Genomic DNA, 57,671 nt, shown 5'->3' with positions numbered 1-57,671 from the left:
CCTTCATCTGCTTCACGCGCGACTGCACCGCCAGGTATTCCAGGATGCGGTCCTTGACCTTGTCCAGGCCGAAGTGATCGGCATCCAGCGTGTCCTGTGCGGCCTTGAGGTCCTTGCGGACCTTGCTGCGCTTCTTCCACGGCACGCCCAGCAGCCAATCCAGGTAGTTGCGCACCACCGCGGCTTCGGCCGACATCGGCGACATCTGCTTGAGCTTGTTGAGCTCGGCCTTGGCCTTGGTCTCCACCGGCTTGGGCATGCCCGCCTCGGCGATCTTGCGGGCCAGCTCGTCCATCTCGCCGGGCGCGTCGTCCAGGTCACCCAGTTCTTTCTGGATGGCCTTCATCTGCTCGTTGAGGTAGTACTCGCGCTGGCTCTTTTCCATCTGCGACTTCACGCGGCCACGGATGCGCTTTTCCATCTGCTGCACGTCGATCTCGCCATCGACCAGGCCGACCAGCATTTCCAGGCGGTCGCCGATCTGCAGCGTTTCCAGCAGGCGCTGCTTGTCGGCCAGGCGCACGCTGATGTGCGCGGCGATGGTGTCGGCCAGGCGCGCGGGCTCATCAATGCCGGCCAGGGTCTGCAGCAGCTCCGGCGGCAGCTTGCGGTTGGTTTTGACGTACTGCTCGAACAGCGACATCAGCGAACGGGCGATCGCCTCGATCTCGCGCGGCTCGCGCGACTCGTCCGATTCGATTTCCATGCCCACGCCGTGCAGCGCGCCGTCGCGCTCGGTCACGTCGGTGACGTTGACGCGCGACAGGCCTTCGACCAGCACCTTGATCGTGCCATCGGGCAGCTTCAGCAGCTGCAGGACCTGGGCGAGCGTGCCGACCTGGTACAGATCGGCGGCGGACGGATCATCCGTCTCGGCGGACTTCTGCGCGAGCAGCAGGATGCGCTTGTCCGCTTCCATCGCCTGCTCCAGCGCATGCATGGACTTGTCACGGCCGACGAACAGCGGAATGACCATGTGCGGGAACACCACCACGTCACGCAGCGGCAGTACCGGCAGGTCGAGAGTCTCAGTTGGGGAACGGGCCATGTGGGCTCCAGTGGAACAGTGGGGATGGCCTCCGGGCGCCTCGCCCGGATACAAAAAAAGCCGATGGCCTCGTTATGGGGCCATCGGCTTCTAGATGCAAGCTGTTCTGAAAAAATTCTTTCAATTCAATTACTTGAACTGATTATTCAGCACCAGCCGCCTTCTGTTCAGGCGCCGGTGGCGTCTGGTAGATCAGGTACGGTTCGGACTTGTGTTCGATCACCGATTCGTCCACCACCACCTTGCTGACGTTCTCTGCCGAGGGCAGGTCATACATGGTGTCCAGCAGGACCGATTCGACGATCGTACGCAGGCCGCGGGCACCGGTCTTGCGCTTGAGCGCCTTGCGGGCAATGGCGGCCAGTGCGTCCGGACGGAACTCCAGCTCGACGTGCTCCATCTCGAACAGCTTCTTGAACTGCTTGGTGATGGCGTTCTTCGGCTCGGTCAGGATGCGCACCAGGGCGGCCTCGTCCAGCTCTTCCAGGGTCGCCACGACCGGCAGGCGGCCGACGAACTCCGGAATCAGGCCGAACTTGATCAGATCTTCCGGCTCGACTTCGGCCAGGATCTTGCCCACTTCCTGCTTGCGCTCGGAACTCTTCACCTTGGCACCGAAGCCGATGCCGCCCGAATCGTTGGAACGCTGCTGGATCACCTTGTCCAGGCCGGCAAACGCGCCGCCACAGATGAACAGGATGTTCTTGGTGTCCACCTGCAGGAATTCCTGCTGCGGGTGCTTGCGACCGCCCTGCGGCGGCACGCTGGCCACGGTGCCTTCGATCAGCTTCAACAGGGCCTGCTGGACGCCTTCGCCGGACACATCGCGGGTGATCGACGGGTTCTCGCTCTTGCGCGAGATCTTGTCGATTTCATCGATGTAGACGATGCCCTGCTGTGCCTTCTCGACGTCGTAGTCGCACTTCTGCAGCAGCTTCTGGATGATGTTCTCCACGTCCTCGCCCACGTAACCGGCTTCGGTCAGCGTGGTGGCGTCGGCCATGGTGAACGGCACGTTGAGCAGGCGGGCCAGGGTTTCGGCCAGCAGCGTCTTGCCCGAACCGGTCGGACCGACCAGCAGGATGTTCGACTTCGCCAGTTCGACTTCGTCGTTCTTCTGGCGGCTCTCGATGCGCTTGTAGTGGTTGTATACGGCCACGGCCAGGGTCCGCTTGGCGCGGTTCTGCCCGATCACGTACTGGTCCAGGACCTCGAGGATCTCGCGCGGCTTGGGCAGCGAACTGCGGGCCGACTGCGCCTTCTCCTCCAGCTCCTCACGGATGATGTCGTTGCACAGCTCGACGCATTCATCGCAGATGAACACGCTCGGACCCGCAATCAGCTTGCGCACCTCATGCTGGCTCTTTCCACAGAAAGAGCAGTAGAGGATCTTGCCGGTGTCCGTGGAACGACCTTGGCGGTCTTCGCTCATGCTTCGCTTACCCAGTTACCCCACCCGACTGAACGGGGGTTCGATTCGAGAATAGCACAGGGTCAGGAGGACGCCAGTCCTGCCCGACCCGGTGGAAACAAGCCGGTTTCCCGGCTTGGCACAACCTTACGCCGGCTGGATCGACTCTTCCGGACGACGCTCCAGGACCTGATCGACCAGGCCGTAGGCCACCGCATCGACCGCGCTCTTGAAGTTGTCACGCTCGGTATCCCGGGCGATGGTCTCCAGCGACTGGCCGGTGTGCTTGGCCAGCACTTCGTTCAGGCGCGAACGCAGGGTCAGGATTTCACGGGCATGGATGTCGATGTCCGTGGCCTGGCCCTGGAAGCCGCCCAGCGGCTGGTGGATCATCACGCGCGAATTCGGCAGCGCATAGCGCTTGCCGGCTGCGCCGGACGCCAACAGCAGGGCGCCCATCGAGGCGGCCTGGCCGACGCAGATGGTGCTCACGTCCGGCTTGATGTACTGCATGGTGTCGTAGATCGCCATGCCGGCGGTGACCACGCCACCGGGCGAGTTGATGTAGATGCTGATGTCCTTTTCCGGGTTGTCCGCTTCCAGGAACAGCAGCTGCGCCACCACCACGTTGGCCATGTGATCGTCGATCGGGCCCACGAGGAAGATCAGACGCTCTTTCAACAAGCGCGAATAGATGTCATAGGCGCGCTCGCCGCGGCTGGTCTGTTCGACCACCATCGGAACCATGTTCAGGGCTGTGGTTCGGTTGTCCATTAGTGAGGCACCTATTTTGGGGGGAACGACCCCGCGCCGGGGCGCGGGGCGTAAAACGCGGGCCGCTTACTGGCGGATCGCGTCCTGGAACGACAGCTTCTCTTCGGTGTGCTGGGCGCGCTCGGCGATCCAGTCGATCACCTGCTCTTCCATCACACGATTCTGCAGCCCACTCATCAGCTGGGGGTCGTTGCGGTACATCTCAATGACCTGCTCCGGCTCTTCATAGGTCGACGCGATCAGGCGCATGGTTTCATTCAGGCGCTTGGGGTCCAGGCGCAGGTCGTTCTTGCGGGCTACTTCACCAACCAGCAGGCCGACCAGCACGCGCTTGGCGGCCGCTTCCTTGAAGCCTTCATGGGCATCGGCCGGGACGTCGCCCGGGTTGCGGCCGCTGCGGCGGATCTGCTCGAGCTGCTGATCCAGCATGGCGCGGGCTTCGTTCTCGACCAGGCGCGGCGGCATTTCCACCGAGGCGTAGGCGGCGATCAGCTGCTCGCCGACTTCGCGGCGCAGGCGGTTCATCAGGGCACCCTTGAGCTCACGCTCCAGGTTGGCGCGGATGTCCTTGCGGAACTGCTCCACGTCGCCGCCCTTCACGCCGAAGCTCTTGATGAACTCGGCATCGACCTCCGGCAGCACCGGCGCGGACACGTCCACCGCCTTGACGGTGACCTTGACCTGCTTGCCGGCCAGCGCGGGCACGCGCCAATCGGCCGGGAACTCGACGTCCAGGGTCTTTTCTTCACCGGCGGTCAGACCGACCAGGCCCTGTTCGATCTGCTCGAACATCATGCCCTGGCCGACGATCACGCTGCCCTTTTCGGTGCCTTCGGCCGGCAGGCGCTCATCGCCGGCCTGCGACCAGGTTTCCAGGGCGACCAGATCGCCGTCCTGGGCGCCACGGGTGACCGGGCTCCAGCTGCGGCGCTGTTCGCGCAGGTTGGTGATCATCTGATCGATGTCGGCGTCGTTGATCTCGGCGGTGTGGCGGACCACGGTCAGCTTGCTGACGTCCACGTCGCCGAAGTCCGGCACCAGCTCGACGGTGGCCACGAAGGACAGCTCGCCCTCGCCCTTGTCGATGCGCGGGGTGCCGGCGATGCGCAGCTCGTGCTCGCGCAGGGCGGCATCGAAGGTCTCACGCAGCAGGCCGTCGACGGCTTCGCTGCGGACCTGCTGGCCGAAACGCTGCTCGATCACCTTGGCCGGCACCTTGCCCGGGCGGAAGCCCTTGATGCGCGTGGTGCGGGCGATTTCGCCCAGACGGCCGCTGATGTGCGTCTGCAGACGGTCTTCCGGCAGCGAGAAGGTCAGGCGGCGTTCCAGATTGCCAGTGGATTCGATCGAAGCTTGCATGTTGACTCCTGCCACCGGCGGCATGGGCCCCGGCACGATGTGATGGATGAAACGGGTTTTGGACGCGGGGTCGTGGACGCGCATGCCCGCCGCAGCCCTGTAGTTTCGCCGATAAACGCCAGCGCCGCCAGCGCGGGCCGAGAACGCCCGGGGGCCGCCAGGGCCCAGCATGTGGCCGTCTCCCCGATCGGGGACGTGCCCATGGTCATGGTGCGGGCGAAAATGCCCTGCATTGGTGCGAAAGGGGGGACTCGAACCCCCACGCCTTGCGGCACTGGAACCTAAATCCAGGGCGTCTACCAATTCCGCCACTTTCGCGAGTCTGAACACTCAGGCGCGCATTGTTGCAGGCCCGCGCCCAAAGCTGAAGCGCTTTGACAAGAAAAAAGCCGCCTGGCGGACCAGGCGGCTTTCGTCTTGGTGGGCTGTCAAGGATTCGAACCTTGGACCTATTGATTAAGAGTCAACTGCTCTACCAACTGAGCTAACAGCCCGAAAATCGGGAGGCGAATTATGCAGGGTTTCCTGCGCGCGACGCAAGCGTTTTATTTAAATGGATGGCGAATGGCGTCCGTAGACGCTCAACTACTACACCGTTCAACGCGATGTCTCAAACAAGAAAAAAGCCACCGGGCGGACCCGATGGCTTCTGTCTTGGTGGGCTGTCAAGGATTCGAACCTTGGACCTATTGATTAAGAGTCAACTGCTCTACCAACTGAGCTAACAGCCCTGAAAACTCAGGCGCACATTGTAGCGTGTGTGCTGCCTTTTGCAACCCTGATTCACTTTCGGTGAACCAGTCTGAATCAGTGGGGTGGCTGAGGGGACTCGAACCCCCGACCACCGGAATCACAATCCGGAACTCTAACCAACTGAGCTACAGCCACCACTGAAAACCTTGTTCCTACCGCTTGCACCGAATGGCGCGCCCGACAGGAATCGAACCTGTAACCGCCGGCTTAGAAGGCCGGTGCTCTATCCAGTTGAGCTACGGGCGCTCGATCCGGATTGTCGCATTCCAATCCCGATTTGAGCAGCGGGCTTGGTCGGGGTAGAGGGATTCGAACCCCCGACATCCTGCTCCCAAAGCAGGCGCGCTACCAGACTGCGCTATACCCCGGCGGTTTGTTTCCCTCCGGGGTTCCCCCCGAAAGAGCCGCCTATTGTGGGAATCGACAAGGCATCTGTCAACGGTTTTCACACATCAATTCACATGTCGTCATTGCCGATGGCGGCTTCGGCTATGCTCGGGGCAGCGGCCGGAGGGCCGAACCCCTACCCCATCAAGGAGATTGGCAATGCGCAGCGGCAATCCCGCACTTTCCGAGTCCACCTTCCTCGACCTGGCCAGCGGCTCGGTCGTGGCCCGCCCCGACCAGGCGATGACCATCAACGGCACCGTCAACAAGACCGGCGTCCTGTTGCTGCTCACTGTGCTGACGGCCGCGTTCGCGTGGAGCCAGTCGATCGATGCGAACGGCCTGCCCACCTCCAGCGCAATGCTCTACACGCTCGTTGGCGCGATCGGCGGCCTGGTGCTGGCCCTGGTGACCGTGTTCAAGAAGGAATGGTCACCGGTCACCGCACCGATGTATGCGCTGGTCGAAGGCCTGTTCCTGGGTGCGATATCGGCGATGTTCAACGCCAAGTTCCCCGGCATCGTGATGCAGGCCGTGATGCTGACCTTCGGCACGATGTTCGTGATGCTGGCGGTGTACCGCAGCGGCCTGATCAAGGTCACCGAGAACTTCAAGCTGGGTGTGGTGGCGGCAACCGGCGGCATCGCGCTGCTGTACCTGGCCTCGTTCGTGCTGAGCTTCTTCAACATCAACATCCCGATGATCCACGAGGGCGGCTGGATGGGGATCGCTTTCAGCCTGTTCGTGGTCGTGGTGGCGGCATTGAACCTGGTGCTGGATTTCGACTTCATCGAAACCGGTGCCGAGGCGCGCGCACCGAAGTTCATGGAGTGGTACGGCGCGTTCGGCTTGATGGTCACGCTGGTGTGGCTGTACGTGGAATTCCTGCGCCTGCTGTCCAAGATCCAGCAGCGCTGAGCCACACGCTCACTGCACGATGACGAAGGCGCCGCAAGGCGCCTTTTTCATGTCCCCACCCCCTGCCGAATGAGGCGCCAGGCAACAAAAAAGCGGGACGCCGAAGCGCCCCGCTTTCTGGACAACCGACCCGCGCGCTTACAGGCGGCTGGCGATGGCCTGGGCGAAGCCCATGGTGTTGCCGGTGCCGCCCAGATCGCCGGTCAGCGAATCCTTGGCTTCCAGCGTGGCCACGATGGCCTTGCGCAGGCGCTCGGCGTTCTCGACCTGGCCGACGTGGTCCAGCATCTGTGCGGCGGCCAGCAGCAGCGCGCACGGATTGGCCTTGCCCTGCCCGGCGATGTCCGGCGCGGTGCCGTGCACGGCTTCGAAGATCGCCGCGTTCTCACCGATGTTGGCACCCGGGGCCAGGCCCAGGCCGCCGACCAGACCGGCGCACAGGTCGGAGATGATGTCGCCGAACAGGTTGGTGGTCACGATCACGTCGAACTGTTCCGGACGCATCACCAGCTGCATGCAGCAGTTGTCGACGATCATTTCCTGGAACTCGATGTCCGGGTACTTGGCCGCCACTTCACGCGCCACGGCCAGGAACAGGCCCGAGGTCGATTTGATGATGTTGGCCTTGTGCACGGCGGTAACCTTCTTGCGGCCGGTGCTGCGGGCCAGCTCGAAGGCGTAGCGCACGATGCGCTCGGAACCCTTGCGGGTGATGCGGGTGCCGGAGAAGGCGGTCTCGCCATCGGCCGACACTTCCTGGCCTTCGGCCAGGTAGGCGCCTTCGGTGTTCTCACGGACGGTGATCAGGTCCACGCCGTCGCCGAAACGCGACTTGGTGTTCGGGAAGGACACCGCCGGACGCACATTGGCGTACAGGTCGAAGTGGCGACGCAGGCTGACGTTGATCGAGGTGAAGCCACCACCGACCGGCGTGGTCAGCGGGCTCTTCAGCGCGATCTTGTTGCGTGCGATCGACTCCAGCGTGGAGGCCGGCATCAGATCGCCGTGCTTTTCCAGCGCGACCAGGCCCGCGTCGGCGTCTTCGTATTCAAAGCCGGTGTCCAGCTTGCCGAGCACGAACAGGGTAGCGTCCATGATCTCCGGGCCGATGCCGTCACCGCGGATGACCGTGATTTTCTGCGTCATTGATGTGTATTCCGAACCGAGGGGGAGCGCCATCCGTGAGGTGCGCAAAGCGCGGGCGCAAGGGAAGTTTCATCGGCAATTATGCCTTACCCGCCCAATGGACCCCAAATAGGCCATTGGTCCAAGGCGGGCAAGGCAGAATTGCCCGCGCATGCCTCCTCTACCCCGCGCCGTTGGCGCGCCCCTGCAAACCGCGAAGCGGTTTGCCCGCGCATTCCTCCTCTACCCCGCGCCTGTCGGCGCGCCCCTTCAACAGAAGGGGCTTTCCTCCAGAGGCATTGCTATCCGGGTTGCTGAACGGGGTCTCGCACCTGAACGGTGCGCCACCGGGGGGCGACGCCATTGCCGGGGTGCCGGAGCAGCCGACCAACGGTCGGCTCTACCGCGGCGGGGCCATCACGGCCCCGGTCTCAATGCTCGTGAACGGCCGGCGCATCGGCGCCGCCTTCGAGCTGGTCCAGGAAGTCCACCGCGCGGCGCAGGTGCGGGATCACGATCGAGCCGCCGACCACCAGGCCGACCGAGAAGGTCTCGAAGAACTCCTCGCGGGTCACGCCGGCGTCCTTGCACTGGGCCACGTGGTAGCTGATGCAGTCATCGCAGCGCAGTACCATCGAGGCGACCAGGCCCAGCAGTTCCTTGGTCTTCACATCCAGCGCACCGGCCTGGTAGGTCTGGGTGTCCAGCGCGAAGAAGCGACGCACGACCTGGTTGGGTTCACCCAGGATGCGCTGGTTCATGCGCTGGCGGAACTCGGTGAATTCGGCGATGCGGTCCTTGCTGCCGTCGTCGGCCGCGCTCATGCCGGGTCCTGCCCGGCCAGCAGCGGCTCCAGCTTGCCTGCACGGTGCAGCGCCATCATGTCGTCGTAGCCACCCACATGGACCTCGCCCACGAAGATCTGCGGCACGCTGGTGCGGCGGGTCTTGGCCATCATTTTATCGCGCTCGACCGGGTCCAGATCGATCCGGACCTCGGTCCAGTCGCGGCCCTTGCTCTTCAGGAAGTTCTTGGCGGCCACGCAGTACGGGCACACCGCGGTCGAGTAGATGGTGATGGCGGGTGCGCCACCGGGGGTGGAAACAGCATCTTGGCTCACGGGAAACTCCACAGCGGAACGTTGGTCTGTATATGGTAGCGGTCCGCTGGATTTTCCACGTCACCACCGCAACACTGTGGTTTAACTGCAGGTTGTACTGGCCCTGTCACGCTGTCGTCCGTCTTCCCCCCAGGAGCTCCGTTTGCGCCCCTTGCTGCTCTCTGCCGCGTTGACCCTGGCCTTGGCCGTGCCGCTGGCCGGGGCCCAGGAAAGCAAGCTGCCAGACATCGGCTCCTCGGCCGGCGAGCTGCTGACCCCGGCCCGGCAGGCCGAGTACGGCGGGATGATGCTGCGCGAACTGCGCAATTACGGCTATCTGCTCGATGACCCGCTGGTCGATGACTGGCTGCAGACCATGGGCGCCCGGCTGGGCTCCAACAGTGCCCAGCCGCGCCAGTCCTACACGTTCTTCATGCTCAAGGACCGGCAGATCAACGCCTTTGCCACCCTCGGCGGCTATATCGGGGTCAACGCGGGCCTGGTGCTGACCGCCGAGCGCGAGGACGAAGTGGCCGCGGTGCTGTCCCACGAAATCGCCCACGTCACCCAGCAGCACGTGCTGCGCGGTGTCGAACGTGCCCAGCGCGACCAGATCCCGATCCTGCTCGGCATGCTCGCCGCGATCGTGGCCGCGCAGCAGGCCGGCGGCAATTCCTCCGGTGATGCCACCATGGCCGCGATCACCTCGGGCATGGGCCTGATGCAGCAGCGCCAGATCAATTACACCCGCTCCAACGAATCCGAGGCCGACCGCCTGGGCATCCGCACCCTGGCCCGCAGCGGCTACGACGTGGATGCCATGGCCGGCTTCTTCGAGCGCATGTCGGCCTCGATGCGGGGCAACCAGGGCGGTTACAGCGTCCCGGATTTCCTGCAGACCCATCCGGTCACCACCACCCGCATCAGCGAGGCCAAGGCCCGCGCCGAGCAGATGAAGAAGGACACGGTGCTGCTCACCACCGAGGTGCCCGGCGGGGTTCGCCAGGAGCGGGTAAACCCGTCCGACCCGGCGTTGTCCGATCCGCTGGTGCGACGGAGCAACCCCTTGCTGCCGGCCTCGATGCAGATTTCGGTCAACGCGCTCAGCCGCGGCAGCACCGGCCAGTTCGAGTGGGCGCGTGAGCGCCTGCGCGTGCTCAGTGCCGATACCCCTGGCGATGTCATCCGGGAATACGAAAGCCTGCAACGCGCGCAGAAGAACGGGTTGACCGAGCCGCAACGCTACGGGCTGGCCCTGGGCCGGCTGCGCAACAGTGCGGCCGCGCAGGCCACCCGCGATCTCGCCGAGATGCTGCGCGACCACCCGGACAACGTCTGGGTGGCGCTGGCTTTGGGCGAGGCGGAGTCGCGCAGCGGCCAGCCGGTGCAGGCCAACGCCCGGTTCGAAACCCTGATGCGCCAGCACCCCGGCAGCCGCCCGGTCGCGTTGACCTATGCGGCCATCCTCAATGAACAGGGCGGGCGCGAGGCCGGCCAGCGCGCGCAGGCGATGCTGCGCCCGATGCTGTCGCAAAGCGGCAATGATCCGGTCTTCCAGCAGCGCTTCGCCCGCGCCAGTGAACTGGCTGGCGACACCACCCGGGCCAGCGAGGCCTATGCCGAAGCCGCGTACCTCAGTGGCCGCCCGGAGCAGGCGCTGATCCAGCTGCAGGCCTTGAAGCGGCAGCCGAACCTGGATTATGTCGGCCGTGCCCGGGTCGATGCCCGGATCGAGAGCATCACCCCCACGGTGCTGGAAATGCGCCGGCAGGGAATCGACGACCCCGAGCTGGACCGCCGCTGAGGGGCGACCGGATGACGGTGGGATGGCGGCCCACGACGGTAACGGCCACCTCGTCACAAACCTGTCATGAAACCGTAGTCTACTGAGCTCAATCCCGATCTGATGAGCAATACGGTGGGCACGTGCAGAAACGCATCCTGATCGTCGATGACGAACCCGCGATCCGCGAGATGGTCGCCTTTGCCCTGCGCAAGGGCGACTACGACCCGATCCATGCCGGCGACGCGCGCGAGGCGCAGACCGCCATCGCCGATCGCGTCCCGGACCTGATCCTGCTGGACTGGATGCTCCCGGGCACCAGCGGCCTGGAGCTGGCCCGGCGCTGGCGCAAAGAAGCCCTCACCCGCGAGGTGCCGATCATCATGCTGACTGCACGCGGGGAAGAGAACGACCGTGTCGGTGGCCTGGAAGCCGGTGTCGACGACTACGTGGTCAAGCCGTTCTCGGCGCGCGAACTGTTGGCCCGCATCCGTGCGGTCATGCGCCGCGCCCGCGACGATGACGAAGATGGCAGCGTCGCGGTCGGTACGATCCGCATCGATGGCGCCGCACACCGCGTCTTCGCCGGCGACCAGCCGGTGCCGATCGGCCCGACCGAGTACCGCCTGCTGCATTTCTTCATGACCCACCCTGAGCGCGTGTACACCCGTGCCCAGCTGCTGGATCACGTGTGGGGCGGCAGCGTGTATGTGGAGGAGCGCACCATCGATGTGCACATCCGCCGCCTGCGCAAGACGCTGGAGCCGTTCGCCGCGGAGAACATGGTGCAGACCGTGCGCGGCGCCGGTTACCGGTTCTCCACCTCCACCTGAGTCTCGTCGGGCCGGTCCCGGGCGCGCATGCCCGGTTCCGGTCACTCCTGCTATAACCTTGGATCGAGTCCGAGGACCGCACTTTCTGCGAGACCGCAATGCCCCGCCACATCCGTTCTGCCTGGTTGAAAACGCTGGCCACCCTCGCCGCCCTGCTGCTCGCGGCCGGCTTGCTGGGCCTGGCAGCCGGCCATGTGTGGATGTGCATCGCACTGGCCTCGATCGGTGCACTGGCCTGGCATTACTGGCGGCTGCGCCGGGTGCTGCGTGGCCTCACCGCACGCCATCGCTGGGACATGGGTGACGGTACCGGTGTATGGAACGAGCTGGACCGCCTGCTCTACCGCAACCAGTGGGAAATGCGCACGCGCAAGCGGCGCCTGCTGGACATGCTGCGCAGTTATCGCGCCGCGGCCGCCGCCCTGCCCGATGCCGTGGTCGTGGTCGACCGCAACAGCCAGCGCGTGCAGTGGTTCAACGAAGCGGCGACCTCGCTGCTCGGGCTGCACCACCCGGGCGACCTGGGCGAAGCGCTGGTTGAACGCCTGCAGCCGATGCCGCTGGCGCACTGGCTGGCCGGGGGCCGCAATGCCGAACCGATCCTGGATGTACCCTCCCCGGTCGATCCGGCGATCCGCCTCAACCTGCGCCTGATTCCCTACTCGCCCGACTACTGGCTGCTGATCGCGCGTGACGTCAGCAAGCTGCTGCGACTGGAACAGGTGCGCCGCGACTTCGTCGCCAACGTCTCGCATGAACTGCGCACGCCGCTGACCGTGGTGCACGGCTACCTGGACATGATGGATCCGGAGGATTTCCCCGGCACTGGCCCGATGCTGGAGGAGATGCGCAAGCAATCCCAGCGCATGGCGCAGCTGGTCGAAGACCTGCTCACCCTGTCGCGGCTGGAATCGCAGGAGCACACCGAAGCCGAAGCCGTGGCGATGACGCCGATGCTGGCCACGCTGCGCCGCGAGGCCGAAGCGCACAGCCAGGGCCGTCACCAGATCAGCATCATCGATACCGCCGGTGTGGATCTGCAGGGCTCCAACAAGGAACTGCACAGTGCGTTCTCCAACCTGGTCACCAACGCGGTGCGCTACACCCCGGCCGGTGGCCGCGTGGAAGTGGCGTTCGCGCGCGAAGGCGATGGCGTGGTGCTGTCGGTACGCGATACCGGTTACGGCATTCCGGCCAACCATCTGCCGCGCCTGACCGAACGGTTCTACCGCGTCTCCAGCAGCCGCTCGCGCGAAAGCGGCGGCACCGGGCTGGGGCTGTCGATCGTCAAACACATTCTCGGCCTGCACCATGCCCGCCTGGAGATCCAGAGCGAGGTCGGTAAAGGCAGCACGTTCTCGTGCCATTTCGATGCCGACCAGGTGCGTGCGCGCAACGAGGTCGTCTCCCTTCCTTCTTCTGAAGACTTTTCCGCATGAGCACTCCTGTTCCCGTCGCCGTGCCTGTGGACGGCGATCCGCTGCGCGATCCGGCGCTGTACATCAACCGCGAGCTGTCGCAGCTGGATTTCAACTTCCGCGTACTGGCCCAGGCCATGGACCCGCAGGTGCCGCTGCTGGAGCGCCTGCGCTTCATGTGCATCTCCTGCACCAACCTGGATGAATTCTTCGAGATCCGCGCGGCTGCGGTGCGCCATGCGCAGGAATTCGGCCTGCCGCCCGCGCCGGACGGCATGACCCCGCAGGCGATCCTCAATGCCATCCATGACCGTGCCGCGCAGTTGGTCGACCAGCAGTACCGCTGCTGGAACGAGACCCTGCGCCCGGCACTGCATGACGCCGGCATCGACGTGCTCGGCCGGCACTCCTGGAACCATCGCCAGAAGCGCTGGCTGCGGGCGTATTTCCGCAACGAGATCATGCCGGTGCTGTCCCCGCTTGGCCTGGATCCGTCGCACCCGTTCCCGAAGATCCTCAACAAATCGCTGAACATCGTGGTGGTGCTCAAGGGCACCGATGCGTTCGGTCGCGCGGGGCATCTGGCGATCGTGCGTGCACCGCGTTCACTGCCGCGCATCATCCAGCTGCCGGAAAAACTCGGCGGCCCGCAGACCTTCGTGTTCCTGTCCTCGGTGCTGTCCACCTTCGTCGATGAGATGTTCCCGGGCATGGAAGTCCAGGGCGCGTATCAGTTCCGCGTGACCCGCAATTCCGAGCTGGTGGTGGACGAGGAAGAAGTCGAGAACCTTGCGCTTGCCCTGCGCGATGAGCTGGTCGACCGTGGCTACCGCCCAGCCGTACGGCTGGAGATCGCGCAGGATTGCCCGCGCGACATCGTCCGCACCCTGCTGCAGAACTTCGGGCTGACCGAGAACGCGGTCTACCGCATCGACGGCCCGGTCAACCTCAACCGCGTGGTCCAGCTGTATGACGTGATCCAGCGGCCGGACCTGAAGTACCCATCGCTGAGCCCGCGCGTCCTGCGCGACAGCGATGGCATCTTCGAGATCGTCGCGCGCCGGGACGTGCTGCTGCACCATCCCTTCGATGCGTTCACCGCCGTGCTGGATGTGATCAAGCAGGCGGCGGTCGACCCGAATGTGCTGGCGATCAAACAGACCCTGTACCGCACCGGCAAGGATTCGCTGATCGTCGATGCGCTGATCCAGGCCGCACGCAACGGCAAGGACGTGACCGTCGTGGTCGAGCTGCGCGCGCGCTTCGATGAGGAAGCCAACCTCGGCCTGGCCGACCGCCTGCAGGAAGCCGGCGTGCAGGTCGTCTACGGTGTGGTCGGTTTCAAGACCCACGCCAAGATGCTGCTGATCGTGCGCCGCGAGGGCCGCAAGCTGCGCCGCTACGTGCACCTGGGCACCGGCAACTATCACAGCGGTACCGCGCGGGCCTACACCGACCTGAGCCTGATCACCGCCGATGCGGACATCGGCAACGATGTGCACCTGCTGTTCCAGCAGCTGTCCGGGCTGGCCCCGCGGATGAAGCTCAAGCGCCTGCTGCAGTCGCCCTTCACCCTGCACCCGGGGCTGCTGCAACGGATCGAGCGCGAAACGCGCCTGGCCGCCAGTGGCCGCCCCGGGCGGATCATCGCCAAGATGAACGCCCTCAACGAACCCCAGATGATCCGGGCCCTGTACGCGGCCTCACAGGCGGGCGTACAGATCGACCTGATCGTACGCGGCGCCTGCACGCTGCGACCCGGCGTGCCCGGCGTGTCGGACACCATCCGGGTGCGCTCGATCGTGGGCCGCTTCCTGGAACACAGCCGGGTCTACTGGTTCGGCAATGACGGGGCCTCGGAGCTATTCTGCGCCAGCGCGGACTGGCTGGAGCGCAACCTGCTGCGCCGGGTCGAGACCTGTTTCCCGATCCTGGACCCGGAACTGGCGCGCAAGGTCTACCGCGACGTGCTGCAGAACTACCTGGACGACAACCTCAACGCCTGGGAACTGCAGGCCGACGGCAGCTACATCAAGTGCACGCCCGGCCACGACGAGCCGCCGCACGCGGCGCAGATGGCCCTGCTGCAGGGTCTGTAGCCTGCGACCCCGCGTCGCATCCCCTGTGAAGGCGGTGCGGTGACGCGGGGCCCCTGCCTTCGGCTAACATTCGCCCATGCCGCATACCTCCACGACTCCGCCCGCTTTGCAGGATGGCGACCTGCTCGCCGCCATCGACCTGGGATCCAACAGTTTCCATATGGTCATCGCGCGATACACCCTCGGGCAGTTGCGGGTGGTCGACCGCCTGCGCGAGACCGTGCGCATGGCCGATGGCCTGGATGGCAAGGGCGGCCTGTCCGCCGAGGCCCGCCAGCGCGCGCTGGAGTGCCTGGCCCGGTTCGGCCAGCGCATCCGTGCGATCCCCTCGGTGCGCGTCCGCGCGCTGGCCACCAACACGGTGCGCCAGCTGCGCTCGCCGCAGGCCTTCCTGATGCCGGCCGAAACCGCGCTCGGGCATGCGATCGAAGTGGTCAGCGGCCGCGAAGAAGCGCGCCTGATCTACCTCGGCGTGGCCCATGCGCAGCCCCCCAAGGCGGACCAGCGCCGGCTGGTGATCGACATCGGCGGTGGCTCCACGGAATTCATCATCGGCCAGGGCATGCAGACCCTGGAGCGCGAAAGCCTGCAGGCCGGCTGCATCGCCAGCACGCGCCGCTTCTTCCCCGGCGGCAAGCTGAGCAAGAAGCGCTGGAAGGACGCACTGACCGAAATCGGCGCGGAGTTCCAGCAGTTCGCCAACAAGTACCGCGCACTGGGCTGGCACGAAGCACTGGGGTCCTCTGGCACGCACAAGGCGATCAGCGAAATCTGCGCCACCATGAAACTGAGCAAGGGCGCGATCACCGCTGAGGCATTGCCGCAGCTGCGCGATGAACTGCTCAAGGCCAAGCGCATCGAGGACATCGATCTGCCGGGCCTGTCCGCGGATCGTCGCCCGATCATCGCCGGTGGCATCCTGGTGCTCGAAGCCGCCTTCCAGGCGCTCGGGCTGCAGAAGCTGCTGGTCAGCAAGGCCGCGATGCGCGAGGGCATTCTCTACGACATCCTCGGCCGCGCCAGCGAGAACGACCTGCGCGACGAATCGGTCGCGGCACTGACCCAGCGTTACGGCATCGATACCGTGCAGGCCGATCGTGTGGAACGCACGGCCATGAACCTGCTGGCCCAGGTCGAAGAAAGCTGGCAGCTGGATCCGGACGATGCGCGCATGCTCGGCTGGTCCGCGCGCCTGCACGAGCTCGGCCTGATGATCGCGCACAGCGGCTACCACGTGCATGGCAGCTACGTGCTGGAGAACTCGGACATCGCCGGTTTCTCGCGGCAGGAACAGCAGCTGCTGGCCGCGCTGGTGCGCAGCCATCGCCGCAACATTTCCAAGTCCGCCTTCGAGGCGCTGCCCGAACGTCTGCTGCAGCCGGCACGGCGCATGACCGCGCTGCTGCGCCTGGCGGTCCTGCTCAACCGCGCGCACGAAGACACCCCGATGCCGGCGCTGGAACTGACCGCCGATGACGCGCGACTGTCACTGATCCTGCCACAGGCGTACATCGATGCGCGTCCGCTGCTGCGCGCGGATCTGATCGGGGAAACCGAGGGTATGGCCGGGCTGGGTGTGCAGTTCCGACCCTTCGTTGCATGACGCTTTTCAACCGTTTCTAAACGTGCATCTGCAGCAATTCATGGGCTGAATTCGCAGATCGCTGCACCCATGAACTCATAGTGAGAACGGCCTCACATGTGCTTCATGGCTTCTTAACCAATCGATCTACTCTCGGGACACCGGTCTTCACACGGCCGGACTTTTGAAGCAGGCGGCACTTGGGTCCGCCGACTTCTTGGACGTCGTTCCGATAAGAGAGAGAGAGTCGATCATGTCTTCATCCACCACCCCGTTGTGGCAGGCGATCCGCCTTGCCCTCGTGGCCGGCACCGCTGGCCTGGCCTCCACCGCCGTCCTCGCCCAGGACGCCACCCCGACCACCCTGGACCGCATCGAGATCACCGGATCGCGCATCCGCCAGGTTGATGTCGAATCCGCGCAGCCGGTGCTCGCGATCAGCCGCGCCGACATCGAACGCCAGGGCTTCAGCTCGGTCGCCGACATCCTGCAGAACCTGACCGCGGTAGGCAGCCCGTCCATCAGCCGCTCCAACGTCCTGGCCGCTGGCGAGAACGCCGGTGGCACCTACATCGACATGCGCAACCTGGGCGCACAGCGCACCTTGGTGCTGATCAACGGCAAGCGCCTGGGCATCAACACCGGCGGCTACCAGGACATCTCCAGTGTGCCGGTCTCGGCGATCGAACGCATGGAAGTGCTGAAGGACGGCGCCTCGGCGATCTATGGTTCGGACGCCATGGCCGGCGTGATCAACATCATCACCCGCCACAACGTCAATGGCGTCACTGCCAACGTCTACCACGGCCAGTACAGCCAGGGCGATGGCGCGCGCAACAGCGTCGACGTGGTGGCCGGCTGGTCCAACGACCGCGCTTCGCTGACCTTCTCGGCCGAGCACACCGAAGAGAAGGGGGTGTGGGCACGCGATCGCTGGTTCAGCCAATTCCCGAACACCACGCGCCACCCCGGCGACAACTGGACCCAGGTCAGTCAGTGGGGTCAGATCAACGGCCTGAAGGGCCCGGGCTGTACCGCCGCGGCAGGCTGCAACTACTCACTGGACCGCGGCGCCGACCCGACCAACCCGGGCAACTACCATCTCAGTGACTTGACCCCCGTCACCGGCGACGTCAGCAACGCGCAGGAACAGATGCACCTGATCTCGCCGCTCAAGCGCGATTCGCTGTTCCTGGATGGCCGGTTGGAGTTGACCGATGACATCCGCCTGACCACTCAGCTGGGCTACAACAAGCGCACGTCCACCCGCCAGATCGCCGGCTATCCGCTGCAGTCCTCCACCGCCGGCATCGGGCGGATGTCGGCCGACAGCTGGTTCAATCCGTTCGGCAATCACCATGGGTACGAGAACCCCACTGACATCGCCTGGAATCGCCGCACCTGGGAGGTCCCGCGGGTCAGCACCAGCGAGCTGACCACCTGGCGTGCGGTAGCGGCACTGGAAGGCAGCTTCGAGGTGGGCGAGCGCTACTTCGATTGGGAAGTGGGCTACCAGTACAACCGCAGCGAACTGCTGCAGCGCGCCACCGGCAACCTCAACAAGGAACGCGTCAAGAACGCGGTCGGCCCGTCGTACTACAACGAGGTTACCGGCAAGGTGGAATGCGGCGTTCCTGGCGCGCCGATTGCCGGCTGCATGCCCTGGAATCCACTGGTGCCTTACGGCAGCAATGACCCCAATGGCCTGACCGGCAACCAGGCGCTGATCGACTATCTGTTCCCGCCGGAAGTCTCCCGCGGCAAGACCACCACCCGCAACGCGTTCGCCAGCATCGCCGGTACGATCATGACGCTGCCAGCCGGCGGTCTTGGCTTCGCCTTCGGCGTGGAAACCCGCAAGGAGGCCGGTGAGTTCATTCCCGATCCGCTGGCCCAGAGCGGCGCCACCACCAATCTGGCCGCCGGCCCGACCGGCGGCGACTACAAGGTCAACGAGGCCTACCTGGAGCTGAGCGTGCCGATCCTGGCCGACCTGCCGGGTGCGCGCGAGCTGAGCCTGAACGCCGCCACCCGTCACTCGGACTACAGCACCTTCGGCACCACCCTCAACAGCAAATTCGGCTTCAAGTGGAAGCCGATCGAGCAGCTGCTGGTGCGTGGCACGTGGGCGCAAGGCTTCCGTGCACCCACCATCTCCGATCTGTACGGCGGTGGCTCGGAGACCTTCACCACCGGCTACCGCGCCCCCTGCGATACCGTCTACGGCGCCTCGGCCAGCAGTGCCGAGGTCCGCGCGCGCTGTGCCGCTGACATCGCCAATGCGGACAGCTACCGTCAGCTGCGCCAGGGCGGCGTGCCGATCACCAGCAGCAGCGACCAGACCCCGGTGCCGTTCACCAATGGCTCCAATCCGGACCTGCAGCCGGAAACCTCGACCAGCCGCACGCTGGGCCTGGTCTGGAGCCCGACCTTCGTGCCCAACCTCAACGTGGCACTGGACTGGTGGAAGATCCGCATCGACAACACCATCGTCAACGACCACCCCAACGACATGCTGCGCGACTGCTATGAGCAGGGCATCGCGTCTCGCTGCAGCGGCTTCACCCGCGATCCGGTCACCGGCATCGTCGACCAGTTGAAGTACGGCAAGCGCAACTCCGGCTTCGTGGAAACCGAAGGCTACGACCTGGAGCTCAGCCACCATCTGGATACCGCTTACGGCAAGCTGAGCACGGGATGGTCGACCACCTATGTCAGCTCGTACCTGTCACGTTCGACCAACGACACCGACGTCGTGCCGACCCCAAGCAACGGCATCGGCAGCGGCTTCCGCGTGCGCTCCAACCTGACCCTGGGCTGGGACGTGGGCGACTTCGGGGTGAGCTGGACCGCGCGCTACTACTCCGGGGTGAAGGAACGCTGCATCGACGTCAAGACCCGGCCGGACGAGTGCTCCGACCCGGGCATGCAGGCGCCCTGGTTTGCCGGCTCGCGCGACTACAACCGGCGCGGCTCTGTCACCTTCCACGACGTGCAGTTCCGTTACAACCTGCCCTGGGATGCCACTGTCTCGGTCGGCGCCAACAACGTGTTCCAGAAGTATGGCCCCATCATGTACAGCCAGCCGAACTCGGCGTTCTCCTATTACGGCGGCTACGACATCGGCCGTTTCATGTACATGAAGTACCAGCAGCGTTTCTGATCGCCGCCGGATAGCACCAAGTCACTGCCACGGCCCTTCGGGGCCGTGGCTTTTTGTGGCGGCGCGTGCGTCATCCAAGCGTCATACAGCGGTCATGTCGGCTACATCGCCCGGCCCCAGCATGCGTGGCATACCGGAGGCCCGCCATGCGCTATGCCATCGTCACCGAAACCTACCCCCCTGAAGTCAACGGCGTTGCCTTGACCGTGCAGGGCCTGGAACTGGGTTTGCGTGCCGCGGGCCATCAGGTCGATCTGGTCCGGCCGCGGCAACCGTCCGACAGCGAGGCGGTGGACAGCACCGTGCTGGTCACCGGTGCCGGCCTGCCACGCTATCCCGGCCTGCGCTTCGGCCTGCCCGCCCCCACCCGCCTGGCCCGCCAGTGGCAACACCAGCGGCCGGACGCGATCTACATCGCCACCGAAGGCCCGCTGGGCTGGTCGGCACTGCGCACCGCGCGGCGCCTCGGGATCCCGGTCGCGACCGGCTTCCATACCCGCTTCGATGAGTACCTGCCCGACTACGGCGTGGCCTGGCTGCAGGCGGCCGCCCTGCGCTGGATGCGGCGCTTCCACAACCAGGCCGATGCGACGCTGGTGCCGACCCAGGAGCTGCAGCACTTCCTCGGCGAACAGGGCTTTGATCGGGTGCGTCTGCTGGCGCGCGCGGTGGACAGCAGCCAGTTCGAGCCCGAGCGGCGCGATCCGGCACTGCGCGAGGAATGGGGCATCGATGGCAACGGCTTCGCGGCGATCTATGTCGGCCGCATCGCACCGGAAAAAAACCTCGGTCTGGCGGTCAAAGCATTCCGCCGCCTGCAGCAGGTGCGACCGAAGGCGCGGTTCGTGTTTGTCGGTGATGGACCGTCACGCGCCAAGCTGTCGCATGACAACCCGGACTTCATCTTCTGCGGCGTGCAGCGCGGCGATGCGCTGGCGCGGCACTTCGCCAGCGGCGATCTGTTCCTCTTCCCCAGCCGCAGCGAGACCTTCGGCAACGTGACCCTTGAAGCGATGGCCAGCGGTCTGGCCACGGTCGCCTTCGATTACGGCGCTGCCCGCGAGTACCTGCGCACCGATGAAAACGGCATTGCCGTGAATGACGACAGCGAGTTTGTGACCGCCGCCGTGCAGTTGGCCGGCGACGACGCCCTGCGCCACCGGCTCGGCCGCACGGCCGCCGTTGCGATGAAGCGGCTGCATCCGCAGCACGTGGTGGCCGAGTTCGATGCGCTGCTGGCCGAACTGGCCCAGGCCCGGAGGCCGCATGCCGACCACGCCGCTTGATGCCCTGCGCGGGCGCGAAACCCGTTGGTGCCGCCGCGCCAACCACTACTGCCGGCACCGCCGGATCCGCCATGCCTTCGCGGTGATCAGCCGCTTGGGCGATGGCGCGTTCTGGTACGCGCTGATGGGCGCGCTGGTGCTGCTGGACGGCTTCGATGGCCTGCGTGCTTCGTTGCACATGGCTGCCACCGGCTTGATGGCACTACTGCTGTACAAGGGCCTCAAGCGCTGGACGCGCCGCCCGCGGCCATTTGCCGCCGACCTGCGCATCCGTGCCTGGGTGGCGCCGCTGGACGAGTTCAGTTTCCCGTCAGGGCACACCCTGCATGCGGTGTCCTTCACGATCGTGGCACTGGCCTACTACCCGTGGCTGGCCCCGCTGCTGGTGCCCTTCACCGTGCTGATCGGGCTGTCGCGGGTGGTGCTGGGCCTGCACTACCCGAGCGATGTGCTGGCCGCGACCGGCATCGCCGCACTGCTCGCTGCCGCCAGCCTGCAATGGCTGCCGTTGCCGGTGTGAGCAACAGGCACGCGCGCATCGCGCACCTGCGTTTTACAATCGGTCCATGACCACGCTGTTCATCTCCGATCTGCACCTGGACCCGAGTCGTCCAGCCATCACCGACCTGTTCCTGGCCTTCCTGCGCGATGAAGCGATGCAGGCCGAGGCGCTGTACATCCTGGGCGACCTGTTCGAAGCCTGGATCGGCGATGACACGCCCTCCCCGGCCGCCGATGCGGTGGCGATCGCGCTGCATGCCGTGGCCGATGCCGGGGTGCCGGTGTACTTCATCCGCGGCAACCGTGATTTCCTGGTCGGCGAGGACTACGCGCGCCGCGCAGGGTTCACGATTCTCCCCGACCCGAGCGTCATCGACCTGTATGGCCGTCCGGTACTGCTGCAGCACGGCGATCTGCTGTGCACGGATGATGTCGCCTACCAGCAGTTCCGCACGCAGACCCGCGACCCGGTCTTCCAGGCGCAGTTCCTGTCGCAGCCGCTGGCCGCACGCATCGCGTTCGCACAGAAGGCGCGCGATGCGAGCCAAGCGCGTCAGTCGGAAATGAAACAGGGCGATCGCGCCCAGTTCGAAACCGTCACCGATGTCGCGCCGACAGAGGTCGACGCCACGTTCGGCCGCTATGGCGTGGACACGATGATCCATGGCCATACCCACCGCCCCGCCATCCACGCGCTGCAGGCCGGCGGGCGAGACTGCACCCGCATCGTGCTGGGTGACTGGTACGAACAGGGTTCGGTGCTGCGCGTCACGCCCGAAGGCTGGACGCTGGACGCCCTGGCGAACTGAACCGCCCCCGCGACGGCCCAGTGGCCGCCGCGGGAAATCCAGATCAGCGGAATGCGGCCACAGCCGCCTTGGTGTTGACCAGCACGCGCTGGTTGTCGGCACTGCTGGCGATGCCCATCGGGATCCCGTTGTAGCTGACGTTCGGGTTGGACCAGTAGTTCAACCGCGGGCAGCTGCGTGTGCAGTTGTACGCCATGATCGTGCGCCAGCCGGTGCCGCTCGCCGGCTCGTAACGGTAGCCATGGCCGTAGGCATACGGCGAAGCGCTCCCGTCGGTGGCGATGTCGTGCCGTGCGCTCTGCAGGTGGCCGATTTCGTGCGCGAAGGAGTAGTACCCGGCCGCGCAGTCCCAATGCACCGCTGCAAACGCCGTCGCCGCCGTGGAGCCGATCCCCGAGGCCAAGCCACAGGAACTGGCGTTGTTGATCACCAGCACCGCTACATCGGCCCGGGTGGTGTTGCGGCTGGTATGGATGCTGTCCATCACCCCATCGCTGGTGTTGCGGAAGCGCGACAGATCCGTGGAAAAACTGCTCGACTCGGCGTAGCTGGTGGTCTCGTACCCGGCCAGCTCCAGGGTGATGCCGACATTGCTGTTGCTGTAGCCCTGGTTGGATTCGGCCACCGCCAGCTGCACCAGCGATTGCATGTTGCCGCCATAGGCCGCCACCGCACCATTGGTGGCTACCACCAGCACGCGGATGGTGGCCGGCGTACCCGACGAGGCGGCCGCGATCCCGAGCCGGTCATTGGCCGGCATCGCCACGGTGGGCAGGGTGTTGTACTCGGCGGGATGATCGGCCGGCATGCGCGCCTCATCCACTTCCACCAGCACATGGCGACCATCGCTCAGCGGACGCAGCCGGTACAGCTGGCCGTCCTTCCGGATCGAGCCAGTGATCGTGTCGCCCGAACGCACCAGGATCACCGCGTTCATCGGGTCCGGCGCGCCGGCCTTGATCAGGCGAGCGCCGGCACGCGTGCCGATCTGGCCGTACCAGATGCTGCCGCCGTCGGCGAGCGTCTCGACCTTGCTCTGCAGGGCCTGCACCGGCTGTCCCAGCAGTTCGAACTCCAGGTGTTTCTGTGCCGGCGCGACCGCCCTCGCATCCACCCGTACCTCCTGCACCGCGCTGGTCGACGGCGAGCCCATCAGGGCCTGCAGGGCCGGTTGATGAGCGTTGCCGGCCCGGCTCAACACAGTGACCGGCTCGAACAACGGCGCCGCGGCAGCGCCACCGGCCCCCAACAGACACAACGCCATCACACCTGCGGCCTTGCTCATCGAACTGGACATCATGTCGCCTCTCTTTGAGTGAAAAACGGGAGCGGAGTCGGTGCTGCGGTCAGCCGGTAGGGCCGGCATGCCCATCTGGCGCGACATGACCGCGTGAATTCAATAGAAATTGAGGACGAAACTTCCGAACTGTGATCGACCGCATCTTGGTTCAGGCTGGCCCAACATCCCGGAGCGCCGGCTGCAGCCCGGCTGGCCACACGCGCTGCAACCGGACCGCCGCCAGGGCTTTGAGGGTCAGGGCGCGGAAAGCGCCCCACCACCAGTCCGCATCGAACGTGGCGGTAAGCGCTCCGTCCAGATGCTGTGCCAGAGCGTGCCGGGGGAGGCTGAGCGCGGTGCTTCCCAGCGCCGCCAGACCGAGAAAACGACGCCGGTTCAGGACCGGTGGGCGAAGCATCATGGGAAGGCCCGTTGTGCGGAAACGGCCTGCAGAATAGGCACCGCTCGACACGGCCACGTAAACCTTGCGTTATATCGGCCTTGGTATCAAAACAAAATGCCGATAGCGACATCTCGATCATCGCCGCGTATTGAATTATCGTCCTACCGTGCGTCCCCGTTGCTGCTCAACGCCGCGGGTCGATCATGGCCGGACACAGGTGGATATGCATGCAGACCCGAACCAGGCGCTGGATATGAGCCCACCCGATCGCACCCGCCTCGACAGTACGCTGCACATCGGTCTGTTCTTCGATGGCACCCGCAACAACGCTGACAATCTGCAGCGCGCCTCACGCCCGGCAGGCGCCACGACGCCAACACCGCGCCCACCCGCCGTGGTCGCCGATGATGCCTCCCCGTACCAGAGCCGCTTGACCAGCAGCTACAGCAACGGCCTGACCAACATTGCGCGGCTGCATGCGCTGTATCCGGACCATCGGCAGATGCCGCCCGCAGGTAGCATGCTCGCGTTGTCGATCTATATCGAGGGTGTGGGCACGCGCACCGGTGAAGAAGACGACCTGCTGGGGCTGGCGTTCGGCATCGGCCGCACCGGTGTCCGCGCAAAGCGACGCCGGGCCCTGGAGCAGCTGCTACCCGACGCGCTGCGCCAGCTCGCCCGCGCACACCCTGACCGCGTACTCGGCAGCGCGCGGGTGGATCTGTTTGGCTATTCGCGTGGCGCGGCCAGCGCGCGCGACGCGGTGAACGTGCTCAACACACCCGGTGCCGCCGCGTGGCTGCGCGAGCAACTGGTGCGCTCGGGCTGGTCGTTGGCGCCGGGATTTCCAGCCGCGGTGCGGCCGGTGCGCTTCGTCGGGCTGCTCGATACGGTGGTGGCGATCGGCCGCCAGCACCCCGGTGAGATGCCGGCGGTGGCACTGCCCGCCGGCTGTGCGGACAAGGTGGTGCAGCTGGTCGCGCGCGATGAGCACCGCGAACATTTCGCGCTGACCAGCGTGGCGCCCGAACATGAAGAGATCGCGTTGCCAGGCGTGCACGCCAACATCGGCGGCGGCTACGACCAGCGCATCGAAGGACCCAAGCTGCTGAGCCGCCCACAGGGACAGCTGCTGCGTGGCACCGGACTGGCGGCAGGCGATGTACCGCCGCTGGCGCTGCTGCGCGCGAGCACTGTCTACCGCGCCGCACAGGCGACGTGCCGGCGCTGGCAGCGCGCACTGGGGCTGGGAGATGACGCGATCTGGGTGGACGTCTGGCACCACTGGCAACAGCAGCGTGTCGCCGGCAGCCGCAGCGTCCTGCCGCAATTTACCCTGCGTGCCTACGCGGCGGTGGTGCTGCGCCGCGAGATCGACGCACGTTACCAGTTCATCGCCTTGCGGTTGCTGCACCAGCATGCCGCAGCGGCGGGCGTGGCCTGGACAACCTCGCCTGACCAGCTGCCGGCATTGGCGTTGCCCACTGAACTGCAGCCCATCGCGGCCCGGTTGCTGGCCGGCCATCCGCTCGATGCCGCGCAGGAGCGCACGCTTGGCCAGCATTACCTGATGCAGTCCGCGCACTGGAACTTCGATGCACTGGGCGACACTGCGCTGCTCTATGCCGCCGATGAAGGCACGCGGGAACTGCCGTACCGGCCGGGGCCGGGCCTGTTCTATGTCAACCGGCCGACCGAAAACGGTCAGCGCGTGGTGCTGGCCAACACCTGACCGCGCAGTTCGGTCTGTTCGATCAGCTCGGCCAGTTCTTCTTCGTCGAATCCGGCAAGCAGCCTGGCTTCCAGGTTGAACGGGCCATAGAGGAAGCCGCCGGCGTACTCGCGCAGCAGTGCCATGAACCGCGGGCGCGGCTCGACGTTCTCGCGCGTGCAGTACCAGCGGTACCACCGCGAACCCGCGGCCACATGCGCGACCTCTTCGCGCAGGATGATCTCCAGCACATCGGCGGTGGCATGGTCGCCACCGGCACGCAGCTTCACGATCATGCCCGGCGTGACATCCAGCCCGCGCGCTTCGAGAACACGCGGCACCAGTGCCATGCGCGCGAGCCCGTCATGCGCGGTTTTCTCGCACATTTCCCATAGCCCGTTATGCGCGTCGAAATCGCCGTAGGCATAGCCGTTGGCCTGCAGCCGATCGTGCAGCAGCATGAAGTGGCGCGATTCGTCATCAGCCACGCTGACCCAGTCGGCATGGAAGGAGCTCGGCAGGCCGCGGAAGCGGTACACCGCATCCCAGGCCAGATCGATCGCATTGAGTTCGATATGCGCGATGGCGTGCACGAACGCGGCGCGCCCCTCCACGCTGCCCAGGCCACGCCGCGGCAGATCGCGCGGGTGGACCAGGGTCGGCCTGGCCGGGCGCCCGGGCATCCGGATCGGCTCCGGCGCCGGCGCATCGGCCGGTGCCTTCAGGCGACCGGCGCGGAACTGCACCGCGTAGTGCTGGGTCAGCGCGACCTTGCGCAGCGGATCCGGCTCGCCCAGGCACTGCTGCGCGGCCTGCAGCAGATCGCCGGCCGCGCTGTCCAACACGTCACTCATGCCCTGCCCTCAGGCGCGACGCTTGTGCTTGGCATCGTCCGAACGCAGCTGCTGGATGCGCTCGAAATACCCCGGCTCGATGCCGGTCGGGTAGACGCCGTTGAAGCACGAGGAATCGAACGACTTCAGCTCCGGATTGCCTTCGCTCACCGCCGCTTCCATGTCCTCGATGTCCTGGTAGATCAGCCAGTCGCAGCCCAGGTGCTTCTCGATTTCTTCGATGCTGCGGTTGTGCGCGACCAGTTCTTCGGCGGCCGGCATGTCGATGCCGTAGATGTTCGGGTAGCGCACCGGCGGCGCGGCACTGGCCAGGTAGACCTTGCGCGCGCCGGCGTCACGCGCCATCTGCACGATCTGCTGGCTGGTGGTGCCGCGCACGATCGAATCATCGACCAGCAGCACCACGCGGTTGCGGAACTCCAGGTGGATCGGGTTGAGCTTGCGGCGCACCGATTTCACCCGCTCACCCTGGCCCGGCATGATGAAGGTGCGGCCGATGTAGCGGTTCTTGATGAAGCCTTCGCGGTACTTCACCCCGAGCGTGTTGGAAATCTCCAGCGCGGCATCGCGCGAGGTATCCGGGATCGGGATGATGGTGTCGATGTCGTGATCCGGACGCAGGCGCAGGATCTTCTCGCCCAGCTTGATGCCCATGCGCATGCGCGCCTTGTGCACCGAGACGTTGTCGATCATCGAATCCGGGCGTGCGAAGTACACGTATTCGAAGATGCACGGGCTGTGCTCGACCGGCTCGGCGCAGACTTCGGAGAACAGCTCACCGCGCGCGGTGATCACCAGGGCTTCGCCCGGGCGCACATCACGCACGCGCTGGAAGCCGAGCACGTCCAGTGCGGCCGATTCGGAGGCCACGATGTATTCGTCGCCTTCGGCGTGCGCGCGCTTGCCCAGCACCAGCGGGCGGATGCCGTGCGGATCGCGGAAGGCCACCAAGCCCAGGCCCAGCACCACGCTGATCACCGCATAGCCACCCTTGACGCGGCGGTGCACGGCGGCCACGGCGCGGATCGCCGCTTCCGGGGTCAGCTGGCGCTGCGCATCCAGTTCGAAGGCGAACACATTCAGCAGCACTTCGCTGTCCGAATCGGTGTTGACGTTGCGGCGGTCCTGCTCGAACACCTGCTGGCGCAGCGCTTCGGTATTGATCAGGTTGCCGTTGTGGGCCAGCGCAATGCCGTACGGCGAGTTCACGTAGAACGGCTGCGCCTCGTCCATGCCTTCCGAACCGGCGGTGGGATAGCGCACATGCGCGATGCCGACGCGGCCTTCCAGCGTGGACATCCGCTTGGCATCGAACACATCGCGGACCAGGCCATTGGCCTTCTGCACGCGCAGGCGGGTGCCGTCGGCGGTGGCGATGCCGGCCGCGTCCTGGCCACGATGCTGGAGGACGGTCAGGCCGTCATACAACTGCCCGGCGACGTTCTGGTTGCCGACGATTCCGACGATGCCACACATGGTGCGAATTCTCCGCTGGGCTGCGCCCATCTACAGTGAAGGTGGCCGTGCCTGGCCGGGGGTACCGTTCCGTGCCGGAGCGGTGTCGTCCGGACGCGGGTGCGCCGGCTCGATATTGACTGGCAGTGTGGAAGCCGGCCCGCGCGCCGCAGCGTCGGCAGGTGCCGTCTCCCTCCCCTCGTCAACGGGACGCGGCCATCCGCGCCCTGCCACTACTTCGCCAAGGACGCCATTATCGCCTGTCGCGAGCGGCTTGCCCAAATCCATTGTCGGCAGTTGCGGCAGATTCACCTCCGGTAGCGCCATCTCGGGCAGCTGCGCCTGCATCCAGCGCACGCCAGGCTGCAGCAGCGGCCGCACCTGCGAGGTCTGCCAGGCCGGCTCCTGCGGCAGCGGCGTGAAGGCAGCCAGCATCAGCAGCACGCAGCCTAGGAAGGCGCCGCGGACCAGGCCCAGTGCCCCGCCCAGCAGGCGGTCGGCGCCGGTCAGGCAGGTGACCTTCACGGCCGCCTTGATCAGCATGCCGATCAGGCCAACGGCGATCATGACGATCAGGAACACCCCCAGGTAGCCGGCAACGTAATGGCCGGTGCCCGGTTCCAGCGGCGCCGCCCACCAGTGGGCCGCGTCATTGCCGAACAGGAACGCAGCCCAGCCGGCCAGCAGCCAGGACAGCGTGCTGACCACGATGCCGACAAAGCCGCGCATCAGGCCAAGCAGGACGGAGGCCCCGATCAGGACCAGCAGGACGATGTCGATCATGCCGGCAGGCCGCGCGGTTGGCGCCGTCCAGCGGGTGCGGGGCGGCGCAGAACAGGCATCAGGGGTGCGGGCGGACCATGCCGGCCACGCCGACCTTGGCGGCCACCTGGGCCTTGAGGTTCTCGGCATCGGCGCGGTTGGCGACCGGCCCGACGCGGACCCGGTTGAGGGTGCCCTTGTCGGTCCGGACCTGCTCAACGAAGGCGCTGAAGCCGGCGGCGCGGACTTTGTCGCGCAGCGCATTGGCCTCGGCCGCCTGGCCGAAGGCACCGAGCTGCACGGCGAAACCAACGCTGCTGGCGGCCGGGGCAGCCGGTGCCGCCGGTGCCGCCGGTGCCGCGACAGCAGTTTCGGGCTTGGGCGCCGGGGCCGGCTTGGGTTCGGGCTTGGGCGCGGCCGGCTTCGGTTCCGGCTTGGCGGCCGCGACCGGCTCGGCCGGCAGGGATTCGGTTTTCACGGTAGTGCCCGCCGGCGCGGCGGCAGCGCTGGAGGCAGACGGAGCCGCCGCCGGGGCCGGTGTGGTGGCGGCCGGCGTGGCGGCAACCGCGGTATCGGCGCGGGCATCCAGGGTGATGACCTCGGCCTTGACGTCATTGCGCACCTTCACCGCCTGCAGGCGGCCGGCTTCAGCCAGCGCGCGATCGGCGTAGGGGCCCACGCGCACGCGCCAGGCCTGGCGGCCATTGATCGTGGCCGGCTCGCGGAAGCCGGCCAGCTGGGCGCTCTTCAGCGAGGCGATGACGCGGTCGGCATCGGCTTCGGTGGCGTAGGCGCCAAAGCTCACCGCGTAGTTGCCGGCGGCCACGGCCGGCGAGGTGTCCGCCGGCGCCGGAGCGGGGGCGACCGCAGCGCTGTCGGCCAGCGGCTGGGTGGTGGATGCCCCGCTCTGCAGGCCGGTGGCGCCACCGGTGGGTGCGACCAGCGGCAGCTCGCGGGTTTCGAACTGGCCATCCGACGGCGCGGCCGGTGCACTGATCGGCACGTTGGCGACACCACTGTCAGGTGCGGGACCCTTGACCAGCATGGGCAGGAAAATCACGGCCAACGCCACCAGGACGATGGCACCAATCAGTCGCTGTTTCAGAGGAGTATCCACGTGAAGGCAGGCAGGCGGCGCGGCGGAATGCCACGGCGATTATACGGGTGCGCGCGTGTGCGGCGGCTGATGCGGCTGAACGGCGCTGCAAAGCAGCCTCAGGCGCCGGGATCGAGGGTCTGCAGCGCCTGCGCGGCGGTGTGGAAGGAACCGAACACCAGCACGCGATCGCCGGCCTTGGCCTGCGTCACGGCATGCTGCAGGGCGTCCACGACGGTGGCGTGCGGCGTAGCACCGGCCGCAGCCGTGCCGGCCAGGCGCTCCCGCAGTTCCTCGGCGCTCTGCGCACGTGCCCCCTCCAGCCCGGCCAGATGCCACTGCTGGACCTGATCGGCCAAGGCCTCGACCACCCCGGCGGCATCTTTGTCCTGCAGGGCGGCAAACACCGCGATGGTGTCGCCGGTGACGCGACTGGCCTTCAGTGCGGTGGCCAGTTCGCGTGCGGCCTGCGGGTTGTGGCCGACATCGACCAGCACCTCCACGCCGTCACGATCGAAGGCCTGCAGACGGCCACGGATACGCGCGGCGGCGACGCCTTCGATGAAGGCGGTGCGCGGCAGCGGACGATCCAGCGCACGCAGCGCGGCGATCGCCGTCGCGGCATTGGCCCGCTGGATGGGCCCGCGCAGCGTCGGGTGCGGCAGTTCGATACGGAAGCCGACATCGCGCCAGCGCCAGCGCTCGCCATCGATGGCATCGGCGAAGAAATCACTGCCGCCACGGATGGCGTTGGCACCCACCAGATAGGCACGCGCGAGCACACTCGAGGGCGGATCGATTTCACCGAGGATGACCGGCTTCCACCCACGGATGATGCCGGCCTTCTCGGTCCCGATCGCTTCGCGGTCCTCGCCCAGCCAGTCGCTGTGGTCGATATCGACGGTGGTGATCACCGCCACGTCGCCATCGACGATGTTGACCGCATCCAGACGGCCACCAAGGCCGACCTCAAGCACGGCCAGATCCAGGCCCGCCTGCGCGAACAGCTGCAGGGCGGCCAACGTGCCGTATTCGAAGTAGGTCAGCGTGGTGTCTCCACGCGCGTCCTCGATCGCGTTGAAGGCCGCCATCAGGGCGTCATCGGTGGCGTCCCGGCCATCGATGCGCACGCGCTCGTTGTAGCGCAGCAGGTGCGGCGAGGTGTATGCACCGACCTTCCAGCCGGCGGCACGTGCGATGGCCTCGATGAAGGCGACGGTGGAGCCTTTGCCATTGGTGCCACCGACCACGATGCTGCGCTCGGCCGGCGCCCCCAGCCCCATCGCCTGCGCCACGGTACGCACCCGGTCCAGCCCCATGTCGATGGTGGCGGGGTGCTGCTGCTCGATGTAGCTGAGCCAATCGGAGAGGGTCTGCGGGCGGGCGATGGTGGTCATGGTCGTTGGATCGGAATCGTTGGGGCGGACGGCAGGATGGGACGCAGTACGTTACAGCGCGCGGTGTTTGGCTTCGCCGAAGAACGGGGTGTGGTGCGCACAGTCGTTGAGGCGGACCACTTCCAGCTGATCGAGGTCGGGGCCTTCGAGCAGGTTGAGGGTGGTCGGTGCCTGGCGGAAGGTCCACAGGCGCGAGATCGGCAGGCCGAGGATGCGGCACAGGATCACGCGATTGACGGCGTCATGGGCGACCACCAGCAGGGTGTCGTGCTCGCCCAGGCCTTCCGCGGCACGGGCCAGGCCACGCCAGCTGCGTTCGAGCACCAGGCGCAGCGATTCGCCGCCGGGCATCAGCACGGTGTCCGGTTCTTCGCGCCAGGCGCGCAGGCGGGAGGGATCCTTGTCGTGGATTTCGCTGGCCAGCAGGCCTTCCCATTCGCCGTGGGCGATTTCCTGCAGGTCCGGCTCGGTCTGCAGCATCGGGGCGCGTTCGGCACCGAGGGCGAGCTGGGCGGTGAGCTGGGCACGCGAGAGCGGTGAGGCAACGGCGCGGGTGATGTCGACGGACTTCAGACGTTCCCCCAGTGCCTTGGCCTGGGCTTCGCCGATCGGCGACAACGGGATATCGATCTGGCCTTGGTAGCGGCCTTCGGCATTCCACGGCGTTTCGCCGTGACGGGCAAGCAGGATGCGCATGCGGACAAGGGGTCCTTGGGGGAGGAGGTTCCGGCGCTTCGTTCACATCCTGTGAAAGCACGCGGAACAGGGATGATACCCGGTCGCGGCGGTGAAGCTGTGTGGCTGTTTGGTGTACGTGATCTGCTTGCTCGGCGGCTTGCTGGCGGATGGCTCGTAGAGCGTGGCGCCTGACTGGCCCGCGCAGGCTGAGGCCGGGTAGCCTCTGGCAGGACGCGCCGTGTCTCGCCCAGCCCTGCCCGACGCGCTCCCGCAGGGGAAAGCAAGACGCCACGCGTTTGACTGTCATTCGCACATGAAAAAACCCCGCAGATGTCGCTGCGGGGTTCTGGAAACCGACGGGTCGGCTTACTTGCTGAGGTTCAGTTCTTTGAGCAGCTGCGGCGCCGGCGCCACTTCCTGCATGATCCACTGCATGTAACGGCTGTCGACCGCGATCATGCGGGTCATCACCGGATCGAACACCCAGTTCGAGCTCACCGACTCCCAGTTGCCATCGAAGGCCAGGCCGACCAGCTTGCCGTTGGCATCCAGCACCGGCGAACCGGAATTGCCGCCGGTGATGTCCAGGTTGGACAGGAAGTTCACCGGCACCGAGCCGATGCGCTTGTCTTCCAGGCCGCCGTAACGCTTGGCCTTGACCGCCTCCAGCAGCGCCTTGGGCGAATCGAACGGGTCTTCGCCGGTTTCCTTCGCGGCCACGCCTTCCAGGGTGGTGAACGGGGTGTAGTTCACGCCGTCCTTGCCGTAGCCCATGACGTTGCCGAAGGTGATGCGCAGCGACAGGTTGGCGTCCGGATAGACGAACTCGCCCTTGCTCTTCTTGTAGTCGGCCACGGCCTGCAGATACAGCGGGCGCGACACCAGCGACTCGCCTTCGCGGGTCTTCTTCTGCTCTTCCTGCTTCAGCAGCGCCGGCATCACCGCCACCGCGTACTGGATCGCCGGATCGGTGCTGGCCTCGAAGGCGGCGCGGTCGGCCTTGAACCACGTCAGGCGCTCATCCAGGCTGCCCAGCTTGGTGGCCGAGAGCTTGCCGACCAGACCCTGCACGGCCGCCGCATCGCTGCCTGCCAGCCACTGGTTGAGCACCTCGTTGGTGCGCTGCGCGGCCGGCAGGGCCACGTACTGGCTCAGCCAGTAGGTCTGCAGCTGCTGGTCCATGCGCGGCACGTAACGGCGGTCCATCTGCTTCAGGCCGCCTTCGATGGAGGGCAGATCGCGCTCCTGATAGCCGACCTCACGCTCGGCATCGGCCTTGCTGCGCTCGATCGAGAGGCGGTACAGGGTGATTGCCGAGCCCACTGCGGACGTACTGTTGAACTGGCTGACGAACAGGTCGCGCTCACGCGTGGCCTTGCTGGTGTCCAGGTGCTGGATCAGCTGCGCATGCGCAGCCAGGGCCGGTTTGCCGGCGGCGCCACGCTTCTTCAGCCAGGCCAGCACGGCGGCTTCTTCGGCCTGCTTCTGGCCAGCCGCGTCGATGCGCTTGAAGCCTTCCAGCTGGCCGGCGTAGTTCTTGGCCACGTTGTTCATGCTGGCCGCGGTCGCCGCGTACTTCACCTTGACGTCCGGGTCGGCCTTGCCGGCCTCGTCGATCATCTTCAGCACCGCGTTGTAGTGGCGCGCGATGGTCGGGTAGGTCCAGCTGGCGGTTTCATTGAACTCGCCGGCCAGCGCGTAGCGGTTGGTGCGGCCCGGGTAACCGGCCACCATCACGAAGTCGTCGGCGCCCAGCGGCTGGTCGGCGAACTTCAGGAAGTGCTTGGGCTGGTAAGGCACGTTGTCGGCCGAGAAGGCGGCCGGCTTGCCGTCCTTGCCCACGTAGGCGCGGTAGAACGAGAAATCACCGGTGTGGCGCGGCCACATCCAGTTGTCGATGTCGCCGCCGAACTTGCCGACGCTGCCCGGAGGCGCGTAGACCAGGCGCACATCCTTGATTTCCATGTTGCGGAACAGGCGGTAGGTGTTGCCGCCGGAGAAGCTGTACAGGCGGCAGCGGAAGCCGGTATCGGCTTCACAGGCGGCAGTCTGGGCCTTGTCGAAGGCGTCCAGCGCGCGGGTACGGGCCAGCGGGTTCTTGCCGGCGGCGGCGATCGCGGCCTTGGCCTGGTCGGTGACGTCGGTGATCTGGTCCAGCACGAACACGCGGGCGTTCGGGCCGGCGCTCAACTCGTCCTTCAGGGTCGGCGCGTTGAAGCCGTCCTTGATCAGGTTCTTTTCAGCCGTCGAATTCAGCTGGATCGCACCGTAGGCACAGTGATGGTTGGTGACCACCAGGCCCTGCGGGGAGACGAAGCTGGCGGTGCAGCCGCCCAGCGCCACCACCGCGCCCATCGGGTCGCCGGTCAGGTTGGAGATCTGCTCCGGGGACAGCTTCAGGCCGGCCTGCTTGAGCGGGCCGGCGATCTCCGGCAGCTGCTGCGGCACCCACATGCCTTCAGCGGCATGGGCGACCTGGACCAGCCCAAGGCTGGCGACGACGGAGAAGGCAAGCAGGTTCGAGCGCATTGAGCAGCCCCTGGTGAAAGAACCGCCGAGTGTAGCCCAGCCCCTGCCACGGCCCGATCCCCGGAAGTCATGGGCCAGGCCAGGCCGCCGTCCGCCGGGCATGGCCCGGCGAGCGCAGCGGCGCCGTTCGAAACGCCCATGCACCCCCGCCTTTCGTTCCGCCAACGCACCCGCAGCGCAACATGGGAATTCCGCGCAGCCCTCTATAATCCGCGTTTTCCCCCAGACGAGTTCCACCCCGATGGCGCAGCAAACAATGAAGGCCCTGGTCAAACGCGAAGCCGCCAAGGGCATCTGGCTGGAAGAAGTTCCGGTCCCCACCCCCGGCCCGAACCAGGTCCTGATCAAGCTGGAAAAAACCGCCATCTGCGGTACCGACCTGCACATCTACCTGTGGGACGAGTGGAGCCAGCGTACGATCAAGCCGGGCCTGACCATCGGCCACGAGTTCGTCGGCCGCATCGCCGAGATCGGCCCGGGCGTGACCGGCTATGAGATCGGCCAGCGCGTCTCGGCCGAAGGCCATATCGTCTGCGGCCATTGCCGCAATTGCCGCGGTGGCCGCCAGCACCTGTGCCCGAACACCGTGGGCATCGGCGTCAACGTCAACGGCGCCTTCGCCGAATACATGGTGATGCCGGCCAGCAACCTGTGGCCGATCCCCGATCAGATCCCGTCCGAGCTGGCCGCCTTCTTCGATCCGTACGGCAACGCCGCGCACTGCGCGCTGGAGTTCAACGTGATCGGCGAGGACGTGCTGATCACCGGTGCCGGCCCGATCGGCATCATCGCCGCCGGCATCTGCAAGCACATCGGTGCGCGCAACGTGGTGGTCACCGACGTCAATGATTTCCGCCTGAAGCTGGCCGCCGACATGGGCGCCACCCGCGTGGTGAACGTCTCCAACACCTCGCTCAAGGACGTGATGAAGGAGCTGCACATGGAGGGCTTCGACGTGGGCCTGGAAATGAGCGGCAACCCGCGCGCGTTCAACGACATGCTCGACTGCATGTACCACGGCGGCAAGATCGCCATGCTCGGCATCATGCCCAAGGGTGCCGGCTGCGACTGGGACAAGATCATCTTCAAGGGCCTGACCGTGCAGGGCATCTACGGCCGCAAGATGTACGAGACCTGGTACAAGATGACCCAGCTGGTGCTGTCCGGCTTCCCGCTGGGGAAGGTGATGACCCACCAGCTGCCGATCGATGAGTTCCAGAAGGGCTTCGACCTGATGGAACAGGGCAAGGCTGGCAAGGTGGTCTTGAGCTGGAATTGATCACCTGTGCCTTCGGCACAGATGATCCATTGTCCATTCCACCTTGATTCCCGCGCCGTTGGCGCGCCCCCTTGAACAACAAGGGGGCTGTTCTCCAGCAAGGGTTCCGGTGTGAGGCCAACATTGAAAAGGCGCCCATCCGGGCGCCTTTTCTGGTTCGCGAGGTTGCCGGCGGTGTCGGGCGCCGGCCAGTGGCGGGCTACTTGCCAACGGCGACCGTGAACACCACGCGGTTGTCAGCCAGCTTGCCGTTGTTGTCGCGACCGGCGCCATCGGTGCCGTGGTACCCCAGGCCCAGGTTGAACAGGCCGAACTGGCGGCTCACGCCGACGTTGAAGTCGGTGTAGTCCTTGCCAAAATCGGTCTCGAGCGAGGTGCGGCCCACGTTCGCGCTCAGGGTGAAATCATTGGGCAGACCCCACTCGCCGCCCACCGCGTAGTACCAGCTCTTGGTATCGGACCCGGACAGATCATCGGTGTAGGCCACCGTCAGCTTGTACTGCTCGGCGAAGGTGGTGGTGGTGATCAACTCGTTGTAGTTCAGCTCGCTGGCGCCCGGATAGGTGTAGCGGTTGAGCAGCACGTCGAAATTGACGCCGTCGGTGACATCCACCCCGTAGCCGATCAGGTAGTCGATCTCGGTGCTTGGGTCGCCCGGCCCGAAGTCCACGCCCGAGCCCCACACGCCCGCATACAGGCCTACCGGCGAGGTATAGGTGAAGCCGGCCTGCAGTGTCGGATCCTCATCGGTCTGGGACACACCACGGAACACGTAGTCCGACACCGCGGTGACGTTCCAGCTGAACGGCGATTCGGCCTCGTCCTGGGCGCTGGCGGCAAACGGGGCAAGCAGGGCGGCGCAGAGCACAACGGCGGCGGTACAGCGCGTGGCGTGGTTCATGCGGGGTCTCTCCAGACGTGGGTGGGGTGGGCGGAACGGCGCGGTTTACAGTTTTTTAACCTGATTGATATTGCGATGCAACAATCACGTCTGCAACCGTCCCCCGGCCTGCCCCGCCCTTCCACCGCCGGCGGCAACCCCGCCGTCGCCCCCGACAGGTAAAATCCCGGGTTTCCCGTGCCGAAGACTGCCTGCCATGACCGACGCCACCACCGCCTCGCTGACCCAGCACTACGTTGAAGAACTGGAGGCGATCCGCGCCCAGGGCCTGTTCAAGTCCGAACGCATCATCACCAGCCCGCAGTCGGCCGAGATCACCTTGGACGACGGCCGTACGGTGCTGAACTTCTGCGCCAACAACTACCTGGGCCTGGCCGACCATCCGGACCTGATCCAGGCCGCCAAGGACGCGCTGGATACCCATGGCTTCGGCATGGCCTCGGTGCGCTTCATCTGCGGCACCCAGGACCTGCACAAGCAGCTGGAAACGCAGATCGCCGATTTCTTCGGCAAGCAGGACACCATCCTGTACGCGGCCTGCTTCGATGCCAACGGTGGCCTGTTCGAGCCGCTGCTGGGCGAGCACGACGCGATCATTTCCGACGCGCTCAACCATGCCTCGATCATCGATGGCGTGCGCCTGTGCAAGGCCAAGCGGTTCCGCTACGCCAACTGCGACATGGCCGATCTGGAAGCCCAGCTGCAGGCCGCCGATGCGGCCGGCTGCAAGACCAAGCTGATCACCACCGACGGCGTGTTCTCGATGGACGGCTTCATCGCCCCGCTGGATGAGATCACCGCGCTGGCCAAGAAGTACAACGCGCTGGTGCACATCGACGAATGCCATGCCACCGGCTTCCTCGGCGCGACCGGCCGCGGCTCGGCCGAGGTCAAGGGCGTGCTGGAAAAGATCGACATCATCACCGGCACCCTGGGCAAGGCCATGGGCGGTGCGCTGGGCGGCTTCACCTGCGCCAGCGCCGAAGTGATCGAACTGCTGCGCCAGCGCTCGCGCCCGTACCTGTTCTCCAACTCGCTGCCGCCGCACGTGGTCGCCGCCGGCATCAAGGCCTTCCAGATGCTGGCCGCCGCCGATGACCTGCGCGATACCCTGGCGCAGAACACTGCCTACTTCCGCGAGAAGATGACCACTGCCGGTTTCGATGTGAAGCCGGGCGTGCACCCGATCAGCCCGGTGATGCTGTACGACGCGCCGCTGGCGCAGAAGTTCGCCGAGCGCCTGCTCGAAGAAGGGATCTACGCGATCGGCTTCTTCTTCCCGGTGGTGCCCAAGGGGCAGGCCCGCATCCGCACCCAGATCAGCGCCGCGCACACGCGTGCGCACCTGGACCGTGCCATTGATGCCTTCACCCGGATCGGCCTGGAACTGGGCGTGATCAAGGGGTGACCGGACGACGGCGCCCTGCGCGCCGTCCCCACAGAACGCCGGGCAGTGCCCGGCGTTTTTTTATTTTTTCTTTTTCTTCTTGTCCTGGGCCTGTTCCTTGCTGGCCACCACCACCGGTGCGGCGACCGGCCCATCCTGGCCGTTGCCCTTGGCGACGCGGATGCCGTTGGCCTTCATCCACGCATCGAACTCGTCGGCGCTCATGCGCTTGTCGCCATCGCTCATCAGGAAGCGGTAGCTGCCGCGGCCATCCAGCTCGGGGATCTTGATCTCCACCACCTTGTCGGTCACCGGCGGATCCTGTTTGGCGATCTGCTTGTGGCCGCCACAGGCGGTCAGCAGCGCGGCCGGCAACAACAGGCAGGCGCCGCGGAACAGGGAACGGTTGAGGGTACTGACGTGCATGGTCTTACTCCCGGTATTGAACGGAACATCCCTTCGAAGGCCATCCATTGCCCGGGTCGAATGGCCTGCCACATGCCGGCAGGCCACGAGGTCACGGTGTGGCCGCGGCGCTGTCGGCCACGGCGTAAAGCAGCTCCAGATCGTGTGGGCTGAGCTCGCGCCAGGCGCCCTTGCCCAGCTCGCCCAGCGGCAGCTGGCCGATCGCCACGCGCACCAGGCGCAGCACGTTGATGTCGAACGCGGCGAGCAGGCGTCGGATGTGCCGGTTGCGGCCTTCCTCCAGCACCACTTCCAGCCAGGCGGTCTTGTCGCCACTGCGCAGCAGCGTGGCGCGTCGCGCGCGCAGCAGTTCGCCCTCATCCTCGATGCCCGTACACAACGCCTGCAGCTGCGCGGCATCGGGGAGGGCATCGATCTGGACGTGATAGGTCTTGTCCGGGCCGGTGGCCGGATCGGTCAGGCGCGCGGCCCACTGCGGATCATTGCTGAAGAGCAGCAGGCCTTCGCTGGCCTTGTCCAGGCGCCCGACCGGCGCGATCCACGGCAGGCTGGCAGCATCGAAGCAGCGATAAACGGTGTCGCGGCCGCGCTCGTCCTGCGCGGTGGTGACCAGGCCGCGCGGCTTGTTGAGCATCAGGTGCACGCGCTTGGGCGCATCCAGCGGCTGACCATCGACGCGCACGTGATGGCGCCCGTCGATGATCGGAAATTCGGGGTTGTTGATGACACGGCCGTCGACCGTCACCCGGCCATCGGCGATCCAGCGTGCGGCTTCGGTCCGCGAGCACAGCCCGGCCTTGGAAAGCACGCGCGCCAGGCCATGGCGCGGTGCGCCCGCAGGGGTGCTGGAGGCGGCGTTGCGGGCAGCAGTTGCAGGGCTCGCACGCCGCTCGGGGCGGCGTGGTCGGGACGCGTTCGCGGCGGGCGGCCGGCGTGTCGTCATCGTGCTCCGCTCAGGCGGCTTACTTCTTGTCCGCCGGCTTGGTCTCAGCCGGTGCTTCGCTGGTGGCGGCCGGCACGGCAGCCGGTACCGGGCGCGCCTTGACCACGCGCACACCGCGCGCTTTCATCCAAGCGTCGAATTCTTCGGCGGTCATGCGCTTGCCGTTCTGGCTCATGTCAAAGCGCCACGGCGTGTTGTCGAACTCGGTCTGCGGCTTGTAGGCCGCCGGATCGTTCGGGTTGATCACCGGTGCGCTGGGAATCGCCTTGGCGATGTTCTGGCAGCCGTCGATGCGCAGGCGCTGCAGCACGCTGTCCAGCGACTGCTCGCGGTCGTAGCTGGAGGTCAGCACGCCGGCGGGCATGCCCAACTGGACGTTGCGGATGTACAGCTCTTCGGCAACCGGTGCGATCGCGGTGGCCGGCAGCGGCAGCGGCGATGCGCTGGCAGGTGCCGAACAGTCCACGGCAGCGTGGGCGGTGGGAACCAGGGCCAGGCCAAGCGCGGCGGCCAGTGCAAAACGCTGCATGGGATGCATCCAGGAAGGGGTCGACGCGGCGAGTTTAACAGCGCCACAACGTCTTTCAAGCGCCACTTTCAATGAATACGGCAACTTATTGGATTTATTGTCGATTTCCAGGATTCGACCCGACTGGATGCGTGACAAGGCGCTTCTCCATCGGCGAGGGCACTTCTTGAAGCGAACGGCGAACTTTTTGACGCTCGGCGGCCGGTGCGTCGAGCGCTGGGCCAAGCCCGTTGGCGCCGCAACGAAAGGCTGGGTTTTAGTGGACTTACAGCACGCCGAGCCTCGTAGCGGCCGGTAGGCCCCTGGGCAAAATCAAGGAGGAGGCCGTCGCCGTCAGGCGGCGGCCGGGGGACATTTGCCAAGGGGCCTACCGGTCGCTACGGGGCGTGACGCGCTCGGAAGGGCCCAACTGTCGAGTTGAGAGAAGACAAAAAAAAACAGGGCCCGGCAATGCCGGGCCCTGCTTAGTGAGACTGTACTACCAGAAGGATTAGTTCTGGACGTTCAGCTCGGTACGACGGTTCTTGGCGCGGCCTTCCGGGTTATCCGAACCATCCGGGTTGGTGTTCGGCGCAATCGGGCGGCTCTCGCCGTAACCGATCGGACCGACCAGACGCGAAGCGTCAACGCCGTTCTGGGTCAGGTAGTTGTACACCGAGGTAGCACGACGCTCGGACAGCTTCTGGTTGTAAGCGTCGGTACCCTTGGAATCGGTGTGACCGGCCACTTCAACGCGCAGATCCGGGTAACGCTTCAGGATTTCCGAAGCCTCGCTCAGGATCGCAACCGCGTCCGGACGCAGGTTCGACTTATCGAAGTCGAAGTTCACGCCCTTCAGATCGATCGACACCGGGACCGGGCAACCGTCCGGACCGATGGTCTGACCCGGCTGCGAGTTCGGGCACTTGTCGTCGCAGTTGTTGACGCCGTCACCGTCGTCATCCAGATCGGCGCAGCTCGGCGCAACCGGAGCCGGAGCCGGCACGGCAGCAACCGGGGCCGGGCCCAGCGGGATCACGACGCCGACCGAAGCCAGCACGTCGCCGAACCAGTCTTCGCTCGGAGCAGCAATGCTCTGGTCGTCGAAGTCAGCGCGGTAGGCCACTTCGGCACGCACGGCGACGCGCTTTTCGAAGGTGGTCTGCAGGCCGACGCCGACCTTGGCGGCGAAGTTGCCGTCCTTGCGCTCACGCGGACCATTGGTGTTCAGTGCCGGATACTCTTCTTCCGACTTCTGGTAGCCCAGACCCATCAGCAGGTAGGGGTTCCAGCCGCGGCCTTCCTGGATGAAGTGGCGACGCAGGTCGAGCGAGGCGCCGTACTGGCTCCAGTTCAGATCCTGGTTGGCGTCGAAGTTCGGATTCTGGTAGTTCAGCTCGCCATCCAGCGACCAGTTGGGGCTGATGAACTTACCGAGGCCCAGGGTAACGAACGGAGCGTCGTTGGTCAGACGGTCGCTATCCTGGAAGTTGAAGCCGGCCGAACCGGTCAGGTACCAGCGGTCGTCAAAATCCTGCGCCGATGCAGCCTGGGCGAAAGCCAGACCGCCCAGCAGCGCGGCAGTGAGGATCTTCTTGTTCATTGAGTACAGCTCCTATTTCGGGGGTATGAAACCGGTAGAGGCATGGGCCAGCACTACTGCGTCGTTTTCAGACTGCCGATTCAGCACGCCACCGCCGCGAACATTATGCTCAGGCGAGTGAAGGTGATGTTAACAGTCCCGTAACATGTGAAGACGACCGCCAGACCTCTACCGGGTCCAGCTGGTGGCACCCTATACAGGTTGATGAAATTCCGCAAGACCCAGCAATGACAAGGGTTTTGCCTAATTCAGGCGACGTCGCGACACATTTTTCACGTGAGGGTTCAAATGCCGATTGCGCCTTGATTCAGCGCAAAAACAGCGACGTCGTGATCCGTATGATGAGGGTGCCCCCCTCGTTTCCGGAGCCGATATGAAAGCCGTGGGACTGACCCGATATCTGCCGATTGACGACCCCGCCGCACTTCAGGACCTGAGCATTGCGCCACCGGGCGCGCCGCAGGGACGCGACCTGCTGGTGCGAATACAGGCTGTTTCCATCAATCCGGTCGACACCAAACAGCGCGCGCCGCGCCCGCAGCAGGAGAATCCTGCGCGGATCCTGGGGTATGACGCGGCCGGCGTGGTCGAGGCGGTAGGCCCGGAGGTCACCGCGTTCGCCCCCGGCGATGAGGTGTATTACGCGGGCGATGTCACCCGCTCGGGTTGCAATGCGCAGTATCAGTGGGTGGACGAACGCCTGGTCGGGCGCAAACCCACCACGTTGGATTTCGCCGAGGCCGCCGCGTTGCCGTTGACCACGCTGACCGCGTGGGAACTGCTGTTCCAGCGCATGCCGCTGCACCTTGAAGACCGCCGCCATCGCGGGCAGCACCTGTTGATCATCGGCGGTGCCGGCGGCGTCGGTTCGATGGCGACCCAGCTCGCGCGCCATGCCGGCTTCAGCGTGATCGCCACCGCCTCGCGCGAGGAAACCCGTGCGTGGTGCATGCAGATGGGCGCCGACCACGTGATCGATCATCGCCAGCCGCTGGCTGCGCAATTGCAGGCACTGGGCATCGCGCAGGTGCAGGTGGCGCTGAACCTGGCCGACACCGACCAGTACTGGGAGGCGCTGGGCGAGCTGCTGGCCCCGCAGGGACATGTGGGGCTGATCGTTGAACCGCGCGGACCGTTGCGCATCGGCGATCCGTACAAAGCCAAATGCATCGGCATCCATTGGGAGTTCATGTTTGCCCGGTCGCGCTTCCAGACCGAGGACATGATCGAACAGCACCGCATTCTGAGCCGAGCCGCCAGCCTGATCGACGCGGGCGAACTGCGCACGACCGCACATACGCATCTGGGCTCGATCACCGCAGCGAACCTGCGTGAGGCACATCGCCAGCTGGAAGGCGGCGGCGTGATCGGCAAACTGGTGCTGTCCGGCTGGGACTGACGCGCGCGGCAATGTGTCTGCGCAGATTCGCGCGTATCTGTATCTGTCGGCGGTGCGAAGGGCCCCCTACAGTCAGTGGCCGTTCCGGTGAAACCGACATGCCCACGTCCCTGCCCCTGCGCCTGCTGCAACTCCTGCTTGGTCTGTTCCTGTATGGCTTCGGCGCGGCGGTGATGATCCGCGCGGCGATCGGCGTGGCGCCCTGGGATGTGCTGTCACAGGGCATCGCGCTGCAGACGCCGCTGTCCTTCGGCGTGGCCACCAACGTGATCGGCGCGCTGGTGTTGCTGCTGTGGTGGCCGATACGGCAGAAACCCGGCCTGGGCACCGTGCTCAACGTGCTGCTGATCGGCCCCAGCGCGCAGTTCGGGCTGTGGCTGCTGCCGCAGGTGCAGGGACTGGCCTGGCAGATCCCGATGTTCATCTGCGGCCTGCTGCTGGTCGCGCTGGCTACCGGCCTGTACATCGGCGCACGCTTCGGGCCCGGCCCGCGCGATGGCCTGATGACTGGCCTGCACGCCCGCACCGGCTGGCCGATCTGGATCGTGCGCAGCGCGATCGAAGGCACCGTGCTGCTGATCGGCTGGTGGCTCGGCGGCAATGTCGGCGTGGGCACGCTCGCCTTCGCGCTGCTGATCGGCCCGCTGTGCGGGGTTACCCTGCCGCTGTTCGGCATCCGCAAGCCCGCCCCGGCCGCCGTCGCACCATAACAGCGCCGGTGCCGGACCGGCGATCGGCACCGGCCGGGGCGCCTGCGCTTGCTCTTCAGAGGCATTCGCGGCACCCTGCGGGCTTCCGTACGCAAGCGTATCCACATGTCGCCAGCCGCCGAATCCACCGCCTACCCGCATCTGTTCACCCCGCTCGACCTGGGCTTCACCCAGCTGCGCAACCGGGTCCTGATGGGGTCCATGCACACCGGCCTGGAAGATCGTGCGCGCGATTTCCCGCGCTTGGCGGCCTATTTCGCCGAGCGTGCCGCCGGCGGCGTCGGGCTGATCGTCACCGGCGGCTTCGCGCCCAACGTGGTCGGCTGGCTCAAGCCGTTCGGTGGCAAGCTGTCCTGGCCGTGGGAAGTGCGACCGCATCGCCAGGTCACCCGGGCCGTGCACGACAACGGCAGCAAGATCTGCCTGCAGCTGCTGCATGCCGGCCGCTACGCCTACCACCCCCTCTCGGTGGCCCCCTCCAAGCTGAAGGCCCCGATCAACCCGTTCACCCCGCGGGCGCTGTCCGCGCGCGGGGTGGAGCGCCACATCGCTGATTACGCGCGCAGCGCGCGGCTGGCCCGCGAGGCCGGCTACGACGGCGTCGAGGTGATGGGTTCGGAAGGCTATCTGATCAATGAGTTCATCGCCCCGCGTACCAACCAGCGCACCGACCGCTGGGGCGGCGACGCGGCACAGCGCATGCGCTTCGCCGTCGAGATCGTGCGCCGCATCCGCGAGGCCTGCGGGCCGGACTTCATCATCATCTACCGGCTCTCGCTGGTGGATCTGGTGCCCGACGGCAGCAACTGGGCCGAGATCGTGCAGCAGGCGCAGGCGATCGAGGCGGCGGGCGCCACGCTGATCAATTCGGGCATCGGCTGGCACGAGGCGCGCATCCCGACCATCGCGACCTCGGTGCCACGCGGCGCCTTTGCCGGGGTCACCGCCAAGCTCAAGCCGCATGTCCGCGTGCCGGTGATCGCGACCAACCGCATCAACATGCCCGACGTGGCCGAACGCATCCTTGCCGCGGGCGGGGCCGATATGGTGTCGCTGGCGCGGCCGCTGCTGGCCGACCCGCAGTGGGCCAACAAGTCACGCGCCGGGCGTCCGGAGGCGATCAACACCTGCATCGCCTGCAACCAGGCCTGTCTGGACCACGTGTTCGAGAACAAGACCGCCAGCTGCCTGGTCAACCCGCGCGCCGTGCACGAGACCGAGCTGGTCTACCACCCGACCACCGCCCCGCGCCGGATCGCCGTGGTCGGTGCCGGCCCGGCCGGGCTGGCCTGCGCGACCGTGGCTGCCGAGCGTGGCCACGCGGTGACGCTGTTCGACGCCGGCAGCGAGATCGGCGGGCAGTTCAATGTCGCCAAGCGCATCCCGGGCAAGGAAGAATTCCACGAGACGCTGCGCTATTTCCGCCACAAGCTGGGCGAGACCGGTGTCGAGGTGAAGCTGGGCACCGTGGCCGACGTGGCCGCGCTGGCCGGTTTCGACGCGGTGGTGATCGCCACCGGCATCATCCCGCGCCGGGTGGATTTCCCCGGCGCCGACCACCCCAAGGTGGTCACCTACCTGGATGTGCTGCTCGGCAGGGTCCAGGTGGGCGAGCAGGTCGCGATCATCGGCGCCGGCGGGATCGGCTTCGATGTCGGCGAGTTCCTGGTCCACCAGGGGCCCTCCTCCGCGCTGGACCCGGCACGCTGGATGGCCGAGTGGGGCGTGGACCCCAGCTTCGAGGGCCGGGGCGCGCTGGCCAAACCGGCACCTGAAGCACCCGCGCGCAAGGTCTGGCTGCTGCAGCGCAGCCCGGGCAAGCCCGGCGCCCGGCTGGGCAAGACCACCGGCTGGATCCACCGCGCCACGCTCAAGGCCAAGGGCGTGAGCATGCTGGGTGGCGTGACGTACCTGGGCGTGGATGACAGCGGCCTGCGTATCGGCGTGGACGGCCAGGAACAGCTGCTGCCGGTGAGCCATGTGGTGGTCTGCGCCGGCCAGGAACCGCGCCGTGATCTGCACGCCGCGCTGCAGGCCGCCGGCATCCATGCGCAGCTGATCGGCGGTGCGGACGTGGCCGCCGAACTCGACGCCAAGCGCGCGATCGATCAGGGCAGCCGGGTCGCGGCCGCGCTCTGATCCGGGTCGAAACCGACCTGAATACGGGGCTGAACGGCCGATTCAGCCCCACCTCCTAACCTGAATGTCAAGCGTTCGGGTTCAGGATGTATTGGGAAATCCCCCCCTATCGTGCGCCAACTTTCCCGCTCACCACCCAGTTCGAGTGAGCGCGCGGACCCCACGTCTATTCGGGTCCGCCCCCGGGCGGCCCCGATGGCCGCCTCCCCATGACGCCAAGTCGTACCCACGCCCCGTCCGCATGATCGGATGGAACAGCCAGGTGCGGCCCACACGGAGCAAGGAGATTTATGAAACTGGCCTGGATTCTCTGGCTGTCACAGTTGTTGCCGCAGCCTGCCGCCGATTCGTTGTGCCTGAGCACGACCGTCTACCTCGAAGCGCGTGACCAGACCCTGCGCGGCCAGCAAGCCGTCGCGGAAGTGGCCCTGCGCCGCCTGGACAGCGGCTTGTGGGGCGACTCGATGTGCCAGGTGGTGACCGCCCGCAAGCAGTTCGCCCCGACCATCGTCGCGCCCGGCACCCAGCTCGGCAACGCCGATGCCTGGCAGGAAGCGATGACCGTGGCCTTCGATGCCGAGCGCAACTGGGCCCTGCCGGCCGGTGAGCGCAAGGAGATCGTCCCGGGTGCGAGCCACTTCGCCGCCCTGGCAATCGCCAACCCGAGCTGGCGCAACGCCTACCAGGTGGCCACCATTGGCGATCACACCTTCTACCGCGTGCAGAAACTCAAGCCGCGCGCGTCGTAACGATCTGTTACGGCCATACCGTTGAGGATGCGAGGCCGGCTCTGGAATAGTGGGCGGCTCACCTTCCACCCATCCGCAACGGAGTTCCCATGAAGCTGTACAGCAAGCCCGGAGCCTGCTCCACCGCCGATCACATCGCCCTGCAGTGGACCGGCCAGCCGTTCGAGGTGGAACTGCTCGACAAGGACACCCTGAAGGCCCCCGCCTTCCTGGCCATCAATCCGGCCGGTTCGGTCCCGGTGGTGGTCGACGGCGATTTCGTGCTGACCCAGAACGCGGCCATCCTGGGCTACATCGCCGATACCTATCCGCAGGCCGGCCTGACCGGTGACGGCAGCCCCAAGCAGCGCGCCGAAGCCACCCGGTGGCTGTCCTTCGTCAACTCGGACCTGCACCCGGCATTCAAGCCGCTGTTCGGGCCGGCCACCTTCATCGAAGACGACACCCAGTACGACGCGCTCCGCGCCGCCGCCCGCAAGCGCCTGCGTGGCCTGTTCGAGCGCGCCGATGCGCAGCTGGCCGACCGCCCCTGGCTGGCCGGGTTCCGCAGCTTCGCCGACCCGTACTTCTACATCACCCTGCGCTGGGCCGCGGGCGCGAAGATCGACCTGAGCGGCCTGGACAACATCGCTGCCTTCAAGCAGCGGATGGACGCCGATGCCGGCGTGCAGGCGGTACTGAAGGCCGAAGGCCTGAGCTGACCGGTGCGGCTGACGTAGACGGATAAGAAGAAGCCCGGCAGTGCCGGGCTTCTTCGTTTCCAGCGCGTGCGAGGTGATCAGCCAACGACCTCGACCACAGTGCCCTCGGCATCGCGCAGTTCGCTCGGCTCCACCACCACCTGCAGCGCCGGCCAACCCGGGATCGCATAGGTGCCACGGCGGGGCATGACCGTGGCGACCAGCGCCTGCACCGTGGCCGGTGCCAGCTGGCAGTCCAGCGCATCACCCTCGACCACCAGCGCATTGGCGGCCGCCGGCGACAGCGTGATCTGCCGATCGTTGCCGACCAGCGTCAATGGCTGGCCGAACAGCAACCGCGCCGGCAACAACGCGAGCAGCGATTCCACCTGGCGCGCGCCCAGCGTCACGGTCAACTGCTGCCCTGCGCCCTCGCCCTGCACCGACCCGCCCAGCTTTTCCAGGAACAGATAGGCCGTCTGCGAGCCCTCGCGTGCCGCACCCTCGGCCACGGCGGCCGCCAGCGCGGGATCGTCCAGCAGCGAGCCGCGCGCGATATCGGTGATCCACAGCGGCATCTTCGGCAGCAGCGCCTCGAGCACGCCGGTGGTCGACCAGCGCTTCACCGCCTCCATCTCGTCATCGGTCAGCCCGATCACCTGCAGGAACGCCAGCGAACCGTTGGGCGTCTCGCGCGCCGGCAGCTGCGGGTCGCGCATGAAGGCGACGTGCCGCAGTGGCGTATCAGTGTCGGCGGCGATCGGCCCGCCCGCATTGAGGTAGTGGCCCTGCTGGAACACCTTGCCGTTGGCGAACACGTAGCGCGCCAGGTTCTGCAGGAAATTCATCGCCCACGGCGGTGGCTCGCTGCCTGCCGCAGCGGCAACCCGGACGCTCAGCTCGAAGCCGTAGCCACTGGTGGCCGGATCATCGCTCTCTTTTTCATACAGCTCGGAGAAGCCATAGCTGACGAAGTGCCAGTGCGGCAGCGGCGCATCGTTCCAATATGCGCTGATGCCGTCCAGCGGGTCCTCGCCACCCAGCAGCGAACGCAGCACCGGGCCGTAATGCTGCGGCGCCTGCGTGGGATACACCGCCTTCAACGCGGCATCGATGGCATCCCACCCGGGGGCGGCGTCGTCCTCGATCTCATCCACCATCGCCATCCTCCCGCACACGAAACAGCACGCATTCTAAACAGCGTGCTGCCTGGCTGCCGTCGACGTATCGCCTCAGGCGATCACGACCTCGGTGTGCAGCAGCGCGTGCGTTTCTTCCAGCCAGCGGTTGGCCAGTGCCGGGCTTTTCGCCTTGCTGATCGCAGCGGCCAGGTCCGGCCACAGCTTCTCCAGGCCGCCGGCATCGGTGCAGCGCTCGACTTTCAACTGCATGAAATACCCCTTCAGACCGAGATACCTGCGCACCGATTCGCTCATCCAGTCATACAGCCGCTTGTACAGCTCCGGATCCTGCTCGCGCCCGGCGGTCAGCGCTGCAGCAATGACCGGTGCGGCACTCCCGCCGACGACCTCGATCAACCCCATTGCCGACAGCTGCGCCAGCGCATCGTCCGGTGCGCGCAGGCCCGGCAACAACGCGGTCAACGCGGTGTCATCGCGCTGACCATCGACCATCAGCAGCATGGACCGCAGCGCAGGCGGCAAGCGCCGCGCACGGTCCTCGATTTCCTGACGGCCAGCGGCCGTCTTGGCCTGGATATACGCCATGTGTTCCCCCTTCACGTGGTGCCCTATCACACGCGTCGGCCGGCCGTTCGCCGCTACCTGCGCGCCCCCTGTGATCTTCCAGGCCATCAATGTCCGGCGGCCGCCCCAGGCGCGCCGTATCCCCAGCGCGCGCGTGCCGCCGGCAAGACCCGCACCGATCACGTCCGCAGCTTACCCGAGCGTTCGCGTCGCCGGTAATGCGCTGCAGCATCGTGCGGGGAGCCTAGCGGGTCAGCTCCCCAGCGCGCGCCGGATCTCGTCCAAGGCCGCCGGGTCGTCCAAGGTCGACAGATCACCCGGATCACGCTCCTCCGCCAGCGCCTGCAGCGAGCGCCGCAGCAGTTTGCCCGAACGCGTTTTAGGCAGCGCGTTGACGATATGGATGTGCGCCGGCCGCGCGACCGCGCCCAGGGTATTGGTCACCCGCTGCATCATCTCGGCCGCCACGGCACTCCCGTCGCCCTGCAGGGCCTGCTTGAGGGTGACGAACACCAGCGGCACCTGGCCCTTGAGTTCATCCTTGACCCCGATCACGGCGGCCTCGGCCACCAGCGGATGGCCGGCGATGCATTCTTCGATCTCGCGCGTGCCCAGGCGGTGCCCGGCCACATTGATGACATCGTCGGTGCGGCCGAGGATGAAGGTGTAGCCGTCTTCGTCCTGGATCGCCCAGTCCAGCGAGCTGTACAGCAGTTCCTTGAAGTGGCTGAAGTAGCTCTGGATGAAGCGCGCGTCGTCCTTCCAGACCGTGGTCATGCAGCCCGGCGGCAGCGGCGGGATCATCACCAGCACGCCCTTCTGCCCCGGCGCGACGGTCTCGCCGGTGTTCTCGTCGATCACCTTCATCCGGTAGCCGAGGTTCGGAAAACCGGGCGAGCCGAAGCGCACCGGTTTCATGTCCACGCCCGGCAGCAGGGTCAGTGCCGGCCAGCCGGTTTCGGTCTGCCAGTAGTTGTCGATGATCGGCTTGCCGAGTGCGTCGTTGATCCAGTGCGCGGTCGGCTCGTCGAGCGGTTCGCCGGCGAGGAAGACGTACTTCAATGCTTCCAGATCGTGGCGGCGGATGAAATCGGCGTCGTGTTTCTTGAGCACGCGGATCGCGGTCGGCGAGGAGAACAGCGTGCGCACGCCGTACTGTTCGCACAGCGCCCACCAGATGCCCGGGTCCGGGTGGGTCGGCAGCCCTTCATAGAGCAACGAGGTGCAGCCGCCGATCAGCGGGCCGTACACGTTGTAGGAATGCCCGACCGCCCAGCCCACATCCGAGGTGGAGAACATCACCTGGCCGGGCTTGCAGTCGAACACCGTCTCCATCGACTGCGCCATCGCGACTGCGTAGCCGCCGACATCACGCTGCACGCCCTTCGGCTTGCCGGTGGTGCCGGAGGTGTAGAGCAGATAGCTCGGCTCGCTGGATTCCAGCCACACCACCGGTACATCCTGGTCACCTACCTCGGCACGCAGCGTGGCGTAATCGACGTCACGACCGGGCACCTTCGGCTCGGCCGGGTCCAGCCCGCGTGAGACGATCAATACATGCGGTGGCGGCGAGGCGGCTTCGGCGCAGGCGGCATCGACCATCGCCTTGTACGGAATCACTTTGCCACCGCGCTTGCCGGCGTCGGCGGCGATCAACAGCTTCGGTTCGGCGTCATCGATGCGCAGTGCCAGGTTGTGCGCGGCGAAACCGCCGAACACCACCGAGTGGATCGCCCCGATGCGTGCACACGCCAGCATCGCGAACACCGCTTCGGCCATGTTCGGCATGTAGATCACCACGCGGTCGCCACGCTGTACGTCCAGCCGCTGCAGCACGGCGGCGAAGGCATTCACTTCGCGGTGCAGTTCGCGGTAGGTGATCTCGCGGGTAACGCCGGTTTCGCTGGAGATGGCGACGAGGGCGAGCTGGTCGGGACGGTCGACCAGATGACGGTCCACCGCGTTGTAGCAGAGGTTGGTTTCCCCGCCGACGAACCAGCGCCGGAACGGCGGATTGCTGTAGTCGAGGATCTGCTGCGGCGGTGTATGCCAGTAGATGCGCTGGGCCTCTTCGCCCCAGAACGCCTCGGGTTCATCGACCGAACGTCGATAGACATCTTCGTAACGCATGACAGCCCTCCCAGACAAAGTCATGGGATCGAGCATAGTCCGATGGTGAGGCGCGGGCCGTCCGACCTTGGTCGTAGGGCCGGTCGGTGGGTGGGGCGCTGGCCCCCCATACCCTTTCCGGCGAATGTCCTCCGGCGTCGGCCTGCGGCCGCCCCCTCCTCCTTTATTTCGCCTACAAGGGCATGGGGGGCCAGCGCCCCACCCACCGACCGCCGCGCGGAAAAGACTCAGTACGCGCCTTTGCACCCCCTATGGGAGAAGAAACAAAAAAAACGCCGGGCAATGCCCGGCGTTTTTTCAATTCGTACCGACCAACGATATTCGCGCCGTCCTGGCGCTCACCCTTCGGGCCGGCGCTTTGCACCGTTGAGAACGGCTCCTGCCGTTCTCTTCGGCACCTGTCGTGGCGTGCGATCAGCCCAGCAGGTGGGCGACGCCCGAACGCTCTTCTTCCAGCTCGGCCAGGGTCTTGTCGATGTACTTCTGGCTGAAGTCGTCGACCGGCAGATCCTTGACCAGGGTGTACTCGCCGTTCTCGGTGGTGACCGCGAAGCCGAAGATCACGCCTTCCGGAATGCCGTAGGAGCCGTCGGACGGCACGCCCATGGTGACCCACTTGCCGTTGCTGCCCAGCACCCAGTCACGGATGTGGTCGACGGCGGCATTGGCGGCCGAGGCGGCCGAGGACGAGCCACGGGCTTCGATGATCGCCGCGCCGCGCTTGCCCACGGTCGGGATGAAGGTGGAGGCGTTCCATTCCTGGTCGTTGATCGCCTCGGCGATGGAGGCACCCTCGGCGGTGGCGAAACGGTAATCCGGGTACATGGTCGGGCTGTGGTTGCCCCACACGATCAGCTTCTCCATGCCACCGACCGGCTTGCCGAGCTTGGTCGACAGCTGGCTCAGCGCACGGTTGTGGTCCAGGCGCAGCATGGCGGTGAAGTTGCGCGGGTTCAGATCCGGTGCCGACTTCATGGCGATGTAGGCATTGGTGTTGGCCGGGTTGCCGACCACCAGCACCTTGACGTCACGCTTGGCGACCTTGTTCAGCGCCGCGCCCTGGGCGGTGAAGATCTTCGCGTTTTCCAGCAGCAGATCCTTGCGCTCCATGCCCGGGCCGCGCGGACGCGCGCCGACCAGCAGGGCGATGTCGGCATCCTTGAAGGCCACTTCGGCGTCATCGGTACCGACCATGCCGGCCAGCAGCGGGAAGGCGCAGTCTTCCAGTTCCATCATCACGCCGCGCAGGGCGGCCTGGGCCTTGTCGACTGGCAGCTCGAGCAGCTGCAGGATGACCGGCTGGTCCTTGCCCAGCATGTCGCCGGAGGCGATGCGGAACAGCAGGGCGTAGCCGATCTGGCCGGCGGCGCCGGTCACGGCAACACGAACAGGTGCTTTCATGGGGATTTCCTCTGCTAAGAATCGTAAAAACGGCCCCCTTCACAGGGGGCCGTCGGGATCGGATCAGGCGCTGGGGATGAGCTTGTTCCACTCCGCCACGCGCTCGGCCTGGGCGGCCAGCACGGCGTCGGTGTCGCCTTCCAGGGTGATCGAATGGATCACGTCGCCCTGCTTGACCGAGTCCACGATGGCCTGGCCGTCGAGCACCTGGCCGAACACGGTGTGCTTGCCGTCCAGCCAATCGGTCTTGATGTGGGTGATGAAGAACTGGCTGCCGTTCGTGTTCGGGCCGGCATTGGCCATCGACAGCGAACCGACCTGGTGCTTCACGCCGTTCTTTTCATCTTCGAACTTGTAGCCCGGGCCGCCGGTGCCCTGGCCCTTGGGGCAGCCACCCTGGATCATGAAGTCCGGGATCACGCGGTGGAAGACCAGGCCGTCATAGAAGCCGTGCTTGACCAGATTGACGAAGTTGGCGACCGTCAGCGGGGCCTTGTCGGCGAACAGCTCGACCTTGATCGGGCCCTGGGTGGTGTCGAAAGTGGCGATGAGGGACATGCAAATCCTTGGGGTACGGGGGTTTGTCGTTAGCCCCATAGGATACACCCGTGGTATGCACCACCGCATGCGCGCTGCCGCCCCACGCTTCGCTGCGCGAACCGCGGCCCCCTCTTGCCAGCACCCACACCCCCGCCGCTTCGCGGCAGCCCCCTGACTCAGGGGGCGATGGTGCTTCCTGCATCATCGCGGCCACCCGGACAGGCGCCCCTCACACAGCTGAATGCCCGTCCGGCAAGGCTTGCGACGCACTTTTCGCGATTGGTCATCTTGGCCGTATAATGTTGGACTTCTTTTTCCAAATCCGGCGCCGACTGGCCCCCTTTCGCATGTCTATCGAAAATCTTCGCAACATCGCCATCGTCGCCCACGTCGACCACGGTAAGACCACCCTCGTCGACCAGCTGCTCAAGCAGTCCGGCACCCTCTCCGAGCGCACCGTGCTCGCCGAGCGCGTGATGGACAGCAATGACCAGGAAAAGGAACGCGGCATCACCATCCTGGCCAAGAACACGGCCATCACCTGGGAAGACAAGAAGACCGGTATCAAGAACCGGATCAACATCGTCGACACCCCGGGACACGCCGACTTCGGCGGCGAAGTGGAGCGCGTGCTGTCGATGGTCGACACCGTGCTGATCCTCGTCGACGCGATGGACGGCCCGATGCCGCAGACCCGCTTCGTGACCCAGAAGGCCTTCGCGATGGGCTTCAAGCCGATCGTCGTGGTCAACAAGGTCGACCGCCCGGGCTCGCGTCCGGATTGGGTGATCGACCAGGTCTTCGACCTGTTCGACAAGCTCGGCGCCACCAATGAGCAGCTCGACTTCCCGATCGTCTACGCCTCGGCCCTGAACGGCTACGCGGGCCTGGAAGACACCATGCGCGACGGCGACATGACCCCGCTGTACGAAGCGATCATGCAGCACGCGCCGATGCCGGAAGTGGACCCGGAAGGTCCGTTCCAGATGCGCATCAGCCAGCTGGACTACAACAACTTCGTGGGCGTGATCGGCATCGGCCGCGTGCAGCGCGGCACCCTGAAGAAGAACATGCAGGTCGCGGTCATCGATCGTGAAGGCAAGAAGCGCAACGGCAAGGTCGCGCAGGTGCTGGGCTTCCTGGGCCTGGAGCGCATCGAGCAGGACACCGCCGAGGCCGGCGACATCGTCGCCATCTCCGGTATTCCGGAACTGACCATCTCCGACACCCTGTGCCACCCGGATACCCCGGAAGCCCTGCCGGCGCTGACCGTCGATGAACCGACGATCTCGATGACCTTCCAGGTCAACAACTCGCCGTTCGCCGGCAACAAGGACCTGTCCGGTGGCAAGTTCCTGACCAGCCGCCAGATCAAGGACCGCCTGGATCGCGAGCAGGTCCACAACGTGGCCCTGAAGGTGGAACAGCTGGAAGACGCCGACAAGTTCCTGGTCTCCGGCCGTGGCGAACTGCACCTGTCGGTGCTGATCGAGAACATGCGTCGTGAAGGCTACGAGCTGGCCGTGTCGCGCCCGGAAGTGATCATCAAGCAGATCGACGGCCAGGCCATGGAGCCGATCGAGCAGCTGGTGGTGGACATCGAAGAGCAGCACCAGGGCGGCGTGATGGAAAAGCTGGGCACCCGCAAGGGCCAGCTGAAGAACATGGAGCCGGACGGCAAGGGCCGTGTGCGCCTGGAATACCAGATCCCGGCCCGTGGCCTGATCGGTTTCCAGAACGAGTTCAAGACCCTGACCCAGGGTTCGGGCCTGCTGTTCCACGTGTTCGACCATTACGGCCCGAAGGAACAGGGTTCGATCGCCAAGCGCCAGAACGGCGTGATGATCGCCAATGCCCCGGGTGCCACCCCGGCGTACTCCCTGGGCCCGCTGCAGGAACGCGGCAAGCTGTTCGCTGCTGAAGGCGACAACGTGTATGAAGGCCAGCTGGTCGGCATCCACTCCAAGGACAACGATCTGACCGTCAACGCGATCAAGACCAAGCCGCTGACCAACATGCGCGCCTCGGGCAAGGACGATGCGATCCAGCTGACCCCGGCGATCAAGTACTCGCTGGAGCAGGCCCTGGACTTCATCGAAGACGACGAGCTGGTCGAGATCACCCCGAAGGAAATCCGCCTGCGCAAGAAGGGCCTGACCGAAAGCGACCGCAAGAAGGCCTCGCGCGGCGGCTGATCGGACCCATTGTCGTGATCGACAAGCCCTACAACCCGGATCCTCACAAGCATCCGGGGCTTCACCTGATCGCCTTGCTGGAAGCCAGCAAGGCGGTTCTGGCGCTATTGGCTGCGACCGGGCTGGAAATGCTCGGTCCGCAGCCCCTGCGCGATGCGGTCAATGCCCTGATCCGCCGGTTCAGCCTGGACCCGGATCACGGCACCCTGCCCTCGCTGCTCAACATGATCAGCCCCGATGCAGTGCATCTGGCGGCTGCTGCGATGGTCGCCTACGGCGTCCTGCACTTATTCGAGGCCTGGGGCCTCTGGCGCGCCAAAGCCTGGGCTTCCTGGCTGGGCTGCGTCACCGCGGGCATCTACCTGCCGTTCGATATCTACGCCATTCTCCGCCATCCGGGCTGGGCCTCGTGGTCGGTGCTGGTGATCAATCTGATCGTGGTCGGCGTACTCGCCCGCGATATCCGCAAACGCCACGGCACGATCGCCAACGCGGCTTGAGTTGCCAAGCGCCGCCTGTGCTGGTTAGCCTGTCGGCCGGTTCGGGGGAACAGGCATGCGCCTGACACTGACGTCATTGATGCTCATCGCGCTGGCCGGCTGCAGCCCGGGCCCGGCGCCTCTGCATGCCCGCGAATCGCCCACGCCTTCACCGACCGCAGCGCTGCCCTTCGCCTATGCCGAGGCCGACATCAGCGCGCTGCAAGCGCGGATGGCCAGCGGCGAGCTGGACAGCGTCACTCTGGCCCGCGCCTACCTGGACCGCATCGCCCGCCTCGACCGGGCCGGCCCGCGCCTGCGCGCGGTGATCGAGCTCAATCCCGATGCGCTGCGCGAAGCTGCCCAGTTGGACGCCGAGCGCCGCCAAGGGCAGCTGCGCGGCCCGCTGCACGGCATCCCGCTGCTGCTCAAGGACAACATCGGCGCCAGCCCCATGAGCACCACGGCCGGTTCGCTCGCGCTGGAAGGCTTCCGCCCCGACGATGCGTTCCTGGTCAAGCGGCTGCGCGCGGCGGGGGCGCTGATCCTGGGCAAGACCAACCTCAGTGAGTGGGCCAACTTCCGCTCCAGCCAGTCGATCTCCGGCTGGAGCGCGCGCGGCGGCCAGACCCGCAATCCCTACCGGCTCAGCCATAACCCGTGCGGCTCCAGCAGTGGCAGCGCGGTGGCGGTCTCGGCCAATCTGGCGGTGGCCGCGATCGGCACCGAGACCGACGGCAGCATCGTCTGCCCGGCCGCGGTCAACGGCGTGGTCGGCTTGAAGCCGACCGTGGGACTGGTCAGCCGCGAAGGCATCATCCCGATCTCTTTCAGCCAGGACACCGCCGGCCCGATGACGCGCAGCGTGGCCGATGCGGCCGCCCTGCTGACCGCCATGGCCGGCCGGGACGAGGCTGACCCGGCTACCGCCACCATGCCGGGGCGCGCCGTGTACGACTACACCTCGCGCTTGAACGCCGATGGCCTGCGCGGTGCGCGGATCGGCGTGCTGTATGGCGACCTGCTGCAGAAGCCGGGCATCGCCCCGGCCCTGCAGCATGCCGTGGCCGTGCTGCGCGACGCGGGCGCGACCGTGGTGCCGGTGCAGTTGCCGACCCAGGGCCAGTGGCAGGAGGCTGAGCAGATCGTGCTGATGCATGAGTTCAAGGCTGGGCTGCAGCGCTACTTCACCACCTACCAGGCGCCGGTGCGCACGCTGGACGACGTCATCGCGTGGAACCGGCAGCATGCGGGCAAGGAACTGGCGCTGTTCGATCAGGACCTGATGGACACCGCCGCCACCATGGGCGGCCTGGGCACCCCGGCGTACATCCGCGCACGCAGCGATGCGCGCCGGCTGGCCGGCCCGGACGGCATCGATGCAGTGCTGCGCGAGCAGAACCTCGATGCGCTGGTGGCACCGACCACCGGGGTGGCCTGGCCGATCCGGCCCGGCCGCGGCGATGATTTCCCCGGTGAAAGCTACAGCGCGGCCGCGGTGGCGGGGTACCCCAGCCTGACCGTGCCGATGGCGCACGTGAACGGCCTGCCGCTGGGGCTGCTGTTCATGGGCACCGCATGGAGCGAGCCGCGGCTGATCGAGCTGGGCTACGCCTACGAGCAGCGCACCCGCGCACGTCGCCCGCCGCGGTTCCAGACCGACACCCTGCTGACGAACGGCGTCGCGCCCTGAGGGGCGTGTACCGGCCAACGGCCGGCACTACCGGGATGCGTCACCCGGGTCCGGCAGGACCGCCGGCTCCCCATCTTCGGCACCGGGCGAACGCACGTCCTCGGCCGGCTGCGAACGCGCGCGGCGCATCGGCGCGGCCTCCTGATTGAGCTCGGCGCGGGTGCGCGGCAACGACTGAGGATGTTCGCGGGCGAGGAAATCGAGCATGCGTTCGCGCACGATGCAGCGTAGATCGAAGGCATCGCCGGAGTTGCGTGCGCTCACCAGCAGACGCACCTGCAGGGTGTGTTC

The 57,671-nt window shown here is 66.3% G+C and carries 47 protein-coding genes and 6 tRNA genes (2 of these 53 only partly in view); 21 read left to right on the top strand and 32 right to left on the bottom strand.

The features are described from left to right. The 10 genes from lon to AC06E9_RS10900 all read right to left on the bottom strand — a co-directional run. On the bottom strand, positions 1 to 1,048 hold the 5' end (the start) of the coding sequence (lon, locus tag AC06E9_RS10945; RefSeq protein ID WP_478056036.1) for an endopeptidase La. Its footprint begins 1,427 nt before the window's first position; 1,048 of the gene's 2,475 nt are visible here — the first part of the coding sequence; the start codon lies at positions 1,046 to 1,048; its stop codon lies off the left edge, out of view. 142 nt (positions 1,049 to 1,190) lie between these two features. Next, positions 1,191 to 2,480, bottom strand: a complete 1,290-nt coding sequence (clpX, locus tag AC06E9_RS10940) for an ATP-dependent Clp protease ATP-binding subunit ClpX (RefSeq protein WP_019185803.1) — start codon at positions 2,478 to 2,480, stop codon at positions 1,191 to 1,193. A gap of 126 nt (positions 2,481 to 2,606) precedes the next feature. After that, on the bottom strand, positions 2,607 to 3,233 hold the full coding sequence (gene clpP, locus AC06E9_RS10935; protein WP_121042979.1) for an ATP-dependent Clp endopeptidase proteolytic subunit ClpP: 627 nt from the start codon (positions 3,231 to 3,233) through the stop codon (positions 2,607 to 2,609). 66 nt (positions 3,234 to 3,299) lie between these two features. Then, a complete protein-coding gene (gene tig / locus AC06E9_RS10930; RefSeq protein WP_121042977.1) occupies positions 3,300 to 4,592 on the bottom strand; it encodes a trigger factor in 1,293 nt (430 codons plus the stop codon). A 233-nt stretch (positions 4,593 to 4,825) separates the two neighbouring features. Continuing rightward, a tRNA-Leu gene (locus tag AC06E9_RS10925) sits at positions 4,826 to 4,910 on the bottom strand. Positions 4,911 to 5,010: 100 nt separating this feature from the next. Next, positions 5,011 to 5,086 (bottom strand) — tRNA-Lys (locus AC06E9_RS10920). Between the two features lie 161 nt (positions 5,087 to 5,247). Then, positions 5,248 to 5,323: transfer RNA gene (locus tag AC06E9_RS10915), tRNA-Lys, on the bottom strand. Positions 5,324 to 5,403: 80 nt separating this feature from the next. Further along, positions 5,404 to 5,480 (bottom strand) — tRNA-His (locus tag AC06E9_RS10910). A gap of 34 nt (positions 5,481 to 5,514) precedes the next feature. Continuing rightward, a tRNA-Arg gene (locus AC06E9_RS10905) sits at positions 5,515 to 5,591 on the bottom strand. A gap of 45 nt (positions 5,592 to 5,636) precedes the next feature. Continuing rightward, positions 5,637 to 5,713: transfer RNA gene (locus AC06E9_RS10900), tRNA-Pro, on the bottom strand. 178 nt (positions 5,714 to 5,891) lie between these two features. Between AC06E9_RS10900 and AC06E9_RS10895 the strand changes: the two genes are divergently transcribed. After that, positions 5,892 to 6,650 (top strand): Bax inhibitor-1/YccA family protein, encoded by a 759-nt coding sequence (locus AC06E9_RS10895; protein ID WP_121042975.1) that lies wholly within the window; start codon positions 5,892 to 5,894, stop codon positions 6,648 to 6,650. A gap of 138 nt (positions 6,651 to 6,788) precedes the next feature. Here the strand turns inward: AC06E9_RS10895 and AC06E9_RS10890 are convergent, their stop codons facing one another. The 3 genes from AC06E9_RS10890 to grxC form a co-directional block, all read right to left on the bottom strand. After that, entirely contained in the window at positions 6,789 to 7,796 is a 1,008-nt protein-coding gene (locus tag AC06E9_RS10890; RefSeq protein ID WP_121042973.1) for an isocitrate dehydrogenase, read from the bottom strand. 410 nt (positions 7,797 to 8,206) lie between these two features. Next, the gene (locus AC06E9_RS10885) at positions 8,207 to 8,599 is read right to left on the bottom strand and encodes a carboxymuconolactone decarboxylase family protein (RefSeq protein ID WP_256776270.1); all 393 of its coding nucleotides are present in this window, start codon (positions 8,597 to 8,599) and stop codon (positions 8,207 to 8,209) included. After that, complete coding sequence (gene grxC, locus AC06E9_RS10880) at positions 8,596 to 8,895, bottom strand: glutaredoxin 3 (RefSeq protein WP_121042971.1); 300 nt, start codon at positions 8,893 to 8,895, stop codon at positions 8,596 to 8,598. Before grxC ends, AC06E9_RS10885 begins: the two co-directional genes overlap by 4 nt. A gap of 142 nt (positions 8,896 to 9,037) precedes the next feature. Between grxC and AC06E9_RS10875 the strand changes: the two genes are divergently transcribed. From AC06E9_RS10875 to lpxH, 9 genes are all read left to right on the top strand, one after another. Next, complete coding sequence (locus tag AC06E9_RS10875) at positions 9,038 to 10,678, top strand: M48 family metalloprotease (RefSeq protein WP_121042969.1); 1,641 nt, start codon at positions 9,038 to 9,040, stop codon at positions 10,676 to 10,678. Between the two features lie 122 nt (positions 10,679 to 10,800). Then, positions 10,801 to 11,490, top strand: a complete 690-nt coding sequence (gene phoB, locus AC06E9_RS10870; protein ID WP_121042967.1) for a phosphate regulon transcriptional regulator PhoB — start codon at positions 10,801 to 10,803, stop codon at positions 11,488 to 11,490. A gap of 98 nt (positions 11,491 to 11,588) precedes the next feature. After that, complete coding sequence (phoR, locus tag AC06E9_RS10865; protein ID WP_282260377.1) at positions 11,589 to 12,929, top strand: phosphate regulon sensor histidine kinase PhoR; 1,341 nt, start codon at positions 11,589 to 11,591, stop codon at positions 12,927 to 12,929. After that, a complete protein-coding gene (ppk1, locus tag AC06E9_RS10860) occupies positions 12,926 to 15,007 on the top strand; it encodes a polyphosphate kinase 1 (RefSeq protein WP_121042963.1) in 2,082 nt (693 codons plus the stop codon). Before phoR ends, ppk1 begins: the two co-directional genes overlap by 4 nt. Before the next feature lie 76 nt (positions 15,008 to 15,083). Then, positions 15,084 to 16,610: an exopolyphosphatase gene (gene ppx, locus AC06E9_RS10855; RefSeq protein ID WP_121042961.1), complete on the top strand. Its 1,527-nt coding sequence runs from the start codon at positions 15,084 to 15,086 to the stop codon at positions 16,608 to 16,610. Between the two features lie 232 nt (positions 16,611 to 16,842). Further along, complete coding sequence (locus AC06E9_RS10850) at positions 16,843 to 19,752, top strand: TonB-dependent receptor plug domain-containing protein (RefSeq protein ID WP_478056035.1); 2,910 nt, start codon at positions 16,843 to 16,845, stop codon at positions 19,750 to 19,752. A gap of 146 nt (positions 19,753 to 19,898) precedes the next feature. Further along, entirely contained in the window at positions 19,899 to 21,038 is a 1,140-nt protein-coding gene (locus AC06E9_RS10845) for a glycosyltransferase family 4 protein (protein WP_121042956.1), read from the top strand. Next, on the top strand, positions 21,019 to 21,558 hold the full coding sequence (locus AC06E9_RS10840) for a phosphatase PAP2 family protein (protein ID WP_121042954.1): 540 nt from the start codon (positions 21,019 to 21,021) through the stop codon (positions 21,556 to 21,558). The genes AC06E9_RS10845 and AC06E9_RS10840 overlap by 20 nt, the downstream gene beginning before the upstream one ends. Positions 21,559 to 21,604: 46 nt before the next feature. Further along, positions 21,605 to 22,348, top strand: coding sequence for a UDP-2,3-diacylglucosamine diphosphatase (gene lpxH, locus AC06E9_RS10835; protein WP_282260387.1), 744 nt, complete (start codon positions 21,605 to 21,607; stop codon positions 22,346 to 22,348). Between the two features lie 43 nt (positions 22,349 to 22,391). Here lpxH and AC06E9_RS10830 read toward each other — a convergent pair whose 3' ends face one another. Then, a complete protein-coding gene (locus AC06E9_RS10830; protein ID WP_478056034.1) occupies positions 22,392 to 23,648 on the bottom strand; it encodes a zinc-dependent metalloprotease in 1,257 nt (418 codons plus the stop codon). Between the two features lie 635 nt (positions 23,649 to 24,283). On the opposite strand from AC06E9_RS10830, the gene AC06E9_RS10825 reads away from it, so the two are divergent. After that, a complete protein-coding gene (locus AC06E9_RS10825; RefSeq protein WP_478056033.1) occupies positions 24,284 to 25,762 on the top strand; it encodes a phospholipase effector Tle1 domain-containing protein in 1,479 nt (492 codons plus the stop codon). Here AC06E9_RS10825 and AC06E9_RS10820 read toward each other — a convergent pair. The 7 genes from AC06E9_RS10820 to AC06E9_RS10790 all read right to left on the bottom strand — a co-directional run bounded on the left by AC06E9_RS10820 (position 25,735) and on the right by AC06E9_RS10790 (position 34,512). After that, positions 25,735 to 26,595, bottom strand: coding sequence for a ferritin-like domain-containing protein (locus AC06E9_RS10820; protein ID WP_282260392.1), 861 nt, complete (start codon positions 26,593 to 26,595; stop codon positions 25,735 to 25,737). The genes AC06E9_RS10825 and AC06E9_RS10820 overlap by 28 nt on opposite strands. Before the next feature lie 9 nt (positions 26,596 to 26,604). Further along, the gene (gene purF, locus AC06E9_RS10815; protein WP_019185825.1) at positions 26,605 to 28,071 is read right to left on the bottom strand and encodes an amidophosphoribosyltransferase; all 1,467 of its coding nucleotides are present in this window, start codon (positions 28,069 to 28,071) and stop codon (positions 26,605 to 26,607) included. Between the two features lie 30 nt (positions 28,072 to 28,101). Further along, positions 28,102 to 28,833, bottom strand: coding sequence for a CvpA family protein (locus AC06E9_RS10810; protein ID WP_121042942.1), 732 nt, complete (start codon positions 28,831 to 28,833; stop codon positions 28,102 to 28,104). A gap of 58 nt (positions 28,834 to 28,891) precedes the next feature. Then, entirely contained in the window at positions 28,892 to 29,929 is a 1,038-nt protein-coding gene (locus AC06E9_RS10805; protein ID WP_478056032.1) for an SPOR domain-containing protein, read from the bottom strand. A 98-nt stretch (positions 29,930 to 30,027) separates the two neighbouring features. Then, the gene (gene folC, locus AC06E9_RS10800; RefSeq protein WP_478056031.1) at positions 30,028 to 31,305 is read right to left on the bottom strand and encodes a bifunctional tetrahydrofolate synthase/dihydrofolate synthase; all 1,278 of its coding nucleotides are present in this window, start codon (positions 31,303 to 31,305) and stop codon (positions 30,028 to 30,030) included. 51 nt (positions 31,306 to 31,356) lie between these two features. Continuing rightward, on the bottom strand, positions 31,357 to 32,001 hold the full coding sequence (locus tag AC06E9_RS10795) for a histidine phosphatase family protein (protein WP_478050491.1): 645 nt from the start codon (positions 31,999 to 32,001) through the stop codon (positions 31,357 to 31,359). 348 nt (positions 32,002 to 32,349) lie between these two features. Continuing rightward, entirely contained in the window at positions 32,350 to 34,512 is a 2,163-nt protein-coding gene (locus AC06E9_RS10790) for a S46 family peptidase (protein ID WP_478056030.1), read from the bottom strand. A gap of 256 nt (positions 34,513 to 34,768) precedes the next feature. Between AC06E9_RS10790 and tdh the strand changes: the two genes are divergently transcribed. After that, positions 34,769 to 35,791: an L-threonine 3-dehydrogenase gene (gene tdh / locus AC06E9_RS10785; RefSeq protein WP_026070190.1), complete on the top strand. Its 1,023-nt coding sequence runs from the start codon at positions 34,769 to 34,771 to the stop codon at positions 35,789 to 35,791. 199 nt (positions 35,792 to 35,990) lie between these two features. Here the strand turns inward: tdh and AC06E9_RS10780 are convergent, their stop codons facing one another. Continuing rightward, the gene (locus AC06E9_RS10780) at positions 35,991 to 36,692 is read right to left on the bottom strand and encodes a TorF family putative porin (protein ID WP_282260406.1); all 702 of its coding nucleotides are present in this window, start codon (positions 36,690 to 36,692) and stop codon (positions 35,991 to 35,993) included. A 196-nt stretch (positions 36,693 to 36,888) separates the two neighbouring features. Between AC06E9_RS10780 and kbl the strand changes: the two genes are divergently transcribed. Further along, on the top strand, positions 36,889 to 38,100 hold the full coding sequence (kbl, locus tag AC06E9_RS10775; protein ID WP_121042927.1) for a glycine C-acetyltransferase: 1,212 nt from the start codon (positions 36,889 to 36,891) through the stop codon (positions 38,098 to 38,100). 60 nt (positions 38,101 to 38,160) lie between these two features. Here kbl and AC06E9_RS10770 read toward each other — a convergent pair whose 3' ends face one another. The 4 genes from AC06E9_RS10770 to AC06E9_RS10755 form a co-directional block, all read right to left on the bottom strand. Next, the gene (locus tag AC06E9_RS10770) at positions 38,161 to 38,505 is read right to left on the bottom strand and encodes a hypothetical protein (RefSeq protein ID WP_121042925.1); all 345 of its coding nucleotides are present in this window, start codon (positions 38,503 to 38,505) and stop codon (positions 38,161 to 38,163) included. 91 nt (positions 38,506 to 38,596) lie between these two features. Continuing rightward, positions 38,597 to 39,448 carry a pseudouridine synthase gene (locus tag AC06E9_RS10765; protein ID WP_121042923.1) on the bottom strand — a complete coding sequence of 284 codons (852 nt, stop codon included), beginning with the start codon at positions 39,446 to 39,448 and terminating at the stop codon, positions 38,597 to 38,599. Positions 39,449 to 39,467: 19 nt separating this feature from the next. Beyond that, on the bottom strand, positions 39,468 to 39,977 hold the full coding sequence (locus AC06E9_RS10760; protein WP_121042921.1) for an HAD family hydrolase: 510 nt from the start codon (positions 39,975 to 39,977) through the stop codon (positions 39,468 to 39,470). A gap of 490 nt (positions 39,978 to 40,467) precedes the next feature. Beyond that, positions 40,468 to 41,559 (bottom strand): OmpA family protein, encoded by a 1,092-nt coding sequence (locus tag AC06E9_RS10755; RefSeq protein ID WP_121042919.1) that lies wholly within the window; start codon positions 41,557 to 41,559, stop codon positions 40,468 to 40,470. A gap of 373 nt (positions 41,560 to 41,932) precedes the next feature. Between AC06E9_RS10755 and AC06E9_RS10750 the strand changes: the two genes are divergently transcribed. From AC06E9_RS10750 to AC06E9_RS10730, 5 genes are all read left to right on the top strand, one after another. Then, the gene (locus tag AC06E9_RS10750; RefSeq protein WP_152154338.1) at positions 41,933 to 42,958 is read left to right on the top strand and encodes a zinc-binding alcohol dehydrogenase family protein; all 1,026 of its coding nucleotides are present in this window, start codon (positions 41,933 to 41,935) and stop codon (positions 42,956 to 42,958) included. 98 nt (positions 42,959 to 43,056) lie between these two features. After that, positions 43,057 to 43,668 (top strand): membrane protein YczE, encoded by a 612-nt coding sequence (yczE, locus tag AC06E9_RS10745; protein ID WP_121042915.1) that lies wholly within the window; start codon positions 43,057 to 43,059, stop codon positions 43,666 to 43,668. A gap of 105 nt (positions 43,669 to 43,773) precedes the next feature. Next, on the top strand, positions 43,774 to 45,807 hold the full coding sequence (locus AC06E9_RS10740; RefSeq protein WP_478056029.1) for a 2,4-dienoyl-CoA reductase FMN-binding domain-containing protein: 2,034 nt from the start codon (positions 43,774 to 43,776) through the stop codon (positions 45,805 to 45,807). Between the two features lie 290 nt (positions 45,808 to 46,097). Further along, on the top strand, positions 46,098 to 46,556 hold the full coding sequence (locus tag AC06E9_RS10735; RefSeq protein WP_088435200.1) for a cell wall hydrolase: 459 nt from the start codon (positions 46,098 to 46,100) through the stop codon (positions 46,554 to 46,556). Positions 46,557 to 46,645: 89 nt separating this feature from the next. Beyond that, complete coding sequence (locus AC06E9_RS10730) at positions 46,646 to 47,257, top strand: glutathione S-transferase family protein (protein WP_478056028.1); 612 nt, start codon at positions 46,646 to 46,648, stop codon at positions 47,255 to 47,257. 77 nt (positions 47,258 to 47,334) lie between these two features. On the opposite strand, the gene AC06E9_RS10725 is transcribed toward AC06E9_RS10730, so the two are convergent. The 5 genes from AC06E9_RS10725 to AC06E9_RS10705 form a co-directional block, all read right to left on the bottom strand. Further along, complete coding sequence (locus tag AC06E9_RS10725) at positions 47,335 to 48,396, bottom strand: suppressor of fused domain protein (RefSeq protein WP_478056027.1); 1,062 nt, start codon at positions 48,394 to 48,396, stop codon at positions 47,335 to 47,337. A 72-nt stretch (positions 48,397 to 48,468) separates the two neighbouring features. Then, entirely contained in the window at positions 48,469 to 48,963 is a 495-nt protein-coding gene (locus AC06E9_RS10720) for a hypothetical protein (protein WP_121042910.1), read from the bottom strand. Between the two features lie 231 nt (positions 48,964 to 49,194). After that, the gene (gene prpE, locus AC06E9_RS10715) at positions 49,195 to 51,072 is read right to left on the bottom strand and encodes a propionate--CoA ligase (RefSeq protein ID WP_282263854.1); all 1,878 of its coding nucleotides are present in this window, start codon (positions 51,070 to 51,072) and stop codon (positions 49,195 to 49,197) included. Between the two features lie 414 nt (positions 51,073 to 51,486). Next, entirely contained in the window at positions 51,487 to 52,473 is a 987-nt protein-coding gene (locus tag AC06E9_RS10710) for a malate dehydrogenase (protein ID WP_121042906.1), read from the bottom strand. 63 nt (positions 52,474 to 52,536) lie between these two features. After that, positions 52,537 to 53,031, bottom strand: coding sequence for a peptidylprolyl isomerase (locus tag AC06E9_RS10705; RefSeq protein ID WP_121042904.1), 495 nt, complete (start codon positions 53,029 to 53,031; stop codon positions 52,537 to 52,539). Between the two features lie 329 nt (positions 53,032 to 53,360). Here AC06E9_RS10705 and typA point away from each other — a divergent pair, with 329 nt between their 5' ends. The 3 genes from typA to AC06E9_RS10690 are packed head-to-tail and all read left to right on the top strand — an operon-like array spanning position 53,361 to position 57,380. Next, positions 53,361 to 55,208 carry a translational GTPase TypA gene (typA, locus tag AC06E9_RS10700; protein WP_478056026.1) on the top strand — a complete coding sequence of 616 codons (1,848 nt, stop codon included), beginning with the start codon at positions 53,361 to 53,363 and terminating at the stop codon, positions 55,206 to 55,208. A gap of 14 nt (positions 55,209 to 55,222) precedes the next feature. Next, positions 55,223 to 55,708: a DUF2127 domain-containing protein gene (locus tag AC06E9_RS10695; protein ID WP_121042900.1), complete on the top strand. Its 486-nt coding sequence runs from the start codon at positions 55,223 to 55,225 to the stop codon at positions 55,706 to 55,708. A gap of 55 nt (positions 55,709 to 55,763) precedes the next feature. After that, entirely contained in the window at positions 55,764 to 57,380 is a 1,617-nt protein-coding gene (locus AC06E9_RS10690) for an amidase (RefSeq protein WP_478056025.1), read from the top strand. A gap of 27 nt (positions 57,381 to 57,407) precedes the next feature. On the opposite strand, the gene AC06E9_RS10685 is transcribed toward AC06E9_RS10690, so the two are convergent. After that, positions 57,408 to 57,671, bottom strand: partial view of a mechanosensitive ion channel family protein gene (locus tag AC06E9_RS10685; protein ID WP_478056024.1) — the 3' end only. Its footprint extends 921 nt past the window's final position; 264 of the gene's 1,185 nt are visible here — the last part of the coding sequence; its start codon lies off the right edge, out of view; its stop codon occupies positions 57,408 to 57,410.

This window comes from Stenotrophomonas sp. Steno-Z10-BAI, from assembly GCF_056393115.1.
This window is presented reverse-complemented; position numbering and strand designations above follow the sequence as displayed.

Bases quoted from the DNA above. Each gene is read 5' to 3' on its own strand.
- clpX (WP_019185803.1), bottom strand. From the start codon at position 2,480: ATGAGCGAAGACCGCCAAGGTCGTTCCACGGACACCGGCAAGATCCTC.
- clpP (WP_121042979.1), bottom strand. From the start codon at position 3,233: ATGGACAACCGAACCACAGCCCTGAACATGGTTCCGATGGTGGTCGAA.
- tig (WP_121042977.1), bottom strand. From the start codon at position 4,592: ATGCAAGCTTCGATCGAATCCACTGGCAATCTGGAACGCCGCCTGACC.
- AC06E9_RS10895 (WP_121042975.1), top strand. From the start codon at position 5,892: ATGCGCAGCGGCAATCCCGCACTTTCCGAGTCCACCTTCCTCGACCTG.
- AC06E9_RS10890 (WP_121042973.1), bottom strand. From the start codon at position 7,796: ATGACGCAGAAAATCACGGTCATCCGCGGTGACGGCATCGGCCCGGAG.
- AC06E9_RS10885 (WP_256776270.1), bottom strand. From the start codon at position 8,599: ATGAGCGCGGCCGACGACGGCAGCAAGGACCGCATCGCCGAATTCACC.
- phoR (WP_282260377.1), top strand. From the start codon at position 11,589: ATGCCCCGCCACATCCGTTCTGCCTGGTTGAAAACGCTGGCCACCCTC.
- ppk1 (WP_121042963.1), top strand. From the start codon at position 12,926: ATGAGCACTCCTGTTCCCGTCGCCGTGCCTGTGGACGGCGATCCGCTG.
- ppx (WP_121042961.1), top strand. From the start codon at position 15,084: ATGCCGCATACCTCCACGACTCCGCCCGCTTTGCAGGATGGCGACCTG.
- AC06E9_RS10850 (WP_478056035.1), top strand. From the start codon at position 16,843: ATGTCTTCATCCACCACCCCGTTGTGGCAGGCGATCCGCCTTGCCCTC.
- AC06E9_RS10845 (WP_121042956.1), top strand. From the start codon at position 19,899: ATGCGCTATGCCATCGTCACCGAAACCTACCCCCCTGAAGTCAACGGC.
- AC06E9_RS10840 (WP_121042954.1), top strand. From the start codon at position 21,019: ATGCCGACCACGCCGCTTGATGCCCTGCGCGGGCGCGAAACCCGTTGG.
- lpxH (WP_282260387.1), top strand. From the start codon at position 21,605: ATGACCACGCTGTTCATCTCCGATCTGCACCTGGACCCGAGTCGTCCA.
- AC06E9_RS10830 (WP_478056034.1), bottom strand. From the start codon at position 23,648: ATGATGTCCAGTTCGATGAGCAAGGCCGCAGGTGTGATGGCGTTGTGT.
- AC06E9_RS10825 (WP_478056033.1), top strand. From the start codon at position 24,284: ATGAGCCCACCCGATCGCACCCGCCTCGACAGTACGCTGCACATCGGT.
- AC06E9_RS10820 (WP_282260392.1), bottom strand. From the start codon at position 26,595: ATGAGTGACGTGTTGGACAGCGCGGCCGGCGATCTGCTGCAGGCCGCG.
- purF (WP_019185825.1), bottom strand. From the start codon at position 28,071: ATGTGTGGCATCGTCGGAATCGTCGGCAACCAGAACGTCGCCGGGCAG.
- AC06E9_RS10810 (WP_121042942.1), bottom strand. From the start codon at position 28,833: ATGATCGACATCGTCCTGCTGGTCCTGATCGGGGCCTCCGTCCTGCTT.
- folC (WP_478056031.1), bottom strand. From the start codon at position 31,305: ATGACCACCATCGCCCGCCCGCAGACCCTCTCCGATTGGCTCAGCTAC.
- AC06E9_RS10795 (WP_478050491.1), bottom strand. From the start codon at position 32,001: ATGCGCATCCTGCTTGCCCGTCACGGCGAAACGCCGTGGAATGCCGAA.
- AC06E9_RS10790 (WP_478056030.1), bottom strand. From the start codon at position 34,512: ATGCGCTCGAACCTGCTTGCCTTCTCCGTCGTCGCCAGCCTTGGGCTG.
- tdh (WP_026070190.1), top strand. From the start codon at position 34,769: ATGAAGGCCCTGGTCAAACGCGAAGCCGCCAAGGGCATCTGGCTGGAA.
- AC06E9_RS10780 (WP_282260406.1), bottom strand. From the start codon at position 36,692: ATGAACCACGCCACGCGCTGTACCGCCGCCGTTGTGCTCTGCGCCGCC.
- kbl (WP_121042927.1), top strand. From the start codon at position 36,889: ATGACCGACGCCACCACCGCCTCGCTGACCCAGCACTACGTTGAAGAA.
- AC06E9_RS10770 (WP_121042925.1), bottom strand. From the start codon at position 38,505: ATGCACGTCAGTACCCTCAACCGTTCCCTGTTCCGCGGCGCCTGCCTG.
- AC06E9_RS10765 (WP_121042923.1), bottom strand. From the start codon at position 39,448: ATGACGACACGCCGGCCGCCCGCCGCGAACGCGTCCCGACCACGCCGC.
- AC06E9_RS10760 (WP_121042921.1), bottom strand. From the start codon at position 39,977: ATGCAGCGTTTTGCACTGGCCGCCGCGCTTGGCCTGGCCCTGGTTCCC.
- AC06E9_RS10755 (WP_121042919.1), bottom strand. From the start codon at position 41,559: ATGAACAAGAAGATCCTCACTGCCGCGCTGCTGGGCGGTCTGGCTTTC.
- AC06E9_RS10750 (WP_152154338.1), top strand. From the start codon at position 41,933: ATGAAAGCCGTGGGACTGACCCGATATCTGCCGATTGACGACCCCGCC.
- yczE (WP_121042915.1), top strand. From the start codon at position 43,057: ATGCCCACGTCCCTGCCCCTGCGCCTGCTGCAACTCCTGCTTGGTCTG.
- AC06E9_RS10740 (WP_478056029.1), top strand. From the start codon at position 43,774: ATGTCGCCAGCCGCCGAATCCACCGCCTACCCGCATCTGTTCACCCCG.
- AC06E9_RS10735 (WP_088435200.1), top strand. From the start codon at position 46,098: ATGAAACTGGCCTGGATTCTCTGGCTGTCACAGTTGTTGCCGCAGCCT.
- AC06E9_RS10730 (WP_478056028.1), top strand. From the start codon at position 46,646: ATGAAGCTGTACAGCAAGCCCGGAGCCTGCTCCACCGCCGATCACATC.
- AC06E9_RS10725 (WP_478056027.1), bottom strand. From the start codon at position 48,396: ATGGTGGATGAGATCGAGGACGACGCCGCCCCCGGGTGGGATGCCATC.
- AC06E9_RS10720 (WP_121042910.1), bottom strand. From the start codon at position 48,963: ATGGCGTATATCCAGGCCAAGACGGCCGCTGGCCGTCAGGAAATCGAG.
- prpE (WP_282263854.1), bottom strand. From the start codon at position 51,072: ATGCGTTACGAAGATGTCTATCGACGTTCGGTCGATGAACCCGAGGCG.
- AC06E9_RS10710 (WP_121042906.1), bottom strand. From the start codon at position 52,473: ATGAAAGCACCTGTTCGTGTTGCCGTGACCGGCGCCGCCGGCCAGATC.
- AC06E9_RS10705 (WP_121042904.1), bottom strand. From the start codon at position 53,031: ATGTCCCTCATCGCCACTTTCGACACCACCCAGGGCCCGATCAAGGTC.
- typA (WP_478056026.1), top strand. From the start codon at position 53,361: ATGTCTATCGAAAATCTTCGCAACATCGCCATCGTCGCCCACGTCGAC.
- AC06E9_RS10690 (WP_478056025.1), top strand. From the start codon at position 55,764: ATGCGCCTGACACTGACGTCATTGATGCTCATCGCGCTGGCCGGCTGC.